46 protein-coding genes and 2 riboswitches are annotated in these 47,452 nt (G+C 39.6%); of the genes, 16 read left to right on the top strand and 30 right to left on the bottom strand.

Going from position 1 to position 47,452, the window contains the following annotated elements:
- Nucleotides 1–298 precede the first annotated feature (298 nt).
- Nucleotides 299–1,189, bottom strand: a complete 891-nt coding sequence (locus tag CD33_RS02140) for a nucleotidyltransferase-like protein (RefSeq protein WP_036197721.1) — start codon at nt 1,187–1,189, stop codon at nt 299–301.
- Nucleotides 1,190–1,407: 218 nt separating this feature from the next.
- On the opposite strand from CD33_RS02140, the gene CD33_RS02135 reads away from it, so the two are divergent.
- A complete protein-coding gene (locus tag CD33_RS02135; RefSeq protein WP_036197719.1) occupies nt 1,408–1,755 on the top strand; it encodes a YgzB family protein in 348 nt (115 codons plus the stop codon).
- A 157-nt stretch (nt 1,756–1,912) separates the two neighbouring features.
- On the opposite strand, the gene perR is transcribed toward CD33_RS02135, so the two are convergent.
- From perR to bcp, 3 genes are all read right to left on the bottom strand, one after another.
- Nucleotides 1,913–2,359 carry a peroxide-responsive transcriptional repressor PerR gene (gene perR, locus CD33_RS02130; RefSeq protein ID WP_036197718.1) on the bottom strand — a complete coding sequence of 149 codons (447 nt, stop codon included), beginning with the start codon at nt 2,357–2,359 and terminating at the stop codon, nt 1,913–1,915.
- Between the two features lie 194 nt (nt 2,360–2,553).
- A complete protein-coding gene (locus CD33_RS02125) occupies nt 2,554–3,501 on the bottom strand; it encodes a D-2-hydroxyacid dehydrogenase (protein WP_036197716.1) in 948 nt (315 codons plus the stop codon).
- 41 nt (nt 3,502–3,542) lie between these two features.
- Entirely contained in the window at nt 3,543–4,001 is a 459-nt protein-coding gene (gene bcp, locus CD33_RS02120) for a thioredoxin-dependent thiol peroxidase (RefSeq protein ID WP_036197715.1), read from the bottom strand.
- 115 nt (nt 4,002–4,116) lie between these two features.
- Between bcp and CD33_RS02115 the strand changes: the two genes are divergently transcribed.
- Nucleotides 4,117–5,406, top strand: coding sequence for a glutamate-1-semialdehyde 2,1-aminomutase (locus CD33_RS02115; RefSeq protein WP_036197713.1), 1,290 nt, complete (start codon nt 4,117–4,119; stop codon nt 5,404–5,406).
- Nucleotides 5,407–5,550: 144 nt separating this feature from the next.
- Nucleotides 5,551–6,639, top strand: coding sequence for an FUSC family protein (locus tag CD33_RS02110; protein WP_036197712.1), 1,089 nt, complete (start codon nt 5,551–5,553; stop codon nt 6,637–6,639).
- Nucleotides 6,640–6,744: 105 nt separating this feature from the next.
- Here the strand turns inward: CD33_RS02110 and CD33_RS02105 are convergent, their stop codons facing one another.
- A complete protein-coding gene (locus CD33_RS02105) occupies nt 6,745–7,347 on the bottom strand; it encodes a Crp/Fnr family transcriptional regulator (RefSeq protein ID WP_036197711.1) in 603 nt (200 codons plus the stop codon).
- A 149-nt stretch (nt 7,348–7,496) separates the two neighbouring features.
- On the opposite strand from CD33_RS02105, the gene CD33_RS02100 reads away from it, so the two are divergent.
- The 4 genes from CD33_RS02100 (at nt 7,497) to cysK (ending at nt 11,146) form a co-directional block, all read left to right on the top strand.
- Nucleotides 7,497–8,348 (top strand): ABC transporter ATP-binding protein, encoded by an 852-nt coding sequence (locus tag CD33_RS02100; RefSeq protein ID WP_235863415.1) that lies wholly within the window; start codon nt 7,497–7,499, stop codon nt 8,346–8,348.
- Nucleotides 8,281–9,063, top strand: coding sequence for an ABC transporter permease (locus CD33_RS02095; RefSeq protein WP_036197706.1), 783 nt, complete (start codon nt 8,281–8,283; stop codon nt 9,061–9,063). Before CD33_RS02100 ends, CD33_RS02095 begins: the two co-directional genes overlap by 68 nt.
- Nucleotides 9,064–9,078: 15 nt before the next feature.
- On the top strand, nt 9,079–10,095 hold the full coding sequence (locus CD33_RS02090) for an aliphatic sulfonate ABC transporter substrate-binding protein (RefSeq protein WP_036197705.1): 1,017 nt from the start codon (nt 9,079–9,081) through the stop codon (nt 10,093–10,095).
- Between the two features lie 127 nt (nt 10,096–10,222).
- The gene (cysK, locus tag CD33_RS02085; protein ID WP_036197703.1) at nt 10,223–11,146 is read left to right on the top strand and encodes a cysteine synthase A; all 924 of its coding nucleotides are present in this window, start codon (nt 10,223–10,225) and stop codon (nt 11,144–11,146) included.
- A gap of 45 nt (nt 11,147–11,191) precedes the next feature.
- Here cysK and nikC read toward each other — a convergent pair whose 3' ends face one another.
- The 9 genes from nikC to mutY all read right to left on the bottom strand — a co-directional run bounded on the left by nikC (nt 11,192) and on the right by mutY (nt 21,313).
- Entirely contained in the window at nt 11,192–12,085 is an 894-nt protein-coding gene (gene nikC, locus CD33_RS02080; protein ID WP_036197701.1) for a nickel transporter permease, read from the bottom strand.
- Between the two features lie 14 nt (nt 12,086–12,099).
- The gene (locus CD33_RS02075; protein WP_036197699.1) at nt 12,100–13,104 is read right to left on the bottom strand and encodes an ABC transporter permease; all 1,005 of its coding nucleotides are present in this window, start codon (nt 13,102–13,104) and stop codon (nt 12,100–12,102) included.
- A gap of 81 nt (nt 13,105–13,185) precedes the next feature.
- Nucleotides 13,186–14,799 (bottom strand): ABC transporter substrate-binding protein, encoded by a 1,614-nt coding sequence (locus tag CD33_RS02070; RefSeq protein WP_036197697.1) that lies wholly within the window; start codon nt 14,797–14,799, stop codon nt 13,186–13,188.
- Between the two features lie 29 nt (nt 14,800–14,828).
- The gene (locus tag CD33_RS02065) at nt 14,829–15,812 is read right to left on the bottom strand and encodes an ABC transporter ATP-binding protein (RefSeq protein WP_036197695.1); all 984 of its coding nucleotides are present in this window, start codon (nt 15,810–15,812) and stop codon (nt 14,829–14,831) included.
- The gene (locus CD33_RS02060) at nt 15,781–16,806 is read right to left on the bottom strand and encodes an ABC transporter ATP-binding protein (RefSeq protein WP_176400141.1); all 1,026 of its coding nucleotides are present in this window, start codon (nt 16,804–16,806) and stop codon (nt 15,781–15,783) included. Before CD33_RS02060 ends, CD33_RS02065 begins: the two co-directional genes overlap by 32 nt.
- Nucleotides 16,807–17,095: 289 nt before the next feature.
- A complete protein-coding gene (locus CD33_RS02055; RefSeq protein ID WP_036197694.1) occupies nt 17,096–18,841 on the bottom strand; it encodes an ABC transporter ATP-binding protein in 1,746 nt (581 codons plus the stop codon).
- Nucleotides 18,842–19,144: 303 nt separating this feature from the next.
- Entirely contained in the window at nt 19,145–19,693 is a 549-nt protein-coding gene (gene ntdP / locus CD33_RS02050; RefSeq protein ID WP_036197693.1) for a nucleoside tri-diphosphate phosphatase, read from the bottom strand.
- Between the two features lie 292 nt (nt 19,694–19,985).
- Nucleotides 19,986–20,189: a hypothetical protein gene (locus CD33_RS19720; protein WP_084591225.1), complete on the bottom strand. Its 204-nt coding sequence runs from the start codon at nt 20,187–20,189 to the stop codon at nt 19,986–19,988.
- Nucleotides 20,190–20,257: 68 nt separating this feature from the next.
- Nucleotides 20,258–21,313, bottom strand: coding sequence for an A/G-specific adenine glycosylase (gene mutY / locus CD33_RS02040; protein ID WP_036197690.1), 1,056 nt, complete (start codon nt 21,311–21,313; stop codon nt 20,258–20,260).
- A gap of 139 nt (nt 21,314–21,452) precedes the next feature.
- Between mutY and CD33_RS02035 the strand changes: the two genes are divergently transcribed.
- Nucleotides 21,453–22,439: a metal-dependent hydrolase gene (locus tag CD33_RS02035; protein ID WP_036197687.1), complete on the top strand. Its 987-nt coding sequence runs from the start codon at nt 21,453–21,455 to the stop codon at nt 22,437–22,439.
- Nucleotides 22,440–22,825: 386 nt separating this feature from the next.
- Here CD33_RS02035 and CD33_RS02030 read toward each other — a convergent pair whose 3' ends face one another.
- From CD33_RS02030 to recX, 3 genes are all read right to left on the bottom strand, one after another.
- Nucleotides 22,826–23,104 carry a YfhJ family protein gene (locus tag CD33_RS02030; protein ID WP_036197685.1) on the bottom strand — a complete coding sequence of 93 codons (279 nt, stop codon included), beginning with the start codon at nt 23,102–23,104 and terminating at the stop codon, nt 22,826–22,828.
- Nucleotides 23,105–23,434, bottom strand: coding sequence for a YfhH family protein (locus CD33_RS02025; protein WP_036197684.1), 330 nt, complete (start codon nt 23,432–23,434; stop codon nt 23,105–23,107). It abuts the gene before it with no gap.
- 88 nt (nt 23,435–23,522) lie between these two features.
- A complete protein-coding gene (gene recX, locus CD33_RS02020; protein WP_036197683.1) occupies nt 23,523–24,314 on the bottom strand; it encodes a recombination regulator RecX in 792 nt (263 codons plus the stop codon).
- Between the two features lie 160 nt (nt 24,315–24,474).
- Here recX and CD33_RS02015 point away from each other — a divergent pair, with 160 nt between their 5' ends.
- Entirely contained in the window at nt 24,475–25,266 is a 792-nt protein-coding gene (locus CD33_RS02015; protein ID WP_036197681.1) for a polysaccharide deacetylase family protein, read from the top strand.
- Between the two features lie 37 nt (nt 25,267–25,303).
- Here CD33_RS02015 and ribH read toward each other — a convergent pair whose 3' ends face one another.
- From ribH to ribE, 3 genes are read right to left on the bottom strand one after another with little or no spacing between them, the layout of a single operon-like run.
- Nucleotides 25,304–25,771, bottom strand: a complete 468-nt coding sequence (ribH, locus tag CD33_RS02010; protein WP_036197679.1) for a 6,7-dimethyl-8-ribityllumazine synthase — start codon at nt 25,769–25,771, stop codon at nt 25,304–25,306.
- A 33-nt stretch (nt 25,772–25,804) separates the two neighbouring features.
- Nucleotides 25,805–26,431: a 3,4-dihydroxy-2-butanone-4-phosphate synthase gene (ribB, locus tag CD33_RS02005; protein ID WP_084591224.1), complete on the bottom strand. Its 627-nt coding sequence runs from the start codon at nt 26,429–26,431 to the stop codon at nt 25,805–25,807.
- Nucleotides 26,432–26,448: 17 nt separating this feature from the next.
- Complete coding sequence (gene ribE / locus CD33_RS02000; RefSeq protein WP_036197678.1) at nt 26,449–27,087, bottom strand: riboflavin synthase; 639 nt, start codon at nt 27,085–27,087, stop codon at nt 26,449–26,451.
- A gap of 117 nt (nt 27,088–27,204) precedes the next feature.
- Nucleotides 27,205–27,338: riboswitch (FMN riboswitch) on the bottom strand.
- 206 nt (nt 27,339–27,544) lie between these two features.
- A riboswitch (FMN riboswitch) is annotated at nt 27,545–27,678 on the bottom strand.
- A gap of 194 nt (nt 27,679–27,872) precedes the next feature.
- Here ribE and rlmD point away from each other — a divergent pair.
- Nucleotides 27,873–29,234, top strand: a complete 1,362-nt coding sequence (gene rlmD / locus CD33_RS01995; RefSeq protein WP_373906674.1) for a 23S rRNA (uracil(1939)-C(5))-methyltransferase RlmD — start codon at nt 27,873–27,875, stop codon at nt 29,232–29,234.
- A gap of 274 nt (nt 29,235–29,508) precedes the next feature.
- On the opposite strand, the gene CD33_RS19345 is transcribed toward rlmD, so the two are convergent.
- The 5 genes from CD33_RS19345 to CD33_RS01970 form a co-directional block, all read right to left on the bottom strand.
- Nucleotides 29,509–30,300, bottom strand: coding sequence for a CPBP family intramembrane glutamic endopeptidase (locus tag CD33_RS19345; protein WP_052129903.1), 792 nt, complete (start codon nt 30,298–30,300; stop codon nt 29,509–29,511).
- A gap of 27 nt (nt 30,301–30,327) precedes the next feature.
- A complete protein-coding gene (locus CD33_RS01985; protein WP_036197674.1) occupies nt 30,328–31,419 on the bottom strand; it encodes a DUF1648 domain-containing protein in 1,092 nt (363 codons plus the stop codon).
- 13 nt (nt 31,420–31,432) lie between these two features.
- On the bottom strand, nt 31,433–31,810 hold the full coding sequence (locus tag CD33_RS01980) for a GntR family transcriptional regulator (protein WP_036197671.1): 378 nt from the start codon (nt 31,808–31,810) through the stop codon (nt 31,433–31,435).
- A gap of 179 nt (nt 31,811–31,989) precedes the next feature.
- Entirely contained in the window at nt 31,990–33,480 is a 1,491-nt protein-coding gene (gene glpK, locus CD33_RS01975; protein WP_036197669.1) for a glycerol kinase GlpK, read from the bottom strand.
- 64 nt (nt 33,481–33,544) lie between these two features.
- Nucleotides 33,545–34,345: an MIP/aquaporin family protein gene (locus CD33_RS01970; protein WP_036197667.1), complete on the bottom strand. Its 801-nt coding sequence runs from the start codon at nt 34,343–34,345 to the stop codon at nt 33,545–33,547.
- A 363-nt stretch (nt 34,346–34,708) separates the two neighbouring features.
- Between CD33_RS01970 and CD33_RS01965 the strand changes: the two genes are divergently transcribed.
- Together CD33_RS01965 and nspC are read left to right on the top strand one after the other, a co-directional pair.
- Nucleotides 34,709–35,935 (top strand): saccharopine dehydrogenase family protein, encoded by a 1,227-nt coding sequence (locus CD33_RS01965; protein WP_036197665.1) that lies wholly within the window; start codon nt 34,709–34,711, stop codon nt 35,933–35,935.
- Entirely contained in the window at nt 35,936–37,078 is a 1,143-nt protein-coding gene (gene nspC / locus CD33_RS01960) for a carboxynorspermidine decarboxylase (protein ID WP_036197663.1), read from the top strand.
- Between the two features lie 109 nt (nt 37,079–37,187).
- Here the strand turns inward: nspC and CD33_RS01955 are convergent, their stop codons facing one another.
- A complete protein-coding gene (locus tag CD33_RS01955; RefSeq protein ID WP_036197661.1) occupies nt 37,188–38,366 on the bottom strand; it encodes an MFS transporter in 1,179 nt (392 codons plus the stop codon).
- Between the two features lie 546 nt (nt 38,367–38,912).
- Between CD33_RS01955 and CD33_RS01950 the strand changes: the two genes are divergently transcribed.
- The 3 genes from CD33_RS01950 to CD33_RS01940 all read left to right on the top strand — a co-directional run bounded on the left by CD33_RS01950 (nt 38,913) and on the right by CD33_RS01940 (nt 42,988).
- Nucleotides 38,913–39,110, top strand: coding sequence for an SE1561 family protein (locus CD33_RS01950; RefSeq protein WP_036197659.1), 198 nt, complete (start codon nt 38,913–38,915; stop codon nt 39,108–39,110).
- Between the two features lie 163 nt (nt 39,111–39,273).
- Entirely contained in the window at nt 39,274–40,824 is a 1,551-nt protein-coding gene (locus CD33_RS01945; RefSeq protein WP_036197657.1) for a fumarate hydratase, read from the top strand.
- A 265-nt stretch (nt 40,825–41,089) separates the two neighbouring features.
- The gene (locus tag CD33_RS01940) at nt 41,090–42,988 is read left to right on the top strand and encodes a heavy metal translocating P-type ATPase (protein ID WP_036197655.1); all 1,899 of its coding nucleotides are present in this window, start codon (nt 41,090–41,092) and stop codon (nt 42,986–42,988) included.
- Between the two features lie 43 nt (nt 42,989–43,031).
- Here CD33_RS01940 and CD33_RS01935 read toward each other — a convergent pair whose 3' ends face one another.
- Nucleotides 43,032–43,958: a YihY/virulence factor BrkB family protein gene (locus CD33_RS01935; protein WP_036197653.1), complete on the bottom strand. Its 927-nt coding sequence runs from the start codon at nt 43,956–43,958 to the stop codon at nt 43,032–43,034.
- Between the two features lie 26 nt (nt 43,959–43,984).
- A complete protein-coding gene (locus CD33_RS01930) occupies nt 43,985–44,314 on the bottom strand; it encodes a YtxH domain-containing protein (protein ID WP_036197652.1) in 330 nt (109 codons plus the stop codon).
- Between the two features lie 172 nt (nt 44,315–44,486).
- Here CD33_RS01930 and CD33_RS01925 point away from each other — a divergent pair, with 172 nt between their 5' ends.
- Complete coding sequence (locus tag CD33_RS01925; RefSeq protein WP_036197650.1) at nt 44,487–44,708, top strand: DUF1128 domain-containing protein; 222 nt, start codon at nt 44,487–44,489, stop codon at nt 44,706–44,708.
- Nucleotides 44,709–44,800: 92 nt separating this feature from the next.
- On the opposite strand, the gene CD33_RS01920 is transcribed toward CD33_RS01925, so the two are convergent.
- Together CD33_RS01920 and CD33_RS01915 are read right to left on the bottom strand one after the other, a co-directional pair.
- Nucleotides 44,801–45,715, bottom strand: coding sequence for a pseudouridine-5'-phosphate glycosidase (locus tag CD33_RS01920; RefSeq protein WP_036197648.1), 915 nt, complete (start codon nt 45,713–45,715; stop codon nt 44,801–44,803).
- Nucleotide 45,716: 1 nt separating this feature from the next.
- A complete protein-coding gene (locus tag CD33_RS01915; RefSeq protein ID WP_036197646.1) occupies nt 45,717–46,805 on the bottom strand; it encodes a PfkB family carbohydrate kinase in 1,089 nt (362 codons plus the stop codon).
- Nucleotides 46,806–47,452 lie beyond the last annotated feature (647 nt).

Genomic DNA, 47,452 nt, shown 5'->3' with positions numbered 1-47,452 from the left:
AGAAACGATTTCATTAACGTTTTGTTGTTCAGTTTTCAAGGTTCATTAATTTCTGTCATTTTTCAGCGACTTCTCTATAATAACATCTTCACCAAAACGCTGTCAACAACTTTTTTTCAAAAAGTTGTTTTCGAGAAAGTGTTTGTTCCGATGTTTTTGTTTATTCGCATCAGCGACGTTTACAATAATACATCTAGACTAGCATGAATGTCAACACTTTATATCAAAAAAGTTTTCGAGGTGTTTAAACACCCCGATATGACTGTTCTCTACGGCTTTAATATAAATTCAAAGCAGATCACTCGTATGAAGAAGATACGAAGTCTTTATCAACTTTATAATGTCGATGATAGATTAAACCACTTTTTGAAAGTTTCGATTCTGTTAAGATATACCCTTTGTCAATCAGGTACTCTACAAAAACTTCCAAGTCCTTCGAATAATATTTCAACTCATTATCATTATGTAATTCCTGTGTAGTCCATGTATCTTTGGTTAACATCGTTTCTAATATATGCTCCGCTCCGTCATGTGTTCTTGAATTAATTAAGAACTCGATGGCCAAAAAGAGCAACTCCAGCCTTTTCTCCAGGCTTTCCGTACTCATTACAAGTTCTTCGTATAATTTATATATCGAAGGCTCCAACTTTTTCACCTGGGACCAAACTGTCACTTCCGGATATAGACCATTTTCAATTACGGCCAGGCGCGCTAGATGATGCAAGGAATCAACAACATGATGATAGGAGTCAAAATAATTCCCGCGATTGAAAAACTCTTTACCTTCAAGATAACGGCGAATCAATTTTGAGAATTGTATCCCTGTCTTCAATTTACGGCCCATGAAAGGAAACTCCTGCAGCTTTAATCTCAAATCCGATAAATATTCGTTGCGATCGAACATGATTTTGCCATGGAAGATCCAATCTACAATCCTTCTATCCAATCCAACATTCAGTCTTTTATTTAATAACTCTTCAGTTATAACGTGCATGGCCATCTTTTTATCTTCATGCAAATAATGTTTTGTGAAAATTGGCATGTCCGCTTCTTTTACAACTATTAATAACACCGAATCAAAAGTATCGGTAACACTTATTGTTTCTTCACGTTTTGTCACAAGAATGACACCTAAAGTATCTGACTGGCTTGCACGTTCTTGGTAGATCGGGCGCAAAATGTGCTCCATTTATAATCCTCCTAAATTTCGTTTGCGATAATTTGTTTTTTCGACATCCACAAAAAGAATCCTTCTTTCCACTATTACCAGACGGAAGAACTTGTGCTTCCATTCACAGTCACTACTTATCTATTATGAATCAAACCTTAAAAATTTCTATACTTTCTTATCCTCAAATGAAAACGTTCTATGTTATAGTAGAATCTAGATTGGGAGGCTAAAGAATTATGGCAAAAACATATAAAAATAAAATAAATAAAATCCGCTCATTCGCCCTATCATTAATTTTCATCGGTTTCGTTATTATGTACGGGGCAATTTTCTTCCGTGAAAATCAACTATTGGTTATCATCTTTATGACGCTAGGGTTACTATGCATTATTGGTAGTACAGCCGTATATGGATGGATTGGTCTGCTATCGACAAAGGCCGTTCAGGTCGTTTGCCCGAATTGCCAAAGACACACGAAAGTACTCGGCCGTGTTGATATGTGTATGTACTGCAACGAACCCCTTACGCTAGATCCATCTTTAGAGGGTAAAGAGTTTGATCAAGATTATAATAAAAAAAGATGAACGTAGTCGACTCCTAAGAAGGGTCGGCTTTTTCATTCAATTATTTGCTTTGCGCGCGGCGGACTAGCATTTCAGACTCTCATAGTTATCCCGGCCAAACTAAAACCAACCAAAATAAAAAACCTAGCAACATACCGTCACTAGGCTGGAGCCTCATTTACAAAACTTGTTTTCCCACATTTTCAATACACTCTTGACAAGTACCGTATACTTCCAAACGATGAGAATGTACTTTATAGCCTGTTACATGTGATGCAAATTGCTCTACTTCGTTTAAACCGGGGTAATGGAAATCAACAATCTTTCCACAGGATTCACAAATCATGTGATAATGGTCATTTGTAATGAAATCAAATCGACTTGCTGCATCTCCATATGTTAGTTCCTTTACTAAACCTGATTCACGGAATACACGTAGGTTGTTGTAAACAGTTGCTACACTCATATTGGGAAACTTGCCTTCTAGAGCTTTATATATTTCATCTGCAGTTGGATGTGTCATTGTTTCAATTAAATATTCCAAAATAGCATGACGCTGCGGAGTAATTCTTACACCAGTTGTCTTTAACGTGTCTAGGGCATCTTTCAAATGCATTTCAGACATCGCCATGCACCTCTTTCTACTCAATTCTTAATTTATAATAGTTATAAATAGTGTACCCAAAATACTGAATGTAGTCAACAATTCCATACCTTCTACTGATATTTCAACACGACGAATCATAAAAAATTAACAATATTAAACATTTAGTATTATTAGCATAAGGAATATTCAGCGACTTTCTCATCCAAACATTCTCAATAGCCACGTAAAATATCCATTTTATTCTCAATATCCATATCGCCGCCCAAATACTTCTTCAAGCTAGGTATAAAAATTTCCAGGCTCCTTTCCAAATAACGGGATGAGTGACTTGAACAATGCGGAGAGATTGTTACGTTATCCATATCCCAAAGTCTGCTATCAAGAGGAAGCGGCTCTTCTTCAAAGACATCAAGCACCGCATGGCCAATCTGTTTTTCTACCAATGCGCGAATTAGCACATTTGTCTCGACTAAATTCCCTCTGCCGAAATTCATAAAGAGTGCATTGTCCCGCATTACTTGAAAGTGCTCGTACCCTATTAAATGTTCGGTCTCATCCGTACTTGGCAAAACGGAGATGACTATATCCGCTTTTGGCAAATGCTCGACTAGATCATCAATACGATATGTTTCATTCATATAGTCCGCCGGATTCCCACTTCGGTTACAGCCAATTGTATATACTTCAAATGCTTGCAGCAGTCTTCCTATCTCCCCACCAATAGCACCAGGACCAATGATGAGTGCCGTACTTCCATTAAGTTCTGTCGGGTGCCCCCCTCTTTTGTCCCATACTTTATTGCGTTGGTTAGTATATATCGTTGGCAATACACGTTTTATGGCTAAAATATGCGCGAGGATCGATTCGGTCATCGGTTTTTTATGGATTCCCCGTACATTCGATACAAGAATATTCCTTTCGGCAATGGCATTTTTGGGCATTTTTTCAACTCCAGCCGAAGCGACAAAAATCCATTTCAAATTGTGGGCCTTAAAAATATGCTCTTCGGTTAAATCTTCTCCGTATGTAACGATTACTTCAGCTGTTTCCAAATCCCCATCGACAATCCCTTTACGAAAAGCAAACTCAACTTCTGGAAATTGTTCTGTCAGTTGCTTTTGTAAATCCGGTCTAGAATCAAAAGTAAAATAAACTTTCATTTTTTCCCCTCCCAATCAAATAATGCGTTCTGAAACTTTCATTAGCGCAAACTGTTCAAAATTTCCTCGATATGATTTTTCACTTTTACTTTCTTCCATTCCTTTTCGACAATCCCCTCTTCATTGATAAGGAATGTAGCACGTTCAATTCCCATGAATTCACGCCCGTACATTTTCTTTAATACCCAAACTCCGTACTTTTTTGCAACTTCATGATTTTCATCAACCAACAAAGAGAAAGGTAAACCGTATTTTTCGATGAATTTTGTATGCTTGCTCGACTCATCACCACTGACACCAAGAATGACAGTATTCAAACCAACAAATTCCTCATGGTGGTCGCGGAAATCACACGCTTCCGTCGTACAGCCAGGCGTCATATCCTTTGGGTAAAAATACAGGACAACCTTTTTACCTCGATAATCCCTTAAGGATACTTCCTCTTCTTTTTCATTATATAATGTAAAGTCTGGTGCTCCCATATTCACTAACGATTCCATAAATATTCCTCCCTTTTCTCTATCGTACAAAAGACGGGTATGACTTTCAAATTCTTTGGCATTCGCTTTGAATAGGTCTACAATAGGAAATGAAATGAATGAGGAGGCTTTACAAATGAATCATACAAAATCTGAAGAAATCCAGATCCAAGCATTGGAGCATATCGTAGGGGGCGTTAATAGCCCATCACGTTCGTATAAAGCGGTTGGGGGCGGCGCACCTGTTGTCATGGCAAAAGGGAAAGGTGCGTACTTCTGGGATGTAGATGGTAATCGCTACATTGACTACTTAGCCGCATACGGTCCGATTATTACTGGATTCGGCCACCCACATATCGCAAAAGCCATCACCTTGGCAGCGGAAACCGGGGTATTATACGGAACGCCTACAGAGCATGAAGTGAAGTTTGCCAAAATGCTGAAGGATGCGATTCCTTCATTGGATAAAGTACGCTTCACTAATTCCGGTACTGAAGCAGTTATGACAACTGTACGTGTCGCACGCGCATATACTGGCCGTACAAAAATCATTAAATTTGCCGGCTGCTACCATGGACACTTCGATCAAGTGCTCGTTGCTGCCGGATCAGGACCCGCAACGCTCGGTTCACCTGATTCTGCCGGAGTTCCCGTTGCAGTAGCTACGGAAGTCATAACAGTACCTTTTAACAATAAGGAACAATTCCAATTGGCGATGGATAAATGGGGCGATGAAGTTGCTGCCATCCTGATCGAACCGATTGTAGGGAACTTCGGTATCGTAGAGCCTAAACCAGGATTTTTAGAATTTGTTCATGCCATGGCAAAAGAAAAAGGTGCATTAACGATACATGACGAAGTGATTACTGCGTTTCGTTTCCATTATGGTGCTGCTCAAGATTTACTCGGCTTAAGTCCGGATTTAACTGCAATGGGCAAAATTATTGGCGGTGGATTACCGATTGGTGCTTATGGTGGCCGCAAAGAAGTAATGGAAACTGTTGCTCCCCTCGGACCTGCATACCAAGCTGGAACAATGGCTGGAAACCCTGCCTCCATGCTCGCAGGAATAGCTTGCCTTGAAGTGTTGAAACAACCTGGTGTGTATGAGGAAATGGATCGTCTTGGTGCCCTATTAGAAAATGGGATATTGGAAGCTGCGAAAAAACACGGTGTCACAATTTCAGTTAACCGGTTAAAAGGTGCATTGACTCTTTATTTTACAAATGAAAAAGTAGAAAACTATGAACAAGCGGAAAATTCCGATGGTGAAATGTTCGGGCGATTCTTTAAATTAATGTTGTCTAAAGGAGTTAATCTGGCTCCATCCAAATACGAAGCGTGGTTCCTGACAACAGAACATAAAGAGGTAGATATCATAGAAACAATTGCAGCGGTTGATTATGCTTTTTCACAATTAAAATAATAGGAAGAAGTTTTCATTAATATTTTCGATGCAATTTATATACATTAAACTAGTTGACCCAAGTGAGAAAATTAGGTAAAGTAATGTGATTTCCCCGCTTTGTGCGGGGTAAAGTATTTTAAAAAAGAGAGGGCGAATTTTTCCATGCAATTAGGTGCCCGTGTACTAAAAACAGGTGTAGCCATTGTATTTGCACTTTTTCTAGCAGACTTACTAAACTTACCTTCTCCTGTTTTCGCCGGGATTGCTGCAATTTTTGCCATCCAACCGTCTATTTACCGCTCTTATTTGTCCATCATAGAACAAATACAGGGGAATATCATCGGTGCTACAGTCGCCGTGCTATTCGGTTTAATTTTTGGTCATCATATTGTCGCAATCGGGATTGCAGCCATCATAGTGATTGGACTTATGAGAAAGTTCAAACTGGATAGTTCGATATCGTTAGCACTTGTAACGGTAGTAGCTATCATGATATTTGAAGGTGACGACTTTTTGGAATTCGGCATCATTCGATTTCTAACAGTCATGGTCGGGGTATTTGCAGCCTTTATCGTCAATTTAGTATTTCTTCCACCTCGATATGAAATCAAGTTATTTACAACAATCGATTCATTACAAGATGATATTATTCGATGGACTCGACTTGCAGCGAGGCAAGCATCCGAGCATACATCCACCAAAGCTGCACTGAGCAAGTTTCAGGATCGGCTTAGCGATGTTGAAAAAATGTATGACTTCTACAAAGAAGAACGGCATTACTCGAAGAAAAAACGATTTATACAAGCCCGTAAACTCGTTCTATATCGCCAAATGATTATAACAACGAAAAAAAGCCTGGAGCTCCTGCACCGTTTGCATAAGCATGAAAATGAGATCGCGAATTTGCCTGGCCATTTCAGGGGCATGGTACAAGAACGATTGGACTTCTTACTCACTTTCCATGAACAATTGCTCCTAAAGTTCACTGGGAAATTGAAACCGGAGCATTCCAAATGGTTTGATGAACAGGACAAGAAGTATGTAGATGTTATGGAGCAGCTAATCCAGCAAATTGCTTTTGAACAAAAGAGGGAAGGCGAAGAAGAATTTTCAAGTTATCACTTGTTCTATATCTTCTCCCGTTTGTTGGATTACGAAGAAAACTTGGAGCATCTAGATACTTTAATCGTCTCTTACCGAAGCTACCATAGTAATGAAAAAAACTCAGACTTGGAGCAAAGTTTCTATTAAAATTGCATAACTCGACCGAGAGTTGGCTTGGGTTATGATTACCGATCGTTTCGAATAGTATTAAATTGTAACCCCCATGTGAAGACACATGGGGGTTTTTATCTTTCAGCGGAGCTGGTCTACATCAACCAATTGGATATAACCACGGTCATATTGAATTATTCCTTCTTTCTTCCATTTGCTGAGGTAAGTGGTTACCTTCTGCCGGCTACATCCAACCATATAGGAAATTTCCTCGTGAGTTAACGGGATACTGATCGTAGCTACCCCGTTTTCCATTTTGGCGAGTCTTATCAAGAACCAGCTTATTCTTTCCGGCACAGTCATTTTTGAGTGCACATATACCAATTGTTTTGCTTCTGCTAATTGCCTAACTAACGAATAAAACAATGCCTTTTCAATAGCCGAAAGTTTATCCAGATGTTCTAATAAAACGTCAACAGGGTATGATAGAAGGCTACAGTCGGTCAATGCTACTGAATACTGGGTATGCTCGGAATGATTATTTAAGCGATCCAAGAAACCGAACATCTCCCCTTCTTGCAGGAGTACGATAGTGACTGGCTGTCCATCCTCCCCATCCTCAGCTAATTTTACGAGTCCATGGCTCAGAAAATAAACAGTATTGATGGGATCCCCTGTCTGATAAATCGTCTGCCCTTTATTTACATACATTTTTTTACTATACTTTTCAAGCTCCCTTATCATTTCATATCCCTCCTTAAACACCTTGATTATTAGTATTATTCTGAATATTTGTAACAAAAGTGACAGAAAGATTAAATAACAACACATAAAATGAAAACTAATTAAACCTTAGTATAACACTATGTTTTATCAGAATGGGAGGTTTTGTTTTGGCTGAGGAACATATTATTCTTCAAAATGTTCATAAAGAGTTTCAGAGAAAAGACCATGCACCAACAATTGCATTGGACGATGTTACATTATCGATAAAAAAGGGTGAGTTTGTTTCGTTATTGGGCCCATCTGGTTGCGGAAAATCCACGCTTTTAAATATAGTTGCAGGACTAGAAAAAGAGACTTCCGGAAGCTTGCTGGTCAATAATAAACCGATTAAAGGCCCGGGCAATGATCGAATTGTCGTTTTCCAAGAATCCGGCTTATTCCCTTGGATGAGTGTTCTCGATAATGTTATGTACGGTCTCCTTATTAAAAAGGTGCCAAAGCAAGAAGCAAAAGAACGGGCACTGGACTGGCTCCAAAAAGTGCACCTTGGAAAATTTGCCCACGCCCTTCCCCATGAACTATCTGGGGGCATGAAACAGCGGGTTGCCATCGCGCGAGCATTGGTGACGGATCCAGAGATTCTCCTCATGGATGAACCATTTGCTGCTTTGGATGAACAAACGCGGATGGTATTGCATATGGAGCTCGATAAGCTTTGGCGCGAAACCGGTAAAACAATCATTTTTGTAACTCATAATATTCGAGAGGCTGTAGTCTTATCAGACCGAATTGTACTAATGAAGACACGGCCTGGCGGAATTAAGAACATTTTCCCTGTACAAGCTGCACGACCCCGCACTTCTTCAGACAGTATTTTAGTACATTTAGAGAATCGGATATTAACAGAGCTTGAACAAGAAATGGAAAAAGTGCTGAAGGAGGAATTAGGCAGTGATTACGCTCTTAAGACGGACGATCTTCGTGTTGATCCTAATAACAATATGGGAAGCGATATCTAAATTCGATGTATTCCCTGCTTTTATGTGGCCACCATTAATCATTCCAAATGATCCCGGTGGCGTCACGGTTCTAAAAACGTTAGTAAACGGCATTATAGATGGTCAATTATTGGAAGCAACCGGTTCTTCATTGATCCGACTATTTATCGGCTTCTTCATCGCGGTAGTCATTGGATTTGTTCTGGGCTTCCTTATCTATAAATATAAAATTGTCGACGATACACTTGGCTTTTTTGTAACGAGCCTGCAGGCAATACCAAATATTGTTTGGATGCCTTTAGCCATATTATGGTTCGGCCTAGGTGTGGGATCGGTTATTTTCATCGTCATTTTAGGGGCTGCTCTTTCCATTACCATTACATCGAGCACCGCTTTTAAAAGCGTTCCTCCTTTATTGATTCGTGTGGCCAGCACCATGGGATCGACCGGTATCCACTTGTTCCGTACAGTCATCTTCAAATCAACGATACCTCAGCAAATTGCAGGTTTACGTTTAGCCTGGGCATTGGCTTGGCGAGCTGTTTTAGCAGGGGAATTGCTTGGTGGCAGTGGTGGTCTCGGGACACTGCTTGACTTGGGCCGCTCCATCCAAGCCATGGATCTAATTTTTAGTATCATGATCATTATCGGAGTTATTGGTTCCTTTATCGATAATTTTATCTTCGTGAGAATTGAACGTTTCGTATTAAGAAAATGGGGTATTTTGACTACCTAATAAGGAGAAGAACAAATGAAAAAGAATCTTATATTTTTATCCATTTTAACTATATTAATAGCAGTTTTGGCTGCCTGCGGTGGTGGCGAGGAAGAGAACAGTGAAAAAGATTCCGTTACTGAAGTTCATATCGGCTATTTTCCAAACATGACACATATCTCGTCCATTGTTGCGCTTGAAAAAGGCTACTTCGACGAACAATTTGGCGACGATATCCAAATCGCTACAAGCACTTTCAATGATGGATCGGCATTCATGGAAGCAATGTCCACAAATTCCATTGACATTGGCACTGTAGGTCCGACGCCTGCTTTAAACACATATGTAAAAAATCCGGAACATGAAATTATTGCAGGAGCAGTTAATGGTGGAGCTGTTCTAGTTGTCGGAAATGATTCCGGCATTAACAGTGTGGAAGATTTAAAAGGAAAGAAAGTTGCTGTCCCTACATTCGGCAGTACACAAGACGTTGGCTTGATGAAATCCCTGCAAGAAGCCAATTTAACAGCCAGTTCAACAGGCAATGGCGACGTTACTACAATAAAGCAAGCTCCAGCTGATACTGCAGCTTTAATGTTGAAAGGCGAAATCGATGCAGCCGCTACACAAGAGCCTTGGGGTGTGAACATCGAAACAAACGGCAATGCCAAACTATTATTGGATGCATCCGAATTTGCTTGGGGCAGCGAATCGACGAATACAGTCGTAACCGCCCGAAAATCATTCACTTCCAATAATCCTGAAATAACGAAAAAAGCACTTAAAGCATATACACAAGCTGTTGATTTCATTAACGAAAACCCCGAAGAAGCCATTCAGCTTTTCCTGGATCACGTAAAGGGTCTAACTGGTAAAGAATTATCTAAAGATGAAGTAACAAAGGCATTTGCTCGCTTATCTCCTACTACGGATGTGAAAGAAGATATACTAAAAGAAATGGCGACGATTTCAAAGGATGCCGGCTACATTTCGACAGACAATATTGAAGGTTTAGTGAATCTTTCTTACTTGGAGGATGCTTTAAAAGAGTAGGAGTCAGTACTTTCAATAGATTGAATGGTTTTGCATGAAATAATTTTAGACTAAAATGGAAATGCTGAAGCTAGGCTGCTCATTGTTCGCCTAGCTTTTGCCAATTTTTTCTAAGGAGTATGGAAGCATGAAATTACATAATAACATTCTCGAACTGGTCGGTAATACGCCCATCGTCCGCTTAAATAAGTTGCCAGCTGTGGATGGCGCTGAAGTTTACATGAAATTGGAATCTAAAAATCCGGGCGGCAGTGTGAAAGATCGCGCTGCATTGAATATGATAACTCAAGCTGAAAAGGAAGGGAAACTAATTCCGGGTATAAGTACCATAATCGAACCTACTTCCGGCAATACGGGAATCGGCCTGGCAATGGTCTGTGCCGTAAAGGGCTATCCTTGCATAATTACAATGCCGGATAATGCCACAAAAGAAAGGGTTCAGCTTATGCAAGCTTATGGTGCCCAAGTATACTTAACACCAGCTAACTTACGGATGCAAGGCTCGATCGATGAAGCAATGCGTATTGCACAAGATATTCCTAACAGCTTTATTCCTCTGCAATTTGAAAATGAAGCAAATGCAGATGCCCATCGAACAACGACTGCTGTTGAAATTCTCGAAGCGTTCCAACACCAGCTGGATGCACTTGTACTCACTGCCGGGACAGGAGGCACAGTTACCGGAACTGGCGAGGAGTTAAAAAAACATCTGCCAGATTTAAAGATATACGTTGTTGAACCTGCTGGGTCCCCTGTTTTAGCTGGAGGAGAACCGGGACCACATAAAATCCCAGGAACAGGACCGGGCTTTATCCCGAAAATATTAAATCGTGAAGTGTTTGATGAAATTCTCCATATTATAGATGAGGATGCGCAAATGACAGCTAGAAGTCTTGCAGCAGAAGAAGGTATCTTAGTTGGTGCTTCAGGTGCAGCTTCAGCCTACTTTGCTGTCGAATTAGCTAAACAGCTCCCTCCAAACGCGAAGGTGCTTTGCTTAGCTCCAGATACAGGAGAACGTTATTTATCATCGGATTTATTTCCAATTTAGTAATTTTTTGTATATAAAAAGGTGAGCCATTTCAGCTCACCTTTTTTAACTCTTCATTTTCGGATCTAACGCATCTCGTAGTCCGTCTCCCATTAAGTTAAACCCAAGTACAGTTAACATAATAGCCAGTCCTGGGAAAATTAATGTCCACGGTGCTGTCATTAAATACTGCCTTGAATCTGCAAGCATTTTTCCCCATTCAGGCTGGGGTGCTTCTGCTCCTAAACCAAGGAAGCCTAAAGCTGCTGCTTCAATAATTGCTGTAGCGATGGATAATGTTCCTTGTACAATTACAGGAATCATTGAGTTCGGCAGAATATGTCTCCATAATATGCGCGCATCACTCATTCCGATTGCTCTTGCAGCCATTACATACTCTTCTTGTTTTACACTTAAAACTTTAGATCGAATTAGTCGTCCAAAGTTCGGTACATTAATAATTGCAATGGCAATCAATGCATTCTGTAAGGACGGCCCTAAAATTGAAACTACTGCAATTGCTAAAAGAATACTAGGGAACGCAAGCATGATATCAAAGAAACGTGAAATGATTGTATCAATCCATTTTCCATAATAACCTGAAATAATTCCTAAAAAACTCCCTATAACAGCAGAAAAGATAACCGCAAAAAAACCAACCGTTAGGGATAAACGTGCACCATGCACAATACGGGAAAAAATATCTCGCCCAAAATCATCTGTCCCAAACCAAAATTGACTCGATGGCGCTTGTAAACGCATGCTAAAGTTTTGCTCATTGATTGCCTGTGGAACGAATAAAGGACCAACAATTGCTAGAAGAACAAAGAATACAACAATAAATGTTCCTGCTAAAGCAGACTTACTTTTTTTGAAGCTACGCCATGCTTCCTTCCACGGCCCTACAGCTTGATCCACTACAATAGGTTGACCACTTACTTTTTGTGTTAATTCGGACATGTTGTTTCTCCTTTCTAGCTGTATTTAATCCTTTTATCGATGACTGTATATAATAGATCGACAATTAAGTTAATCATGACGAATATAAAGGCAACTACTAGAATACCAGATTGAATAACTGTGTAATCACGATATCCAATTGCCTCATAAATATAGCGTCCTATACCTGGCCAGCTAAAGATTGTCTCTGTTAAAATCGCACCACCAAGTAATAAACCAGTTTGCAATCCAATAACTGTTAGTACTGGAATTAAGGCATTTTTCAAGGCATGCTTGTAAACAACAAGAAACATCTTCTGTCCTTTTGCACGAGCTGTACGTACATAATCTGAACGCATTACTTCAAGCATAGAGGACCTTGTCATACGTGCAATAATCGCTGTTGGAATTGTAGCTAAAGCAACACCCGGCAAGATTAAATGCTTGATCACAATACCAAACTGATCGAACCTGCCCTGTATTAACGTATCTATTAAATAGAAATTAGTTATAGGACTAATAGGATTTCGCACATCTTCGCGCCCTGATGTTGGAAGCCAATCTAAGTTCAGACTGAAAACCCACTGTTCGATTAATCCTAACCAGAAAATTGGCATCGACACACCAATTAAGGCAATAACCATCGCTACATAATCGAACCATGAATTTTGGAACCATGCAGAAATAATCCCTGCATTTACGCCCACGATAATTGCAATGATCATGGCGAAAACAGCCAGCTCAATTGTTGCAGCCAAATATGGCCAAATTTCAGAGGAGATAGGCTGACTAGTTCTTAATGACTCACCTAAATCTCCAGTAAATAGTCCTTTTAAATAATCAAAATACTGTACATACCAAGGGTTGTTTAGTCCAAGTTTTTCTTCCAATGCAGCAATTGACTCCTGAGTTGCTTTTTGTCCCAGAATTACCTGAGCAGGATTACCTGGTATTGCACGAATGATTAAAAAAACGATAAAAGACATCCCCAGTAAAACCGGGATTAATTGTAATACGCGTTTCCCTATGTAATTAAGCACTATCTTCACCTCTCGATCGTGATTTAGTTTTATGTACTAAGGAGAAAAGGAAGGCAGGAATATACCTTCCTTCCTTAAATCTTATTCAAAGTAAACGTTTTGTAAGCTTTCGCTTCCTGTTGGATGAGGAAGGTAACCTTTAACATTTGCTTTTCCTGCTAATAAAGGTGTTGAGTGAGCAATTGGTGCCCATGGAGCCTCTTCGAAAATGATTGCTTGAGCTTGTTTGTATAATCCATTACGTTTTTCTTCATCTGTTTCTGTTTGTGCTTGTGTTAATAATGTATCTACTTCTTCATTTTTATAATAAGAATAGTTGTTACTTCCAATATTAGCTGAACCTAATAATGTGTATAGGAAGTTATCTGCATCTCCGTTGTCACCAGTCCAACCTAATAAGAATGCATCAGCTTCTCCATTTGTTGCTTTTTCTAGGTAAGTAGCCCATTCATACGTAGTAATTTTACTTGGAATACCCACTGCTTCTAAATAACCTTGAATCGCTTCTGCAATTTTTTGGCCATCTGGCATATATGGACGTGCTACCGGCATTGCCCATAATTCAATCTCATCACCGTTATATCCAGCTTCTGCTAAAAGTGCTTTCGCTTTTTCTGGATCGTATTCATATCCTGTAATCTCTTCGTTATAACCACTGATTGACGATGGCATCGGGTTTACAGCAACGTCTGCATAACCTTGGTAGAAAGCATCTACAATCGCTTTCTTGTCGATTGCATAGTTTACCGCTTGACGAACTAGAACATTATCAAATGGTTTACGAGTTGACGTCAAACCTAAGTAACCAACATTCATGGAAGGGCGTTCGATTAATTGTAAATCGGCATTAGATGTAATTGACTCAGCATCTGATGGGTTGATTCCATCAGCCAAGTCTATTTCTCCTTTTACCAGCGCATTTAAACGAGCTGAATTATCAGGATATACTTTAATAATTAACTGGTCTAACTTTGGAAGACCTTCTTGCCAATACTCTTCATTTTTAGCTAATGTAATAGAGTCATTACGTTTCCATTCTACAAATTTAAATGGTCCAGTCCCTACAGGATTATCCCCAAAAGTTTCACCAGCTGCTTCAACTGCTGTTGGAGAAGCAATAGCAAACGGACTCATAGCGATATTTTTAAGGAATGGTGCTTGTGCACGAGTAAGTGTGAACACTACTGTGTAGTCACCAGATGCTTCTACACTTGCAATTACATCTTCCCCACCTACAGTAAACATAGATTCATAGTATGGGAATTCTCCAGCTTCGCCGTTTGTCCAACGCTCAAAGTTGAATACAACTGCTTCCGCGTTGAAATCTGTACCATCATGGAATTTAACACCTTCTTGTAATTCGAAAGTATAAGTTAAACCATCTTCAGATACAGTCCATTCTTTAGCTAAGCCTGGATTAATTGTAGTATCTTCATCACCAAAGCTTAAAAGTGTTTCAAAGATATTTTCTGTAACCTTGTAAGATTCTCCATCTGTTACGATTGCTGGATCAAGTGATACAGAATCGCCACCACGACCAAATACTAAAACTTGTGGTGTTTCTTCTTCTGAAGCAGAATCTTTAGAACCTGTATCAGTACCTTCAGTTGTTGCATCATCTTCTGAACATGCTGCAAGTACTAATGATAGAATGACTGTTAAAAATAAACCAAGTAGCCACTTTTTATTTCTCATAACTTTCCCCCTGAAAATAATTTTTTATATCATTGTTTAACCTGTTCATATAAATGGCAGGCAACAAAATGACCCGGTTTTACCTCTTGCAATGTAGGATTTTGCTCTCGACAGCTTTGCGTTGCATAAGGGCAACGTGTGTTGAATGCACATCCTGTCGGTGGATTGGATGGGCTAGGTATATCCCCCTGTAAAATAATTTGCTCACGCGCAAAATCTGGATCTGGAATTGGTACAGCAGATAATAAGGCTTTTGTATATGGATGAAGAGGTTCTTCATAGAGCGATTCACTCTGTGCTAACTCAACCATTCTGCCTAAATACATAACCCCTACTCGATTGCTGATATGTCTAACAACCCCTAAGTCATGGGCAATGAAGATATATGTTAGCTTCAAATCTTCTTGAAGCTCCTTCATCAGATTTAATACCTGTGCTTGGATGGAAACGTCTAATGCCGATACTGGCTCATCCGCAATAATTAGCTTCGGATTTGTCATAAGTGCACGAGCAATCCCGATACGCTGTCTTTGTCCACCACTAAATTGGTGAGGATATCGATCGGCATGATAGCTACTAAGGCCCACGATATTTAAGTATTTTTCTACTTTTTCCGCACGTTCTTTTGCATTTCCAATACCATGTACAATCAGCGGTTCTTCAAGAATTTTCCGAATTTTATGTCGAGGATTTAAGGATGCATATGGATCTTGAAAGACCATTTGAATATCTCGACGTGCTTTCCGCATTTCTTTTTTCGAAAGAGTCGTAATATTTTTTCCATCAAACTCAATCGTGCCATCAGTAGGTTCTATAAGACGCATTAATGTCTTACCTGTAGTGGATTTACCACATCCTGATTCACCCACAATTCCTAATGTTTCTCCTTCAAAGACCTCGAAAGAAACATCATCTACTGCTTTTACACTCCCACTCTCTTTTCCTAGCATGCCAGAACGGATTTGGAAATGTTTTTTAAGATTACTTACTTTCAACAAGACTTTCTTTTCCATTTACAGATCCCCCTTCCTCTTCAACTAAGAAGCATCTTGATTTATGAGAGCTTGATAACTCATATAAAGCGGGATTTTCAGTAAGACAGCGGTCTGTTGCAAATTCACAGCGTTGTGCAAAGCGACAACCAACTTTTACTGAACCAGGCTTTGGAACGTTTCCTGGGATTGAATACAGGGATTCCTTCTTATAACGCATGTCTGGCACTGATTGAATCAACCCTTTTGTATAAGGATGCTTAGGGTTTTTAAAGATTTCTTGAACAGTTGCTTCTTCCACAACTTGTCCTGCATACATAACGATTACTCGCTGACAAGTTTCAGCCACGACGCCTAAATCATGGGTGATCATTAATACCGCCGTATTGAATTTGTCATTTAGTTCTCTAATTAGCTTTAAAATTTGTGCTTGAATTGTTACATCTAGAGCTGTAGTTGGTTCATCTGCTATTAACACTTTTGGGTTACATACAAGCGCCATTGCAATCATGACACGTTGTCGCATACCTCCCGATAACTGATGAGGATATTCATTTAATAATTCTTCTGCTCTTGGTAACCCTACTAATCTCAGCATTTCTACCGCACGTTCACGTACTTGTTTTTTAGACCAGCTTTTATTATGTATAAGTATTGCTTCTGAAATTTGATTCCCTATAGTAAATAGTGGATTTAACGAGGTCATTGGTTCCTGGAAAATCATCGCTATGTCGTTTCCTCGTATTTTTCGCATTTCTTTTTCGCTAAATTTAGAAATATCCTTACCTTGTAGTAAAATTTCACCGTTTGTAATTTTACCTGGAGGACTTGGCACTAAACCCATGATCGAAAGTGATGTTACACTTTTCCCGCAACCCGACTCTCCTACGATTGCCAAAATCTCACCCTCATGTAGATCGAAGTTGACATGATCCACTGCTGCTATTTTCCCGTCATCAGAAAAGAAGGACGTTTCTAACTCGTTTATTTCTAAAATCTTTTTCTGATTCACCATGCTATCCTCCAACTCTTGTTTACTTAGACTATGATTACAAGAATATAACATTTGTAAATCTGAATCAATATCAAAATAATTCGAAAAAACGAATTTTCAATCAATTTTTAATATATTGACATCTATAAAATGTCATTTTTTCACGATTCGACAAAGTTCTCCCTATAAATTTACAGAAAATTAATAAAAATTAATAAAATAAAAAAAATACCTTCTATATATAAAAAAGGTATTTTTGTAATACTATTTTCAAAAAATTCTATCATTTCATTGCTGCGGTTTTAGTCGATTAATCCAATTTCTGAATTTGGAATAAATCATAGTACACGCCTTGCTTCTCCATTAAGGATTCATGATTGCCTTCTTCAACTAATTCACCATGGTCGATTACGAAAATCTTATCCGCATGAGTGATGGTAGATAGTCGATGGGCAATAATAATCGTTGTCCGATTACTTGCTAAATGGTCCAATGAATCCTGGATTAATGCTTCACTTTCTAAATCAAGCGCTGAGGTAGCTTCATCCAGCACTAAAATCGGTGGATTTTTAAGGAATACACGTGCAATGGCAACACGTTGTTTTTGACCACCGGAAAGTTTCACCCCGCGTTCGCCCACTTTGGTATCGTAGCCTTCAGGAAGAGTCATGATAAAATCATGGGCATTCGCCGCTTTTGCGGCAGCAATGACTTCCTCGTCCGTTGCATCGGGTCTTCCCATCAAAATATTCTGTTTAACCGAATCACTAAATAGGATATTATCCTGCAAAACAATCCCGATTTGTGCACGGAGGGAGTGAATGACGGCATCATTTACATCAATGCCATCTATTTTCACTGCACCGCCAGTCACATTATAGAAGCGAGGGATCAAACTGACTATGGTTGATTTCCCACCACCACTCATACCGACAAAGGCGGCAGTTTGGCCCGGTTGTATGTCAAAATTAATATTTTTCAATATGAGCTGGCCATCTTGCTCATATTGGAAATCCACGTTCTCGAACGTGACTTGTCCTTTTACCGGCGGCAGTTCCCGGGCATTTTTCTTATCTTGGACATCATATTCCTCATCCATTAACTCGAACATTCGATCCATAGAGGCAATTGATTGGGTCAAGGTCGTCGATGAATTTACCAAACGGCGAAGGGGACTATATAAACGTTCTATATAAGCGTAAAAAGCCGCCATTGTCCCGACCGTCAACTCTCCCTGTATTACTTGGTACCCCGCAAATCCAATAACAAGTAAAGGCGCAATATCGGTAATCGTATTGACCACAGCAAAGGATTTTGCATTCCATTTTGTATGGTCCAAGGCACGATCTAAAAACTCGCCATTTTCTTTATCAAAGATTTGCTGTTCGTGCTTTTCTAAAGTAAAACTTTTAATGATGCTCATTCCACTTACTCGTTCATGCAAATAACTTTGAACATGTGCCAATGCTTGAGATCGCTTTCTCGTTAGATCGCGCAGTTTCCCAAAAAAATATTTCACACTTAATCCGAAGAAAGGAAGAGCAATGATTGCCACCAAAGTTAACTTGACATCCATAGTAAGCATAATCCCGATGGCTATCAGGATGGTTGCAACATCCAGCCACAAGTTCATTAGGCCGATCATGATAAAGTTTTTTGTTTGTTCAACATCATTTATAACACGTGAAATGACTTCCCCAGCTCGTGTATTCGCATAATACTTTAAGCTTAATTTTTGTAGGTGCCCAAATAGTTCCTGCCGGATATCAAATAGTACCTTGTTTCCTACGTGCTGTGCAAAATATTGACGGTAGTATTCTATCGGTGGACGGATAATAAAGAACAAGATTACCGTTCCACCTAACCAATAAAATAGTTGCGTGATTTTTTCGCTATTTGTCAGGTTGGGTGCTCCGATAATATTATCGATGACGATCTTGATCAAGATTGGAATAAAAAGAGGAATCGCAAATTTTAATATACCAATAGCAATTGTCAGGAGAATTTCCCATCGATAGGGCTTCACAAAGCGCATATAACGTTTCATACTTTCCAAATCTATTCACTTCCTTTATGAACAAAACAAGATGTTTGAGAAGGTGCCCACATTTGGCGCCTGTTTATCACTATACTTTAGTTTGGCGGTAATTACATCTAACGTGTTTTCATGTATCCCCGGCTTTTCCTAAAAATTTAACACTACGCTTGTGGGAGGCAGTACATGCTGTACATCGCAATTTAAACTGCGACTACTAATAAACACTTCTATCTCCATATTACCCTTATGGTAAATCGATAAATCTGTTACCCACCTTTTTTAAAAATAAAAAAGTCTACTCGCAGGCAGTAGACTTCAAGGTTATTTTTCCTTCGATTGCATTTCTTTATTGAATAAGTAGCGGTTGGTCCATACTTCGATAAAATCGGGTGCAAAGGGCCCTCTTTTTTGCTTGATCCAGCTAACAAGTTTATTCACGTTGCGCTTCAGGATTTTATCGATCACTTCAGGGTAGCCCATTTCTTTTTTATGCTGTTCATATTCATCTTCATCTAATAATGTATAGGACATATCTGGAAACACTTTTATATCTAAATCATAATCGATATACTTAATCGCATTATTATCAAATACATAAGGCGAGCTCATATTACAGTAATAATACACTCCATCTTCACGAAGCATGCAGATGATATTGAACCAATGCTCTGCATGGAAATAACAAATAGATGGTTCTCTCGTCAGCCAAGTCCGACCATCCGATTCGGTTACAAGGGTACGTTCATTTGCACCAATGAATATATTTTTCGTTCCTTTCAAAACCATCGTTTCTTGCCAGACACGGTGGATGCGACCATTATGTTTATAACTATGTATTTGTATCGTTTCTCCTTCTTTAGGTATCGTCATTATATTGCCCACCTTTTCGTCTCTATGTATGTATGAACATCGCTTTGTATAATTTATGTACCCATTTATTATCCCAATTATCCAGCAACTGTTAGATTTATTATAGCAATGCTTATCCAAAACTTGTAGCTTGAAGATCATATTTTTCAAATAACTTGGCAAATATAAATCTTTATTTATATATATTGGTAGCTATGCCATTTGATTTTTGCAAAAAAATTAAGGTATAGACAAATAATGTCTATACCTAAAAGTGAATTCACTTTATTTACACCCGAGTTAGTGTGACTTATTAGAAGTCGTTGTTGTTGTTATTGTTGTTGCGTTGGTTGTTTTGTTGGTTTTGCTTTTGGTTTTGTTGACGAGCTTGTTGGAAATCTTGATCTACAGCAAACTCTTCATTGTTGTTGAAGTTGTTGTTGTTATTGTTGTTGTTATTGTTATTGTTGTTGTTATTACGGTTGTTGCGGTTATTGTTATTGTTGTTGTTAGCCATTTGTTATCACCTCCGTGAAATTATTGTGGACGGAAGGATACGACTTTATTCGACAAATTTAAAATAAGTTAATTCAGAACATTCAAAATCTTCAACATTGATACCGGCATAGGTAATGTTTTTATTTCTTCAATTGTAAGGAAGAGTGCATCACCCGGTAAATCATTTTTCGGTTCAACTAGCACATACACACAATCCATTTCCCAAGTGAGATGCGAGAACACATGTTTGAATTTCAATAATTGTTCCTCTATATACTCCTTGATTTCCACATTATAATTATGCTTAAATGTCTCGTCACTCATGGAATTCTCATTTATTTCAATCATGGGGAATTGCCACATGTTGGCCAATAATCCTTCACTCGGGCGCTTTTCCAACAGGTACCGGCCCTTCTGATCGGCTGCCAAGTAGACTTTAAATTGCACTTTTTTTGTTTTAGTTTTCTTCGATTTAATTGGTAGTTGATCTGCAATTCCTTCATTGAAGGCGATGCAGTAATCCCGAACCGGGCACAGTAAACACTTGGGGGACGTTGGTGTGCAAATCATTGCACCCAGATCCATTAATGCTTGATTGAAGTCACCTGGGTGTTTTTCATCGATCAACATTTCTACCGCCTCTTCAAAGACTTTCCTCGTCTTCGGGAGGGCAATATCTTCCTCGATAAGCAAAACACGACTTAACACCCGCATAACATTCCCGTCTACAGCATGCTCCGCTTTTTGATAGGCGATGCTTAAAATGGCTCCGGCTGTATAAGGTCCGACACCTTTTAGGCTTGATATATCATGGCGATTATCAGGAACAACAGAATTATATTTTTCCACCACTTCTTTTACACCCGCTTGCAAGTTTCTAGCACGCGAATAATAGCCGAGACCTTCCCACATTTTTAATAATTCCTCTTCAGGTGCATAGGCAAGATCCTGGATAGTTGGATACTTGTCCAGAAAACGATTGTAATACGGAATGACTGTATCGACTCTTGTTTGTTGTAACATCACTTCAGAAACCCATATTTTATATGGATCGGAAGTGTGCCTCCACGGCAAATCGCGTTTCTCATTGTTGAACCATTCCACTAAATTGTGTCGAAATTCATTTTTATACTGATATTTCATTCTTTCCTCCGTCAAAAACCGATTTTAAATTTAAAAAATCGGGTATATTATAATTATTAAATTAACTTATTTTAAATATTCTATTAAGAAACTGGCAAGTAGTTAGCCATAACACTCCAATTAAGAGGAGTTGATATTTTTGGATTCGGGCACACATCTAGTAATGGGCATCGCTTTAGGAGGATTGGCCCTAGCAGACCCAGTTGTGGCGAATGATACTATGGGGTTCGCTGCTGTCATGGCAGGGACGATAATCGGTTCTCAAGCACCTGATGTCGATACCGTATTAAAATTACGGAATAACGCTGTTTATATCCGCCATCATCGCGGAATTACACATTCCATACCAGCAGTTCTTTTATGGCCCATAGCGATTACTGCCATTTTAAGCTTAATATTTCAAGATGTGAATATCTTGCACTTATGGCTTTGGACTTTCCTTGCCGTCTTTCTACATGTATTTGTGGATATTTTCAATGCCTATGGTACCCAAGCCCTCAGACCATTTTCAAAGAAATGGGTGGCATTGGGGGTAATAAATACATTTGATCCCATCATTTTTGGAATTCATTGTATCGGGATACTGTTCTGGGTATTCGGATTCAATCCGGTAACAACATTCTCATACATGTATTTAATTATTATCTGCTATTACATTACTCGCTTTTTGTTGCAAGGCGCAGTGAAAAGGGCTGTACATCATGCCATCCAGGATGAAGATTATGTTATTGTTGCACCAACGATGCGTTTTTTCAATTGGCGTGTAGCAGCAAAATCAAAGTCCCATTATTACGTCGGCCGCGCATACGGGAGGACCATTAACATCTATGACAAGTTTGAGATTCACCCGCTTCCGAGCACACCCCTAGTGGAAAAAGCGCTCCAAGATTCGAATTTAAGTGCATTCCTATCGTTCTCACCGTTATACCGATGGGAAATTTCGGAGCTAGAAAACGCTATTACAGAAGTTCGGTTAATAGACTTACGGTACCGAAGTAATGATCATTATCCATTTGTGGCGGTGGCACATCTCGATGAAGAACTGAACATTGTCAATTCATACACCGGATGGATCTTCAGTGAAGACAAACTGCAGCAAAAACTTCAAATCGGCGCAAGCGACTAAGAAAAGCGGAAGGTGCTCGTTCAGCTCCGCGTGCAACTGGAGGAATCGACAAAAGGACGCTTTTTGTCCTTGCAGGCGATTCTGAAGTTGCGCGAGGAGCTAGCACCTGTAGCTGGACATAGAAATGCGGAAAGTGCTCGTTCAGCTCCGCGTCGACGAAAACGCAACGTCCTGTTGCATCGTCGACATGACTCACATCGTGTGAGCCCCAGCAACTGGAGGAATCGACAAAAGGACGCTTTTTGTCCTTGCAGGCGATTTCGAAGTTGCGCAGAGGAGCTGACAAATAGTATGGTACAAATTGCAAAAGCACCAACAAATTGAGATTGTTCTAAAATTCATAAGGAGTTGTCCTACCGGCTAGGACAACTCCTTACAATTTTAATCTATTGAAGCTTCTCTTCATCACTTTCATCCAACAGATGCGCATACTTCGGGTTTCTCCCCGCAAACTCATGTATTTTATCACCATAGCTTGCAATCCATTGCTGAATAATTTTTTCCGTATACTCCGCTCCGCGATAGTCATACCCGGCCTTTGCATATGTAGATTCAAAATCCGACCATAACAACTCAATCCAAGTACGTGCCTTATTAACAGAAATATTGGGATTTTTCTCAGCCAGAATCTGAGTCAGTTGTTCTATTGAATGATTCGCGTTCATTTATTTCCCTGCTTTCATTGGTAAAAGTATTGAAATGGGCAATGCTTCTTCAAAACGTTCGCCACCTAGACGGTAGCCCCAAGCAAAGCGGCCTTTCAAATATTCAACCTTAAAAAATTCCCCCGGTGCTCCATCAATACGATACAATTCACCTTTAACAATCGTGCCAGGATCAATTAAATATGCTGCTGCCATTGTTGCTTTTCTTTCATATACTGCATACTCATTTACGATGCCGAGTTGTTCGGCCTTTCTCGCCTTTTCTTTAAGCCTCGCTATTTCTTCCCTTAACTCTTGTTCTGTCATTTCTGCGTAGCTTTTTTCAGTCATACACCCGTCTCCTTTTCATTCTGGTAAACTTGACCAAACGCCGTATTTTGCGATGACCTTCTTGCATCATGCAGGCAAGCAAGAAAACTTACTTATCTGCCAAAAATCGGTCAATTATTTCTATTGGAAAACCTTTTTGGTATAAGGCTTGTTTTGTTTTCATTCGAAGGTCGTTTCCAGTAAGCTTCGAAGCATACTTATTCCATATTTTTCCACCTTGCACTTCAATCATTTCATTCCAATCATCATCTTCGCGTTCTAAGTTGATTTGGTCAAGTATTTCGTTTGCAATGGAAAAAGAATAGCCTTTTCTAAGCAAGACATCCTGAACTTTTTGCTTGATTTGGACCGGAGTTTTGTTCTGGTTTGCCCGTATCGCCTTTTGGGCAAGTTCCATTGCTAACGCTAGTTGCTCTTTATGTGTAAAGGAATCGAGCACTTTATTTTGTGTTTCTTTATTGATCCCTTTTTTAATCAAGTCTTGCTTGATGGCTCTTGGGCCTTTTTTGGCGGTCTTTTTCTTTGTTTCCAAGAGAGCCTTTGAATAAGTTTCATCATTTAGAAAGCCAAGCTTTTCAAGTTTTCTGATGGCCTCCAAAACGACAGATTCCCCGAAACCTGCATCAAGCAACTTCTTTTTCACTTCGAATTCGCTGCGCATTTGATAACTTAAAAAATTCAATGCCCGGTTAAAAGCTTTTGAAATTTCGTCTTCATAGGTAATTTCATCTATATCAAATTGTTCGAGTACTTTTCCTTTAGTTAAGCCAAACCTAATCAATGTTGATTCATCCACTGCAAAAGCATATGTATCATCTAGATAAATATTATATCGTTCTGGATTGTTTTTTTGTCGTCCTATTTTTGATATGACTTGCATACAAACACTCCTTCTAATGCTAGTATACATGTTTTTTTAATTTGTTTCATTTTAGAAAATTTTAGATATTAATCTTTGAAATTTGATGGACGGAAACATTTTTTTAGCATAAAGAAAATGTTTTCGCACAATATAAGCAAAAAGGAGGCTAAAGTTCTTTATGTGGAAACAACACATTTTGGGTTTAACTTTTTGCTCAATTATATTTGTTATTGTCTTTAGTTTGGTTAAACCGGATGTTGCTAATGCGAATGCATACCATTGGGGCTTCACTAAATCTTCAGATGGTAAGCCTGCGGATGCTGGAGCCCAGTTTGAAACAATACTAAAAGAACACGGTGCATTTTATAGAGGAAATCCAGAAAAGAAAACAATCTATTTAACATTTGATAGCGGTTTTGAAAATGGGTACACAGAATCTATATTGGACACTTTAAAGGAAGAGAACGTTCCAGCAGCATTTTTCTTGGCCGGACATTATGTAGAAAGTGCAGATGATTTAGTAAAAAGAATGATCGAAGATGGCCATATTATCGGCAACCATTCTTATGGACACCCTGATATGTCAAAATTGTCAGAAGAAGGTATGTTGAAAGAATGGCATAAATTCGATAAAATTTTGGAAGAAAAAACCGGACTTAAGCGTACATACTACGTTCGTCCTCCAAAAGGAATCTTTAATGAAAAAATGTTGCAACTCGGTAATGAATATGGCTATACCCATATGTTCTGGGATACCGCTTTCGTCGATTGGCATGAGGATGCATCCGTCGGGTGGCAATATGCATACGATGAACTAATGAACCAATTGCACCCAGGTGCCCTCATTCTCATGCATACTGTAGCCAAACATAATGCAGACGCTCTCCCTAGGTTTATAGAAGATGCTAAAAAAGAAGGCTATACATTCGGTTCACTGGATGATTTGGTAATGGAACAACTGCTTGAATAAGTAAAAGGATTCCCGAAATAGGGAATCCTTTTACTGATTATTTGAACATTTTTTTTAAATTAGCCATCTCGATTGCAGATATTGCTGAATCATAACCTTTGTTACCCGCTTTCGTTCCAGCTCTTTCAATCGCCTGTTCTATGTTTTCCGTTGTTACGATTCCGAAAATCACTGGTACATTTGAGTTCAATGCCACGCTTGCAATTCCTTTTGCCGCTTCATTATTTACATAATCATAATGGGTTGTTGAACCGCGGATGACAGTACCCAATCCTATTACGGCATCGTATTCTCCAGTTTCCACCATTTGTTTGGCGATGAAAGGTACTTCAAAAGCACCCGGCACCCAAGCGATGTCGATGTTTTCATCATCAACCCCATGTCTTTTTAGACCATCCAGCGCTCCATCCACTAATTTTGAAGTAATAAACTCATTAAATCTTCCTACAACAACCCCTATTTTTAAATCTGTTCCTATTAAATTCGCTTCGAATAATTTTCCCATTTCACAAACTCCTCCTTGATGATGCCTTCAATTTTATTCTCCAATTAGTATGCTATGGCCACGGTTTTCACGATGGCTGACTAAATCTTCTATGGAAATAATTTTTAATGCGTGTTGGGCGGCAAAAGCTTTTAATCCATCCAGCCGCAGCATGTTCCCATCGTCCCCCATAATTTCACAAATGACTCCTGCCGGGAAGCTTCCACAGGCTTTCGCTAAATCGATTGCTGCCTCGGTATGGCCCCTTCTCTCAAGTACTCCATTCTTTTTTGCTACTAATGGGAATACATGGCCTGGTCTTCTAAAATGATTTGCTTTTGCATTTTCATTAATCATTTGAAGAATGGTAAGAGAACGTTCATGTGCACTGATTCCCGTTGTTGTGTCAATATGGTCAATGCTTACTGTAAATGCAGTTTGATGATTATCCGTATTGTTTTGAACCATAGAAGGCAATTTCAATTTTTTTGCAAGTTGCTCTTCAATTGGTGTACAAATTAGCCCACGCCCAAATGTAGCCATGAAGTTAATATTTTCGGGGGTTGCAAACTCTGCAAGTACAACCAAATCACCTTCGTTTTCGCGATTTTCATCATCTACAACAATCACGATTTTTCCTGACTTTAAATCATTCACTGCTTCTTCCACTGTATTCAACATGTTGAACCACCTCCTATTTAGAATCCATTCTGTCTTAGAAAATCCAAAGTTATGTTTGAATCTTGATCAGTCTTCTTTAAATGATGCGAAACATACTTTCCGAGCATATCGGTTTCGACATTGACCTTCTCCCCTACACCTTTTCTCCCTAAAATCGTCTCTGCGTTAGTATGGGGAATGAGGGAAACCGTGATGCTGCTATCTGTCACATGAAAAAGCGTAAGACTAGTTCCATCAATTGTAATTGAGCCTTTTGGAATACAATTCGCTATTAGCTCTTTTGCAATTTCGATTTCGATATATACAGCATTGGAAACAGGTTTTTTACTTTTGATCGTGCCAACCCCATCCACATGTCCCGAAACAAAATGTCCTCCAAATCTGCCATTTGCGCTCATTGCCCGTTCCAAATTGACAAAGTCGCCCAATTTCAGCTCATGAATCGTTGTGGCCTTAACGGTTTCAGGCATGACATCCACAGTCATTTCATCTTTGTTAAAATGGGTAATTGTTAAACAAACACCATTTACCGCAATACTGTCTCCCAATTGTGCATCCGACACAATTTTTGGTGTCGCAATCGTTATTTCCATGCTGCTTGGATCTTTTTTTATAGCTGTTACTTTCCCTTGATCTTCAATAATGCCTGTAAACATCTACTCACCTCTTTCATATGAAAAATAAAAACTCCTCAGTATCCTAAGGAGTTTGGGAGTATCAATGGCATAGCTAAATAAACCTTTTGAAAGTCAATTTGTCAAAAAGCACCATTCCTCATCCTTCTCCCATCCAGACTATACTGTCGGCTTTGGATTCACACCAAATCCTGCTCGAAAAGAGCTCACGGGCTTAGAAGCTTGACTTCATCACCGTCGATTGGGAATTTCACCCGACCCCGAAGGACTATATTTACTTCTAGCATTTAAATTAAATAAAAAAATCCCGTCATTAGATGATCGGGATAAAAAAGCATTCAAAAAATTTCTATAGCAAAGAAACACAATTCGAATCAGTAAATCGAATTGCCGTTTTCTAATGCGGACATAAAAATCCTAGTTTTTAAGTCTGCCACATAAGACCATTAACAATAGGTTTAATGGCTTTCTATAAAAAGTGCTCCTTCTCCCATCCAGACTATACTGTCGGCTTTGGACTCACACCAAATCCTGCTCAAAAAGAGCTCACGGGCTTAGAAGTTTGACTTCATCACCGTCGATTGGGAATTTCACCCGACCCCGAAGGAATTATTTTATTTAATTGGTTATAAGGATACCATGAATCCAAAAGGTTATCCACTTTGTTATATTATCAACATTTCCCCTTCAAACTAAATACGTGAGTTACAGGAAATATTTATTCATTTGCTTTAAGTGCCTCCTTCGTTATAATGATTAGATGAACTTATTAAAGGACGTGAACGCTTTTGAGCGATAAAATATTGATGGAACTTGGCCAGAAGTTCCCTTTAACTATAAAAAGATTAGGTATTAATGGTGAAGGGGTCGGCTTTTATAAACGCAATGTCGTGTTTGTAAAAGGCGCACTCCCAGGGGAAGAAGTAACGGTAAAAGTTTCTAAGGTGCAACGTAGTTTTGCCGAGGCAGAAATATTGAATGTACGCAAGGCTTCCAAAGACCGTCAAGAACCAAGCTGCCCTGTGTATAACGAGTGTGGCGGGTGTCAGCTGCAGCATTTAACATATGATGGGCAACTAAAAGAAAAGCGTGATATGGTCATACAATCTCTGGAAAAGTATGTAAAGTCTGTGGCGGACACAGCCGATATTCGTCCTACAATCGGGATGGACAACCCTTGGCATTACCGTAACAAAAGCTCTTTCCAGGTACGCAAGGAAGGAAAACGTGTTTATGCAGGCCTTTATTCCGAAGGAACAAATAAACTGTTGAACATCAATGACTGTGCTGTTCAACATCCACTCACATCGAAAATAACTGTAGCAACGCGAAAAATATTACAAAAGTTAAATATTTCCATTTATGATGGTAAAACTTTGGACGGATTAGTGAGAACGATCGTTGTCCGTACCGCCATCCATACTAACGAAACCCAAGTATGCTTGGTCACAACTAGAAAAGATATACCCCACAAAGCTGAATTGATTGAACGTATGCTAAAAATCGATCCAAGCATTGTCTCGATTACCCAGAATATCAACCGTGAAAAAACATCGCTAATTTTTGGCGATGAAACAACACTTTTGCATGGCAAAGAAACGATTCATGAAAAATTGGGCGAGCTAGCATTTGATTTATCTACCCGTGCTTTCTTCCAGTTAAACCCGGAACAGACAGTTCATCTATATAATGAAATTAAAAAAGCTGCCGAGTTAACAGGAAAGGAAAAAGTGGTGGATGCTTATTGCGGTGTGGGAACTATCGGCCTATGGCTAGCACCGAAAGCTAAAGAAGTACGCGGGATGGATGTCGTTCCCGAAAGTATTGACGATGCCAAGAAAAATGCCTGCAACCACGGACTTAAGCATGCACGTTACTACACTGGAACAGCAGAAGAATGGTTAGCAAAATGGAAACGGGAAGGATTTACTCCGGATGTCGTAACGGTGGATCCGCCACGTACAGGTCTTGCTCCAAGCTTCATCAAAACTGTGATGCAAATCAAGCCGAAACGTTTTGTATACACATCTTGCAACCCATCGACGTTTGCAAAAGACTTACAAGAACTAACGAAAATTTATAAAGTGGATTATATCCAACCTGTTGATATGTTCCCTCAAACCGCTCGTGTTGAAATTGTGGCTAAATTAACTTTGAAAAATAAATAAAAAATGAACCATCCCATCAAAAAATGGGACGGTTTCAGAGTGTAGACAAAGTCGATATTCGACTTTGTCTACATTTTTTTAGGTTAATTCCTTACAAATAATGAGTTATTCAGACTGTCTTGAAAACGTTTCGCAGACAAGGCGGGCAGTCGAGTGAAGAGATGAATAGAACATTACGTTCATGAGGGGACGAACGAGACAACCAACGCAGGATAGAAGCGTTTGTCAACAGTCTGAAACCGTCCCTTCAACAAATTGGGACGGTTTCTTTTTGTTAGTGAAAAAGCGGATTGAACAATAATTGCAGAGAAATATGAGTGAACATATGTGCAATGACCGCATACTCGAAACCCTTTTTCCAGTAAAGGTATCCAAAGAAGATCCCTCCGATGCCATTCAGTACAAAACAGCGCACAATCAAAACGAATGATAATTCACCAAATAACATATTTGTAGCAGGCAAATGGCCCGCTGCAAATACAATGGACGCAATCAGAATCGAGATCCAATAATAATAATTCGGCAATTTTTTCTCATCTCGTTTGAAGAGTTTCATCAATATCCATACGAGCAAGCTCATAAAAAACAGTCTCAGCATGATTTCCTCAAACACTCCGCCATAGAAAATCCCGGCCAGCAAACCCATTAGAGAAAATCCTGATTGAAGCTCACCGAGAATTTCTATTTTGTTCTGAAAGTAAAATCGGTCCATTCCAACCAGGACAAACGCGGTGATGAATCCAAAGACTATTGATACGATAACCTTTCGAGTCTCTAGCTTAATTTTCTCCTTTTGAAAGAAAGCATCCAGGATAGATAACGAGAACCCGGTTTTTCTAGCTAGTTTAATCCCTATAAAGGATAGGAAAAATGCTATCATTAGTATTTGAATTGAATTGATTACCAACATCAAGGAATAGGGTACAGGCAATGCCTCTATTAAACTGTCGTTTTCCTGTGGAAATGTGTCTTGCAAGGTTGCTATTTGGTATGGCAAGACAAAAAAACCACCAATCAAACAGATGACTGCCAAAAACAGTGAAATCTTCAAGTCGATCTTTTTCATTACTTACACCCCATCTTAAGTTAATCACTATAAAAAGGCGATTAGAAAAATAATAATTAATGGCAGAAAGATAACAAAATATCCGAGCGGATTGGCAAAGTTGATGGTCCAACCTACACCAAACCGTTTTTCAACGAAGATGGAAGGATCATTTTTGTTGAAATAGAAAATTCCGCCCCGCCAGTATCGATCTTCGTCATGGTCCATAATTTTTGCTTCAATTGGCATTTCCAGCTCTTTATCCGAACGGCCAACTTTTATAGCAAAAACTAGAGTCCCCACCAAAACCAATACGAGGAAACCGAACGGAATCAACATTTTGGCGGACCCTTCCCCGATTTCCGGATGAATGGTCATCAACTGGAAGTAACTCATCAACATCGTGACGGCCAGTACGACAATGTATAGCAACCAACTTGAATACTTCCTTAAGAGTAATTGCCTGTTTCGGGAAGCTTGTAGTGAAGTTGCACTGAGCTTGATCCCCGATTTTTTTGTCGCCACATGGATGCCCAAAAACATGGATTGCATCAACAATAAAACGAGTGTCAGCTGCATTGCCGAAATCGGCGTCTTCTTTGTGAATGCATCCGCTTCCCCACCCGGTCCCCAGTGAGTCGGAATCTGGTCTGGCAACATGTCATAGTTCATTAATGTGTAAGCCATCAATCCAGCGGTTGAGATAATCGGCAACAGATAAATATACCAAGGCAACATTTCATCTTGTCCACGGACCGATAAATCGGTTACTTTCATTTGCTTTAAATTCTCAACCCACTTATTTTGCTGTTTTAACTGTTTCGTTTTCCCGTGATAATACAAATAAAAGGATAAACTGATCAATATCAGCGCAAATTCAATAATCACACCCGTTAGTGCAACTTGGTTATCCAACCGATCATTTCTTAAAACCCATAATACGTAGGATCCTAAGATCATCACGGAGAAAAATGCCACGCTTATTGAATAGTGTTTTTTATATTTCTTGAGTGTTTTGCTATCAATGTACTGTTCCGGTATCGATACACCGAACACAATCGTCCGATTAACTAAGTACGGGATAATCGTTTGAATCACTGCGATAAATAATGTAACGATGAAAAAGATGATAAATGACACGCCAATTCCTCCTTTACCTTTCTTTCATTTCTTCTAATATAGTGCCGACAAGTTGCTGCACTTCTTTTTTACTTACTCCCAACACTAAAGCTTCGGCCAAAACTGGTTTTAGTTCAGATAATATTTGCTGTTGTTTTTCACTGGTTATCTGTTCCATCGGTGAAATAATGGCACCTGATTTCGGGACAATTTTGATGATCCCCCTTTTTTCCAGTTCATGATAGCTTTTGTTGACTGTATGCATGTTTACTCCAAGATCTGCGGCAAACGCTCTAACGGAAGGCAGGGAATCTCCCGGAATAATTTCCCCTCGTGCAATTCCTACAATTATTTGGTTTGTTAATTGTGTATAGATTGGAACATCCGCTTCAGCTTCAATTCGAATAATCACTTAATCCCCTCCAATCTGTTATATGTTTATTATAACAAAACTGTTCTATAATTAATAGAACAAATTTCAAATAACGGAAAAATAAAAAGGAGGCAAGCTTAAAAGCCTCCTCCTAATTATTATTTACTTAAGTTGTATATATCGCACAAAGTTTTTTGAACAAATGAGTAACCGCCAAGTTATTTATATGTTCTAGTGCTCGCAACGGCTTTCTCCCAGCCGTCAACTAGTTCCTTCCTCTTTGTTTCCTCCATATTAGGCTTAAAGGATTGATCAATTGCCCATTGTGATGCGATTTCCTCTTGGTCCTTCCAGAATCCAACCGCCAGCCCAGCCAAATATGCAGCACCAAGTGCAGTTGTTTCATTCACTTTCGGTACTTCAACGGGAACATTTAATATGTCACTTTGGAATTCCATTAAGAAGCTGTTTTTCACCGCTCCCCCATCTGCACGCAGTGTTTTTAGTGAAATCCCGGAATCTTTTTCCATCGCATCGAGGACAGCTTTCGTCTGATAGGCAAGTGATTCCACAGTAGCACGCACAAAGTGATCCTTTGTCGTTCCTCGAGTTAACCCGAATATCGCCCCTCTCGCTTCACTGTCCCAATATGGTGTCCCTAAACCAACAAAGGCCGGCACAACATATACGCCATCTGTTGAGTCAACATTTCTGCAATACTTCTCGCTTTCAGCAGCATTGTTAAACATGCGCAATCCATCACGTAACCATTGAACAGCTGAACCAGCCACAAAGATACTGCCTTCAAGCGCATACTCTACCTTGCCATTAAGCCCCCAAGCCAATGTAGTTAATAAGCCATGTTCGGATTTTACTGGTTTTTCACCTGTGTTCATCAACATAAAGCAGCCGGTTCCATAGGTGTTTTTGACCATTCCCTTTTCGAAACACGCCTGCCCGAACAAAGCGGCTTGTTGGTCTCCGGCAACCCCTGCAATCGGTACCTCATGCCCAAAGAAGTGTTCCTTATCCGTTGTTGCATATACCATGGATGAAGCGCAAACTTCCGGCAGCATCGATTGAGGTATATCCAGGATCGACAGTAGCTCCTCATCCCATTTTAAATCATAAATATTATACATAAGTGTACGTGAGGCGTTGGAGTAGTCGGTCACGTGCGCTTTTCCACCAGACAATTTCCAGATCAGCCAAGTATCAATTGTACCGAATAACAATTTTCCATCGTCGGCTAATTCGCGTGCCCCTTCCACATTATCTAAGATCCACTTCACTTTTGTTCCCGAGAAATAAGCATCTATTAATAACCCGGTTTTTGAACGGAAAAGTTCATTATATCCCTGTTTTTTTAAATCTTCGCATATTTCGTTTGTTTGACGGGATTGCCAGACAATTGCATTGTATATTGGACTTCCTGTTTCTTTATTCCAAACTACCGCTGTTTCCCTTTGGTTTGTGATTCCTATCGATGCAATATCCTCCGCACGGATATTGGCCTCAGATAAACAAGTAGCAATTACAGCTAAAACGGATCCTAGAATTTCATTGGCATTATGTTCGACCCAGCCAGGATTCGGGAAAATTTGAGTAAATTCTTTTTGGGCACTGTGAATAATTTCTCCCTGCTTATTAAAAAGGATTGAGCGTGAACTAGTAGTTCCTTGATCGATTGACAAAATATATTTTCCCATTTTTTCTCCCCCAAATATATGAATCAATTTATGAAACACTCATTTTATTTCTCTACCAAACTATCTAGCTTGCAAATCTTTTCGGACTGACAAAGTAAGCAATGGCAAACACGAGAACCGAAATCACCAAGACAATCCAGAACTCCGTTGTCAAGGAATTATTAAATGCCGCCTTATGGAATAAAGCACCTAGAGAACCGCCAAGCAGAGGCCCGACAACCGGTATCCATGAGTATTTCCAATTGGACGAACCTTTCCCTGCAATCGGAAGGACCGCATGGGCAATTCGAGGGCCTAAATCACGGGCAGGGTTGATTGCATATCCAGTAGTACCACCGAACGCCATACCGATCGCCACGATTAACAGCCCTACCGCAATTGGATTCAAACCTTCTGTAAATTCACCTGCTCCGATAAATTGCAGTCCTAGCAATAATACAAATGTTCCGATAAACTCACTTAATAGATTAGAAAACGTATGCGGAATTGCTGGCCCTGTCGAGAAAACTCCCAATTTTGCACCCGGATCGCTTGTTGCTCTCCAATGAGGTAAATATTGAAGGAAGATAATGCATGCCCCGATAAATGCCCCTATTAATTGGCCAAGGATATATAAAGGAACATCACTCCAAGCAAAATCCCCAGTCCACGCCAATCCAACCGTTACAGCCGGATTTAAATGCGCACCACTAATGTTGCCGACCGCGAAAACTCCTAAAGTAACTCCCAGCCCCCAGGCAAGAGTAATTACAACCCAACCAGCATCTTTAGCATATGACTTCGTTAAATTCGCTCCTGCACAAACCCCGGCACCAAACAATATCAAAATCATTGTACCTAACACTTCTCCCCAAAACGGCGACATACCAACATCTCCTTTAGTTTTAAATTTAAAAAAGAAACACTGACTTATTATCAAGATTTATGAGGGCAATAAATGTTTCTTTTTATGTACTTAAAAATTTATGAAGGTGGAAGCGTTGTCATTTCACTAATAATTACGCTGCAGCATTTTTAATTATTCGTAAAGGTGAAAATAAAATAAAAATCAGTTGGAAGAGTGCATTTTTAACAAACAAATTCCTCCATTTATCTCCATGTTTTCCTAGTATTCTATTTCCTTTTATTTAAATCAACAAAACAACAACGATTTTTAATTGATACCCTAACCATTATTGTGTATAATCGTTTTGTTTTAATAAATTAAATATTTGGGGGTTATAAAGAATTGGGTAAAGCATTGATTATTGGTGCTGGCGGTGTTGCTAGCGTTGTGGTGCACAAATGTGTACAAAATTCGGAAGTATTCGAAGAGATTATGATCGCGAGCCGAACAAAATCTAAGTGTGATGCTTTAAAAGAAAAATTAGACGGTGGAAAAACGATTATCCATACTGCGCAAGTTGATGCGGATAATACTGACGAGCTAATAGAATTAATCAATGGATTTAAACCAGATGTGGTAATTAATGTAGCTTTACCATATCAAGACTTAACAATTATGGATGCATGTTTAGCTACAGGTGTGCATTACGTTGATACAGCTAACTACGAGCCACCTGAAACAGCTAAGTTTGAATATAAATGGCAATGGGCTTACAAAGAAAAGTTCGAAAAAGCTGGCCTGACAGCTCTTTTAGGTAGCGGCTTTGACCCAGGTGTAACAGGCGTATTCTCGGCATATGCATTAAAACATTACTTCGATGAAATTCACTATATCGATATTTTGGATGCAAATGCCGGCGATCACGGTTATCCTTTCGCTACAAACTTCAATCCAGAAATCAACATCCGCGAGATTACAGCAAACGGACGTTACTGGAAAGAAGGCGAATGGGTAGAGACAGCACCTCTAGAGCATAAAGAAGTTTATAACTTCCCTGAGATCGGTCCTAAAGATATGTATCTTCTTTATCATGAAGAATTGGAATCTTTGGCGAAAAACATTACAGGAATTAAGCAAATTCGTTTCTGGATGACATTCTCTCAGAAATATATCACTCACTTAAATGTTTTGGAAAATGTGGGCATGACATCTATTGAACCGATTGAATACGAGGGACAAATGATTCAGCCACTACAGTTCTTGAAAGCTGTTTTACCTGATCCGGCTTCACTTGGGCCACGTACAAAAGGTAAAACAAACATCGGGATCATCGCTCGAGGAATTAAAGATGGTGAAGAGAAAACTTACTACGTTTATAACGTTTGCGACCATGAAGAATGCTACCGCGAAGTCGGATCTCAAGCAATTTCATACACAACCGGCGTTCCGGCCATGATCGGTGCAATGCTTGTCATGAATGGCACTTGGCAAAAACCAGGTGTATATAATGTAGAAGAGTTTGATCCAGATCCATTCATGGATGCTTTAAATAAATGGGGTCTTCCATGGCAAGAAAGCTTTAATCCTGAACTGATCGATCTAAACTTTGACGAAAAAGAGGCAAAGTAAATGAAAGCTATCGATTGGAAAGCAGCGCCGTCTCCTAGTTTCGTAGTGGACGAGCGTTTGCTATTACGCAATTTTGAAATTTTAAAGTCTGTGCAAGATCGGACAGGCTGTGATATTTTGCTTGCACTTAAAGGATTCTCGATGTTTTCGACCTTCCCTATGGCACGCAACTATTTAAAAGGGATTACTTCAAGTTCCTTGTTTGAAGCCCGTCTTGGCTACGAGGAATTCGGTAAAGAAGTTCACGCTTATGCTCCGGCATATGCCGAGCATGAAATTGATGAGTATTTGAAATATGTGGATCATATTGTCTTCAACTCTTTTGACCAATTGCACAAGTACAAAGAAAAAGTACAAAGTGTCGAAGGGAAACATGTATCCATTGGGTTACGTGTAAATCCTGGTTACTCAGAAGTGGAAACACCTTTATATGACCCATGCTACATCAACTCTCGTTTGGGAATTCCCGTTGACTCATTCCGTCCCGACGAGCTTGATGGCGTAGAAGGGATTCACTTCCATGCGATGTGCGAACAAGGTTCGGATGTACTTGAACGTATTTTGGTTCACTTTGAAGAAAAATACGGTGAGTATCTACATCAAATGAAATGGATCAACTTCGGCGGCGGTCATCATATTACTCGTGAAGATTACGATGTAGAAAAACTTGTATCATTAATCAACTACATGCAAGATAAGTATGATGTAAAAGTCATATTGGAACCAGGTGAAGCAATCGCTTTAAATACCGGTTACCTTGTAACAACTGTACTTGATATCGTAAAAAATGGTATGGAAATTGCAATACTGGATACATCGGCGACATGCCATATGCCAGACGTATTGGAAATGCCTTACCGACCTCAAATTATCGGTGCAAGTACACCAAATGACAAGCCTTATACATATCGCCTAGGTGGTATGACGTGTTTAGCTGGGGACGTAATTGGCGATTATTCATTCGATGAACCCCTTAAAGCCGGAGACAAAATTGTATTTACAGATATGGCCCACTATACGATGGTAAAAACACATATGTTCAACGGTGTTAACCTGCCAAGCATCTGTCTATACAACGAAGAAGAAGGCGTAAAAGTAATCCGTCAATTCGGCTACGAAGACTATCGCAACAGATTGTCCTAAATTGTGTGAGTTTTGTATGAGTGCCAGGCACACACACAATTTATAAACAATTCTGATAATTTTATTGTATATTGAAAGAGGTAGGGAGACATTGTTCCCTACCTCTTTATCAATTTGATTGTTCTTTTAATTTCTTCCCGAAGATGAGAATGATGAAATAAATAATAAATAGCATACCAGAAATAAACAATAAAAAGCTTACCGTTTCTACCAATTGTAAGTAGAGCCCACCGATGAACGGTCCAGTCAAACTCCCGAGACTAAAAAATATTCCGCATAGCAGATTCCCTGTCGGCAATAATTCTTTCGGTGTTAAATCCGCCATATAAGTAATCCCCAAGGAGAACAATGATCCCATAAACATTCCGGATACCAGGAAAGTGCACATGACCAGTATTTCTGAATGCTCTAATTGGCTCCCAATCCCAAATAGTACTGCACCACTTAAAATGCCGATTAATATGACTTTTCTTCTGCCGATTTTATCACCGATTACCCCAATAGGTATTTGAGTCAGAATCGCACCTATGGAAAATGCGGCAAGGATAACCGAAACCATTGATACATCAAAATCTTTGCGTAGGGCATAAACCGGAAACAGTGCATTTAGCGAAGTTTCCAATACACCATAAACAAATGGAGGCAAGAATGCTACCCATGCATATTTAAAGGATAGTTTATAGCGCGAGAAAGTATTGTTTTCCGAGCTGTCCCCTTTTAACACTTCCGGCTTTTCATTTTGGATAAAGAATACAGATGACCAAGCAATTAAACACAGTACGGAAGATACGATAAACGGCAATGTTTCCGAAATCTTGACTAAGTTCACCATCAATGGCCCTACAGCAAACCCCACTCCAAAAGATAATCCATATATGGACATGCTTTTACCCAAGTTACCTTCCGGGGCAGAAGTTGTTAGCCATGTTTGGGTGGCAAAATGAAGGCAGTGATCCCCTATGCCGATAAGCAATCGTAATATAAACCAAAACATGACACTTTGCCAAAATGGAAACAGTAATAGCGAGATAAAAACAATCGCACCACCAACTATGATAATCGGTTTATAGCCAAACCTTCTTAACGGTTGTTCTATAAACGGTGAAATCAATAAAGTACCTATGTATAAGCCCGTCGCATTTAAACCATTCAACGTCGACGAGACACCATCCGTTTCAAAGATGACCGATATGAGGGGCAACAACATCCCCTGCGAAAATCCTGAAATAGAAACGATGATTATTAATATCCAAAACCTACGTCTTTCATAACTATTTGTTGCTATCATAATTTCCCCCAACTTAAAACTCATCGCGTAATAATACCGTAATATATTATCACAACAATTTGAAAATAGCTTCAATATTTTGCTAACCAAACTGTGCAAAAATTTCACGAGGATATTTGCACAATAGCTTCAAATGGAAGTCTGTTAGTACTAAAAAACCAAGACGGTCAGCCATGGTTGCCTAGTTTAATTATGTTTACACTTTTTTGCAAATTGAAAACCCCAGCATCTCACCAATTGTTGGATGCTGGGGTTTACAGTTCAATTTCCTCCATATATGCTTGCATAAACATTAAACGGCTTTACCTGACAGCCGAAAACTTGTTTAAACTCCCTCCTTCTTTTTGTAGAGTGAGCATCATTTTTTCGACCATCCCCCTTCGATTTGATATATTGAATTTATCACATTATTTTAATTTTGTAAATATTCAGAATTAGTAGTTGGATAATTTAATTCTTTCGTACTACTTGCCACATTTTTCTTGTTTTATTTGAACTCTATTTATAAATTCGCTATGATGGTCTCATGATGAAAGAGGTGGAATTATGTCGAACTCTATTACAGATAAAAACAAACAAGTAAACTACTTAAAAGAACGCCTTCAAATCTTTGTTGAGGTACTGGATGCCATCAATCCCGAAACTGCAGATATTGAAGATATCGACAGATTGATTCAAATGCTTGATGATGTGGAAGATAAAATGGATCAATTCAATAACCGAAACGATTTTACAAAAGAGTGATACTACTGAAAGGATGCCCCAAGTTTGGAGGCATCTTTTTTCGATTTTACCATCATCATTAAGTATAGCTATTATTTTTGTTAAATTTCTAGGACTCTTTTTTTCGTGAAATGAAAAAGGTATAATAAGTGATGGAAATTAAAATATTCTGGGGGGAATATCAATGTCTCAAGTTGCAACTTCATATTTACAAACACTAGAGAAAAGTCTATATGACTTAGTTAGCGAAACTTCAACGAATTTACCGAAAGATGTTCGCCGTGCCATAAAAAAAGCAAAAGATGCTGAAAACGCTGGTACTCGTGCGGCAATGAGCCTAGACACGATCGCAAATAATATCGTCATGGCAGAGGATAATGTTTCACCGATCTGCCAAGATACTGGACTGCCAACATTTAAAGTAAAAACTCCAGTCGGCGTGAACCAGCTAGAAATTAAAGCTGCCATTAAAAATGCAGTTGTAAAAGCGACACAAGATGCAAAATTGCGTCCAAATTCAGTTGATTCATTGACTGGGAAAAACAGTGGGGACAACTTGGGTGATGGTCTTCCTGTCGTGAAGTTTGAGCAGTGGGAAAAAGACTATATTGAAGTAAAATTAATACTTAAGGGTGGCGGCTGTGAAAACAAAAATATCCAATACAGCTTACCATGTGAATTAGAAGGGCTCGGACGTGCAGGTCGTGACTTGGACGGTATCCGTAAATGTATCCTGCATTCTGTATGGCAATCACAAGGACAAGGGTGTTCTGCTGGTTTCATTGGTGTAGGTATCGGCGGTGACCGCTCTTCCGGATACGATCTTGCGAAAGAACAATTATTCCGCCACGTTGATGACGTAAATCCAAACGAAGATTTAGCTAAATTGGAAGATTACATCGTAGAGAAAGCGAATACATTTGGCATTGGTACAATGGGCTTCGGTGGTGAAGCTACTTTACTAGGTTGCAAAATCGGCGTTATGCACCGTATCCCGGCTTCATTCTACGTTTCTGTAGCTTACAACTGCTGGGCTTACCGTCGTATGGCGATCGATATCAACCCAACTTCTGGTGAAATTACGAACTGGCACTATCAGGAAGGCGAAAAAATTACTTTCCGTGATGAGCCTAAAACAGAACAGCAATCAGAAAACAACGTGGTTGAACTTACTGCTCCGATTACCGAAGAACAAATCCGTGAACTTAAAGTTGGGGACGTTGTTAAAATTAACGGCCGCATGTACACTGGCCGTGATGCAATCCACCACCACTTAATGAGCCACGACGCACCGGTTGATTTAAATGGACAAGTAATCTATCACTGTGGTCCTGTAATGGCAAAAGATGCAGAAGGAAACTGGACTGTGAAAGCAGCTGGACCGACAACTTCCATCCGTGAGGAGCCTTACCAAGGCGATATCATGAAGAAATTCGGGATTCGCGCTGTAATCGGTAAAGGCGGCATGGGGCCAAAAACACTGGCTGCGTTACAAGAACACGGCGGTGTCTACTTAAATGCAATCGGAGGAGCAGCACAGTACTATGCAGATTGCATCAAGAGTGTAGACGGTGTTGATTTACAAGAGTTCGGTATTCCTGAAGCAATGTGGCATTTGAATGTTGAAGGCTTCACTGCAGTAGTAACGATGGACTCACATGGCAACTCCCTACACGCAGATGTAGAGAAATCATCACTAGAAAAACTCGCTCAATTCGCAGAACGCGTTTTCTAATAAAATAAATTCCAAAACCTGCTAGAATTCATTCTTGCAGGTTTTTTATTTTTCCTCGAAACCCCAATGCTCCACACAAGAGTAACTCTATGCAACTACTGTTTAAAAGAAAGAATCATAGTGGATTTACTTTTCCACTCCCCTATATTATAATAATTATAAATTAATAATCAATTTCGTTAATATGTTTTCCAATTGAAAACCATTATCATATCAATCAATATTAAACTGTGATAGTGATATTCATTATCAAAAGGAGGCTAATATGGGGAATTGCAATCGAGAAAATGAGTATCTAATTGAGAAAATAAAGGAACATGGAGAACTAATAGCCGCTATCGTATCGGGTCTCATTATATTACTTGCTTGGCGAATGGAGTCCACAGGATTATCAACAGCTTCTGTTATCGCATACTTAGCTGCATTCGTAATTGGTGGATATGCCAAAGCAAAAGAAGGTATTTTGGATACCGTCCAAAACAAACAATTAAATGTTGAGGTGCTGATGATTTTAGCAGCTACCGGATCGGTTATTATCGGCTATTGGACAGAAGGTGCAATCCTAATCTTTATCTTTGCACTAAGTGGTGCCCTTGAAACCTATGCCATGAATAAAAGCCATCGCGAAATCTCCTCCCTGATGGATTTGCAGCCTGAGGAGGCTTGGTTGGTCCGGGGTGGTTTCGAACCAATAAAGGTAGCCGTTTCATCATTGAAAGTTGGTGATCATGTTTTAATTAAACCAGGAGAGAGAATCCCAACAGATGGCCGTATCTTTAAAGGTACTTCGTCAATTGATGAATCTGCCATAAGCGGCGAATCCCTTCCTGTTACAAAATCACTTGGTGAAGAGGTCTACGCTGGTACAGTGAATCTCAACGGGGCACTGACCGTCAAAATGACCAAACCGAATTCAGAATCTTTATTCCAAAGGATCATTAACCTTGTACAATCAGCACAAAGCGAAAAATCCCCTTCTCAGCAATTCATTGAACGCTTTGAGGGAACTTACGTGAAATTCGTTCTATTCGCAGTTGGTTTAATGCTAATCCTACCCTACTTTCTGCTTGGATGGGACTATACAACAACCTTCTACCGGGCGATGGTTTTATTGGTAGTTGCGTCGCCTTGTGCGCTGGTAGCTTCAATCATGCCTGCCACTTTGGCTGCGATTTCAAATGGGGCTAAAAACGGCATTCTGTTTAAAGGTGGCGTACACCTGGAAAATTTAAGTGTCCTGAAATTATTGGCCGTCGATAAAACCGGCACCCTAACTGCCGGAACTCCTGTTGTAACCGATGTGATTGTGAGGGATTCTTTAAACAAAAGTGATACAATCGCCACTTTGGCTGCTATCGAATCCCAATCGAATCATCCTTTGGCGCAAGCCATTGTACAATACGCTTACAACAATGAGATAGAGCCCATTCAGGGGATAGAAATAGAAGAAGTACCTGGATGGGGATTAAAAGCCAACATTGAAAAGTCCACTTATCTTGTTGGGAAGCCTGAGTTCGTAGGCAAAGAAGAGGCGGTGCAATTTGCTGATCACGCAGCAAAACAGTTTGCCGAGGAAGGCAAAACGGTTATTTTCCTAAAGGATACAGAAGGCATTGCAGCATTGGTCGCCTTGAAAGATACCGTACGTGATGAAGCAAAACAAGCCATACAACTTCTAAAAACGCTCGGCATCCAAGTAACTATGCTGACTGGAGACAATGAAAAAACAGCCAAAACTATAGCAGCAGAAGCTGGAGTTGATGAATATATTGCCGAATGCTTGCCCGAAACTAAAGTTAGTCATGTGAAAAACTACTTGGCAAATTACCGAAATGTCGGGATGGTGGGCGATGGCATTAACGATGCCCCTGCCCTGGCAACGGCCACTGTTGGAATAGCCATGGGCGGAGGAACAGATGTCGCTCTTGAGACCGCAGATGTCGTCTTAATGAAAAATGACTTATCCAAAATTGCCTACGCTGTATCTTTATCCAAGAAAATGCAAAAAATCGTAAAACAAAATATCATCTTCTCCATCGCCGTTATTGCCTTGTTAATCATTTCCAACTTTCTGCAAGTTGTTGACCTGCCCTTTGGTGTCATTGGTCACGAAGGCAGTACGATTTTGGTTATCTTGAACGGCCTGCGGATGTTAAGAGGGTAATGAAAAGAGCTTTTGCATCCAGCTGCAAAAGCTCTTTCTCTTATTATTCTTTATAACCCTTTTTAACTAAACTCCTTTTATGCATAGTTGCATTTAATAACCCTCCAAATATGAGGATCATCCCGGTGAAGTACAGCCAAAGCATCAAGATGATGACCCCAGCGATACTTCCATACGTGGAAGCATAGTTTCCAAAGTTGTTGATATAAATGGAAAACCCATAAATTAATGCGACCCATGATATAGTCGAAAAGATGGCTCCCGGCAGAACGCTGAAAACACGTAGCCTCGGGTCTGTATTCGGAATGATCCAGTACATTAAACTTAAAACCAAGAAAATTAATGTCGGTGGCAGCACCCATCTGATCATTTCCCAAAAACTCGCGAATGTTTCTTCAACCCCTAAAAAATCAAACAAATTATAGGCAAATTGATGGCCAAATATGGAGATGAACAAAACGATTAAAATGACGACCACTAGGGCAATGGTAAAAACCAACGACCATGCCCGATTAATCAACCCAGATTTCGGCTCCGTTTCATAAGCGCCATTTAATGTTTTAATCAAGGCATTGACTCCCCTGGATGCAGACCAAAGTGTACCTAAAATCCCTATAGATAACAGCCCGCCGCCATTTTGGGTTGTCAGTATTTCGGTCAAGGTTCCTTGTGTTAGCAAAAAGACTTCTGTCGGTACGATTGTTTGGATGAAGTCAAATACATCTTCTTGATTAAGATTGAGATAAGGCAATAAGGTCACGATAAAGATTAATAAAGGAAAAAATGATAATAAGAAGAAGTAAGCTAATTGAGCTCCCATACCCGAAATATCAACGTCCCGCATCCGTACGATCAAATCCTGGAAAAATCCTTTTGTTGTTGTTACATCAATTTTGGCCTCATCTGGGTCTACAAAGGATTTTGCTATGGATAATACATCATTATTTTGCGCATTTTTCTCTTCACTCAAATCTTGCCCACTCCCCCTCGGTCCACTTAGTTCAAATTTTCCGGCAGTATTATCTCACTCTTTTTATCTATATTGTTATTTTGGACACTATTGGGAATTTGCTTTACTTCTTCAATTTTGCTTACAATGGCATTAATATTCTCCGATGTATTCACATATATTTTTTGTGCTGCCTCTACTTTTTGTTCAATCAGTTGTTGTAACTCATCCCGATTTTTCGCATAATAAACCACATGATCCTTCATTTTTTTTGTTGTTTCTATTGTATGTTCTCTCGTTTTACGGTCAAACATACTAGCAACTGCACCGATAATAGCTCCTGCCAAAATTGATTTAACTAATTTACTTTCACTCATTATCATTACCTCCCGCTCAAAGTTAAAACCCATAATTTATGGTAATATTTTCTTTACATTACCCATTGTAATAGAAAAATAATCCTTTTTGAAGTAAGCATCAATTGTTATTGACAAAGAAGGGCATTGAATGGAATGATTATATGGATACTCCTGAAAGGTGGGAACAAAAATGGATTTGACAAAACCATCAAACGAAAATGTTTCTTTTATGATCGAGCAAATTAAGGAAAAACTACGCATGGTAAATGTTGACGCTATGAAATCAGAACATTTCACAGATGAACATTATGAGGATATACTGTATCTTTACGAAATGGTGATGAAACGCAATACGTTCAGTCCAAGTGAAATGCAGGCTATCGTTTCCGAACTTGGCACATTAAGAAAGTAAAAAAAGTTTCCAACGCTAGATTTGAAATCTGGCGGGGAAACTTTTTTTATGGATAAACTCTTACTTCCTAAGTTCTTTATGTTGTAAGAGCATTATTTATTTTGGTTTAATTCAACCGCTATGGCTGCTCCAACTCTTGCATTATTTTTTACAAGGGCGATATTTGCTTCCAACGATTTTCCTTCCGTCAATTCTTTCACTTTTCCAAGCAGGAATGGTGTCACATCTTTCCCTTTAATGCCGTTTTCTTCAGCTTCAACAAGTGCTGTTTCAATAATGCCATTGACAAAACTCGCATCCATTGCTTCTTCTTTTGGTATCGGGTTGGCAATGACAGAACCGCCTTGTAGACCTAAATCCCATTTCGCTCTCATCATGTCTGCCACTTCTTTTGCCGAGTCCAGACGGATGTTTACGGAGAATTCACTTTCCCTCGTATAGAACGCCGGTAACATATCCGTTCCAAAGCCTACAACCGGCACACCTTTTGTTTCAAGATATTCGAGTGTCAAGCCGATATCAAGGATTGATTTTGCTCCAGCACATACAACGGCTACATTCGTTTGAGACAGCTCTTCCAAGTCTGCAGAAATGTCCATAGTGTTTTGCGCTCCTCTATGGACCCCGCCAATACCTCCTGTTACGAACAGTTCGATTCCAGCAAGCTCTGCAGCAATCATAGTCGCTGCCACAGTTGTAGCTCCAAGTTTTTTCGTTGCTAACAGGTAGCCTAGGTCACGTCGCGAAGTTTTTGCCACATTATCCGCATTTCCGAACATTTCAAGTTCCTCGTCCGTTAGACCGATTTTGATTTTTCCATCGATAATGGCAATCGTTGCAGGTACAGCGCCATTGTCACGAATAATTTGTTCTACTTCCCTAGCAGTTTGTACGTTTTGCGGATATGGCATTCCGTGCGAAATAATTGTTGATTCCAGTGCTACAATCGGCAACCCTTTTTCCTTTGCCTCTAATACTTCTTGTGAATAAGATAGATATTTTTCCATGTTAGTTATTCCTCCAATTGTTTAGTTCATCAACAGTGATATCTGTTCTAACTGTTTTATCCGACTGCAAAGTTTTCCTTGCATTATCTTGACCAAATTTCACGGCACTCATAAATGGCTCTTCATTTAGAATGCCATGCAAGAACCCTCCAACGAAAGCATCTCCAGCACCGGTTACATCGATAATTTCAGTTGTTTTCTCAGCCTTAAAGTAAAATACGCCATCCACATTACCAACCATGGCGCCTTGATCGCCCAAAGTCAAAATGACATTGCTCGCCCCTTTTTCAAGGAGCATTTTGACCGCAATTGAATAATCTTGGTCATTAAGTATACGGATGTTGAGATATGCCTCCGCTTCATCACGATTGCAGATGAAGTAAGTGACTCCGATGAGATCATCGGGCATATTTTTTATTTTCGGTGCAGATACCGGAATTATTGCAAATGGAACCCCTCTTGAACAAGCAAGGTTTTGCAAGTAAACAACCGTTTCTTTCGGACAATTCAGGTCAACAATTATACATTTTGCATTACTGAGAAGTGCCTCGTGTTTTTTGATGACAGATGGCAGCATGGAATCGTAAATAGACATATCCGCCATTGCGAGTATTAATTCCCCATGCGCATCCAATACTGCACTATAGGAACCCGTTTTAACATCAGTCAGTATTTCGACATAATCCAGATTCACAAATGCCTGACTTTCCTTTTCAATGAAGTTGGCGCCTTGGTCTTTTCCAAGAAGTGTAATTAGCTTCACTTCATTGCCAAAACGTCCTAAGTTTTCGGCAATATTCCTTGCAACCCCCCCGACACTTTCCGTTACGGTAGATGGATTTGAAGTTCCATATTGCACGTAACCGTTGAGGTGAAACTTACGATCGACGTTCGCTCCTCCGATTGCAAAAATCGAGTTTCTATCAGGCAGTACATAGGCACGCCCTATAATCTCGCCTTTTTTTGTAAGCCCGGAAATTAAATTCGCTAAAGCCGGCCTTGACATATTTAAGGCTTCCGCCATTTCCTGTTGCGATAAAAAAGGGTTGTTCTTGATCGTTTGAAGAACGAGCTGTTCTTTTTCATTCACCCACATTCCACCCCAATTCATAAACATTTGTTTATAATTATAAACTTTTGTTTAATATTCGTCAAAGGTAAATATATTTTTCACCGGGATAATTTTTAAAGGTGGTTTAATCCACGCACTCATGGACTATTCTCGATTGAGTTAGGAATGAATTGTCCAATCGAACAGGGCTTATGGACAATTTTCATAAATTCACGATTGAGTTGTCCATTGAAATCGAGTTCATGGACAATTCTTGGGGGGTTCGGAGTTATTTGTCCAATAGAACCAGGCTCATGGACTATTCTCGGTGGGTTCGGTTTTATTTGTCCCATAGACCCGGTCTCACGGACAACTCTCGGTGGGTTCGCGTTTTTTTGTCCAATAGAACCGCTCTCAGGGACAATTCTCGGCTACTCGGGAATTATTTGTCCAATAGAACCGGGCTCACGGACTATTCTCGGTGGGTTCGCGTTTTTTTGTTCAATAGAACCGGATTCATGGACAATTCTCGGTGGGTTCGCGTTTTTTGTCCAATAGAACCGGGCTCATGAACTATTCCCACGGAGTTCGGAATTTTTTGTCCAATAGAAGCGGGCTCATGGACAATTCTCGGCGGGTTTCGCGTTTTTTTGTCCAATAGAACCGCTCTCACGGACAATTCCCAA

The organism is Ureibacillus sinduriensis BLB-1 = JCM 15800 (assembly GCF_000772955.1).
Classification (GTDB): domain Bacteria; phylum Bacillota; class Bacilli; order Bacillales_A; family Planococcaceae; genus Ureibacillus; species Ureibacillus sinduriensis.
Note: the sequence above shows the minus strand (reverse complement) of the source record. Positions and strands in the feature narration are given on the sequence as shown.

Coding starts and splice junctions, on each gene's coding strand:
- CD33_RS02140 (WP_036197721.1), bottom strand. CDS start 1,189: ATGGAGCACATTTTGCGCCCGATCTACCAAGAACGTGCAAGCCAGTCA.
- CD33_RS02135 (WP_036197719.1), top strand. CDS start 1,408: ATGGCAAAAACATATAAAAATAAAATAAATAAAATCCGCTCATTCGCC.
- perR (WP_036197718.1), bottom strand. CDS start 2,359: ATGTCTGAAATGCATTTGAAAGATGCCCTAGACACGTTAAAGACAACT.
- CD33_RS02125 (WP_036197716.1), bottom strand. CDS start 3,501: ATGAAAGTTTATTTTACTTTTGATTCTAGACCGGATTTACAAAAGCAA.
- bcp (WP_036197715.1), bottom strand. CDS start 4,001: ATGGAATCGTTAGTGAATATGGGAGCACCAGACTTTACATTATATAAT.
- CD33_RS02115 (WP_036197713.1), top strand. CDS start 4,117: ATGAATCATACAAAATCTGAAGAAATCCAGATCCAAGCATTGGAGCAT.
- CD33_RS02110 (WP_036197712.1), top strand. CDS start 5,551: ATGCAATTAGGTGCCCGTGTACTAAAAACAGGTGTAGCCATTGTATTT.
- CD33_RS02105 (WP_036197711.1), bottom strand. CDS start 7,347: ATGATAAGGGAGCTTGAAAAGTATAGTAAAAAAATGTATGTAAATAAA.
- CD33_RS02090 (WP_036197705.1), top strand. CDS start 9,079: ATGAAAAAGAATCTTATATTTTTATCCATTTTAACTATATTAATAGCA.
- cysK (WP_036197703.1), top strand. CDS start 10,223: ATGAAATTACATAATAACATTCTCGAACTGGTCGGTAATACGCCCATC.
- nikC (WP_036197701.1), bottom strand. CDS start 12,085: ATGTCCGAATTAACACAAAAAGTAAGTGGTCAACCTATTGTAGTGGAT.
- CD33_RS02070 (WP_036197697.1), bottom strand. CDS start 14,799: ATGAGAAATAAAAAGTGGCTACTTGGTTTATTTTTAACAGTCATTCTA.
- CD33_RS02065 (WP_036197695.1), bottom strand. CDS start 15,812: ATGGAAAAGAAAGTCTTGTTGAAAGTAAGTAATCTTAAAAAACATTTC.
- CD33_RS02060 (WP_176400141.1), bottom strand. CDS start 16,806: ATGGTGAATCAGAAAAAGATTTTAGAAATAAACGAGTTAGAAACGTCC.
- ntdP (WP_036197693.1), bottom strand. CDS start 19,693: ATGACGATACCTAAAGAAGGAGAAACGATACAAATACATAGTTATAAA.
- CD33_RS19720 (WP_084591225.1), bottom strand. CDS start 20,189: ATGGCTAACAACAACAATAACAATAACCGCAACAACCGTAATAACAAC.
- mutY (WP_036197690.1), bottom strand. CDS start 21,313: ATGAAATATCAGTATAAAAATGAATTTCGACACAATTTAGTGGAATGG.
- CD33_RS02030 (WP_036197685.1), bottom strand. CDS start 23,104: ATGAACGCGAATCATTCAATAGAACAACTGACTCAGATTCTGGCTGAG.
- CD33_RS02025 (WP_036197684.1), bottom strand. CDS start 23,434: ATGACTGAAAAAAGCTACGCAGAAATGACAGAACAAGAGTTAAGGGAA.
- recX (WP_036197683.1), bottom strand. CDS start 24,314: ATGCAAGTCATATCAAAAATAGGACGACAAAAAAACAATCCAGAACGA.
- CD33_RS02015 (WP_036197681.1), top strand. CDS start 24,475: ATGTGGAAACAACACATTTTGGGTTTAACTTTTTGCTCAATTATATTT.
- ribH (WP_036197679.1), bottom strand. CDS start 25,771: ATGGGAAAATTATTCGAAGCGAATTTAATAGGAACAGATTTAAAAATA.
- ribB (WP_084591224.1), bottom strand. CDS start 26,431: ATGTTGAATACAGTGGAAGAAGCAGTGAATGATTTAAAGTCAGGAAAA.
- ribE (WP_036197678.1), bottom strand. CDS start 27,087: ATGTTTACAGGCATTATTGAAGATCAAGGGAAAGTAACAGCTATAAAA.
- rlmD (WP_373906674.1), top strand. CDS start 27,873: ATGGAACTTGGCCAGAAGTTCCCTTTAACTATAAAAAGATTAGGTATT.
- CD33_RS19345 (WP_052129903.1), bottom strand. CDS start 30,300: ATGAAAAAGATCGACTTGAAGATTTCACTGTTTTTGGCAGTCATCTGT.
- glpK (WP_036197669.1), bottom strand. CDS start 33,480: ATGGGAAAATATATTTTGTCAATCGATCAAGGAACTACTAGTTCACGC.
- CD33_RS01970 (WP_036197667.1), bottom strand. CDS start 34,345: ATGTCGCCGTTTTGGGGAGAAGTGTTAGGTACAATGATTTTGATATTG.
- nspC (WP_036197663.1), top strand. CDS start 35,936: ATGAAAGCTATCGATTGGAAAGCAGCGCCGTCTCCTAGTTTCGTAGTG.
- CD33_RS01955 (WP_036197661.1), bottom strand. CDS start 38,366: ATGATAGCAACAAATAGTTATGAAAGACGTAGGTTTTGGATATTAATA.
- CD33_RS01950 (WP_036197659.1), top strand. CDS start 38,913: ATGTCGAACTCTATTACAGATAAAAACAAACAAGTAAACTACTTAAAA.
- CD33_RS01945 (WP_036197657.1), top strand. CDS start 39,274: ATGTCTCAAGTTGCAACTTCATATTTACAAACACTAGAGAAAAGTCTA.
- CD33_RS01940 (WP_036197655.1), top strand. CDS start 41,090: ATGGGGAATTGCAATCGAGAAAATGAGTATCTAATTGAGAAAATAAAG.
- CD33_RS01930 (WP_036197652.1), bottom strand. CDS start 44,314: ATGAGTGAAAGTAAATTAGTTAAATCAATTTTGGCAGGAGCTATTATC.
- CD33_RS01925 (WP_036197650.1), top strand. CDS start 44,487: ATGGATTTGACAAAACCATCAAACGAAAATGTTTCTTTTATGATCGAG.
- CD33_RS01920 (WP_036197648.1), bottom strand. CDS start 45,715: ATGGAAAAATATCTATCTTATTCACAAGAAGTATTAGAGGCAAAGGAA.